This is a genomic window from Streptomyces sp. BA2, from assembly GCF_009769735.1.
Lineage (GTDB): Bacteria > Actinomycetota > Actinomycetes > Streptomycetales > Streptomycetaceae > Streptomyces.
Genome location: NZ_WSRO01000002.1, coordinates 4,931,455 through 4,987,433, shown reverse-complemented (window position 1 = coordinate 4,987,433; position 55,979 = coordinate 4,931,455). Strand labels below are relative to the sequence as shown.

The window sequence follows — 55,979 nt, the reverse complement described above, 5'->3', positions numbered from 1 at the left end:
GGACTACGCGATGTGGGCCCCGGCCGTCATCGTGACGTTCCTCTACGGCCTCCTCGCGATCTTCGGCTTCGACGGCGCCCGCGAGGACGCCATCAGCGCCACGCTCTCCACGGCCGTCCCGTACGTCCTGACGACGGCCGTCGCGATCACGATCAGTGCCTTCATCCTGGGCGTGGTCACGCACACCCTCGCCCGCCAGCTCGGCGGCGACGGTGCCTGGCAGCCGACGGTCGGCCTCTCGATGCTGATCATGTCCATCACGGACGCACCCCGCGTGGTCGTCGCGATGTTCCTCGGCGGCGGCCAGCCCTTCGTCCAGCTGCTCGGCTGGGTGACCTGGATCGCCGCGGGCGCGCTGCTCACGGCGATGGTGAGCAAGTCGCACGACCTGCCGTGGCCGAAGGCGCTCGGCGCGGCGTCGATCCAGCTGCTCGCACTGCTGGCGATCATCAAGCTGGGCACGTTCTAGTACTTGAGACGTACTAGTACTTGAGACGGAGAAGGGCCCCGGCGGATCACTCCGCCGGGGCCCTTCCTCATGTCGACTTCAGGCTTCAGGCGTCCAGAACCTGCCCGGCACGCCGCACGACGGGCGCCTCGACACTCCAGGGGAAGTTGATCCAGTCGTCGGTGCGCTTCCACACGTACTCGCACTTCACGAGCGACTGCGACTTCTCGTAGATCACCGCGCTGCGCACCTCGGCCACGTGATCGAGGCAGAAGTCGTGCACGAGCTTCAGCGTCTTCCCGGTGTCGGCGACATCGTCGGCGATGAGCACCTTCTTGTCCGTGAAGTCGATGACATTGGGCACGGGCGCCAGCATGACGGGCATTTCCAGGGTCGTCCCGACCCCCGTGTAGAACTCCACGTTGACCAGGTGGATGTTCTTGCAGTCGAGCGCGTACGCGAGACCGCCCGCGACGAAGACGCCACCGCGGGCGATGGAGATGATGATGTCGGGCCGGTACCCGTCGTCGGCGATGGTCTGCGCGAGCTCACGCACCGCGTCGCCGAACTTCTCGTACGTAAGGTTCTCGCGCACGTCACTCACGCCGTCACTCATGCTGGATGTCACACCTGGGTCCGATGGAAATTGAGGAAGGAACGGGAGGCGGTCGGCCCGCGCTGCCCTTGGTAACGCGACCCGTACCGCTCCGACCCGTAGGGCGACTCGGCGGGCGAGGTCAGCCGGAACATGCACAGCTGGCCGATCTTCATGCCGGGCCAGAGCTTGATGGGCAGCGTCGCGAGGTTGGAGAGCTCCAGCGTCACGTGCCCGGAGAAGCCGGGGTCGATGAACCCGGCCGTGGAATGTGTCACAAGCCCGAGCCGCCCCAGGCTGGACTTCCCCTCGAGCCTGCTCGCGAGGTCGTCGGGCAGGCTGATGATCTCGTACGTCGAGGCCAGCACGAACTCGCCGGGGTGCAGGATGAACGGCTCATCGCCCTCGGGCTCGACGAGCCGCGTCAGGTCGGCCTGCTCGACGGAGGGGTCGATGTGTGGGTAGCGGTGATTCTCGAACACCCGGAAGTAGCGGTCGAGCCGCACGTCGATGCTTGAGGGCTGCACCATGGATTCGTCGTACGGATCAATCCGTACTCGTCCGGCGTCGATCTCGGCCCGGATGTCCTTGTCTGAGAGAAGCACGCACCGAGGATACGCAGAGCGCGCGGGCCCGCCCCAATCGGACGGCCCCGCGCGCTCCCGCTGTAGCTGTCGTTACCGCTTCTGTGACGCGACCGGCACGGCATGCCGCAATCGGGCGCACCGTGGACAGCGGATGAGACGGCCGGGTCCGAGCCGGTCGGCCTTCTGCATCGGGAACGAAGCAGTGCTGAACACGTGCCCTTCGGCACATCGGACGACGGTGCGCTCCATCAAGTCCTCGAGTCCCTTCCCCATTGCCGTAGTTGAGCTCGCAGCGTCCCGCACCTGCTCGTACGCGAGCTGACGACGAAAGGCCACATTACGGGACGAAAGGGGCGCCCCTCCAGGCGGCACTCCGGCCTCTCACCGTACGCCCCAACTCCCGCGTCCCGAAGCGCCATCCACGCCCCGGACAGCACGCAGGCCCCACGGCAAAAGCGCCCGGGGCCTGGAATGAGGTAGAGTGTGCGACGTTACGACACCGCCACAGACGGTGTCTTTCGCGGGTGTAGTTTAGTGGTAGAACATCAGCTTCCCAAGCTGAGAGTGCGAGTTCGATTCTCGTCACCCGCTCCATAGTTGAGGCCCAGGTCGGCGACCTGGGCCTTTTTGCTGCTCCGGGCATCGATCACGCCTGATCATGCCTCGATCACAAGAGCACAATGGGTAGTAGTGCCTCTTGGAAGGACGGGGCCATGAGCGAGATCCACTCCCCGGGGAAGGGTCATCGCGTCTTCTTCGGGGTCTTTCTGGCGATCCAGGCCGTCTTTCTCGTCTGGGTCGTGGCAGGCGCCGTCAGCGGCGAGACCATCGGCACCACGATCGGGGTCGGCGTGATCGTCGCGATCTGGCTGGCGACGGACTTCCTCGTGGCCGTGACATACGCCATGTACTGGCTCGCCGGCAGACCACCACGACGGACCCGCGCCCAGCACTGACTCATCCGCACCTAGCGCTTTCGGCCCAACTCTCCCAGGACTTCGCCGAGTTGGCCGGCGGTCAGGGCGGCATCGGGGAGCGGTGTCGTGGCCGGCGCGGCGCGCAGGCCGTCCAGGAGCAGGGTCAGGGGGCGGCGCCAGGCGTCGGGGGTGGTCGCCGTGGTCAGGGCAGGGATGGCGCGGCCCAGGGCGGCCAGTGCGAACAGGACGTCCTCGGTGGTCGCGTCGGCGCGGACCGTGCCCTGGGCTCGGCCGCGGCTCAGCAGGATGTCCATCGTCTCGCGGTTGTGGGCGTGCACGGCCCGCAGCGCGTCCACGCCCTCCAGGCGGGTGGTCATGAGGTCGTTGGTTCCTCGGTCGGCGGCCAGCGTGACGAAGACGGCCCGGAGGTATTCGTTCAGCGCCGCCCAGGCGTCCGGGGCCGTCCGGGCCTGATCGCCCGCGGCCATCGTGCCCGTCAGGAGGTCGTGGAAGACGGCGTCGACGAGGGCGGCGCGGGTGGGGAAGTTCCGGTAGAGCGTCGCGTTCCCCACGCCTGCCCGGCGGGCGATCACGTCCAGCGGCGCCTCAAGGCCCTGCTCCGCGAACACCTCGCGGGCGGCGTCCACCAAGAGGTCCCAGTTGCGTCGCGCGTCGCGGCGCCGTGGGGGCGTCGCGCGGGGCGAATCGCCGGTCATCGTCACTGTCCCTGCCGACCTTCCTGCCAAGTGGGGACCACTCCCCGGTAGGGATGCTATCGTCGCGCTCGGAAATGGGGAGCACTCCCCACTTAAGGGGAGAGGGCATGGCATGAACGGGCACGGGAGCGGGAACGGGAACGGGACGGCGCTGGTGCTCGGCGGCGGAGGGCCGGTCGGCGGCGCGTGGATGACCGGCGTCCTGGCCGGCCTCGCGGACGCCGGCATCGATCTCGGCCGGGCCGACGTCGTCATCGGCACCTCGGCGGGCGCGATCTTCGGCTCCCGGCTCGCGAGCGGGGAACCGGCGCGGGAGCTGTACGAGCGCCAGCTCGCCGGAGCGGACCGGGTGGACCTGGAGGTCTCCGTACCGCAGACGCTCCGCTTCCTGTGGGCAGCGCTCGGCTCCCGTGACCCCGAGCGCTCCGTGCGGCGCCTGGGCCGCGCCGCCCTCGCCGCGCGCACCAGGCCCGAGGCCGAGGTGTTCGACACCGTGGGAGGCCTGCTCCGCGGGGCGCGGGCCTGGCCCGAGCAGGCGCTGCGGATCACTTCGGTCGATGCCGTGACCGGAGCCGTGGAGACGTTCGACGCAGGCTCCGAGGTCTCTCTCGCCGAGGCCGTCGCCGCCAGCTGTGCGGTGCCCCTGGTGTGGCCGCCGGTCACGGTCGCGGGCCGCCGCTGGATCGACGGCGGCAGCCGCTCCACCACCAACATCCACTTGGCCCGCGGTTACCGGCGCGTCCTTGCCGTCTCCCCGATCCCCTCCGCCGTCGGACCGCACCCCGGCGCGCAGGAGCAGGCGGCCCAACTCGCCGCGGAGGGTACCGACATCACGCTCGTCGCCCCGGACCCCGCGGCCCGCCGCGCCATGGGCCGCAACATGACCGCCGACGCCCGACGCCACCCCGCCGCCCGAGCAGGCCACCACCAGGCCACCACACTCGCGCCCACACTGACCGCCTTCTGAGCCATGACCGAACGGACCCCTCATGCAAGCCCCCGCCCTGGCGGACCTGGCCCCCGAAGGCCATGACCTGGCGATCGACCCGTACCCCCTCTACGCGGCCCTCCGCGCCGAGAGCCCCGTGCACCGCGTCAGCGTCCCTGGCAGCGGGGAGGCCTGGCTGGTTCTTGCTCGTGACGCGGCCCGGGTCGCGTTGACCGATCCCCGGCTGCGCAACGACATCCGGTACTCGTCCTCCTGGCAGACCGACGGCGGTCACGCCATCGGCCGCAACATGCTCCAGAGCGACCCCCCGCAGCACACCCGGCTGCGTCGGCTTGTGGCAGGACGCTTCACGCACGGGCGGATCGCCGAGCTGCGGCCGAGGATCGAAGCCGTCGCCGACGACCTGCTCGCCGCACTCCCACCGCAGGGCACGGCAGACCTCGTGAGCCAGTACGCGCTGCCGCTGCCCGTGGCGGTGATCTGCGACCTCCTCGGCGTCCCCACGGCGGACCGGGCCCTCTTCCACACCTGGTCGAACGAGCTGGTCATGCCCACATCGGAGGAAGCCGCGGCTTCGGCGGGCACCGCGCTCACCGGCTACCTCACCGAGCTGATCGACCGTAAGAGCAAGGACCCCGACGGCACCCTGCTCAGCGATCTCGCCCTGCTCGGCGACCCCGCCCTGCTCGGCGACCCCGCCGCGGAGGCAGCCCCGCCGGAACCCGGCGGCCTCACCGCCGAGGAACTCCTCGGCATGGCCTTCCTCATCCTCGTCGCGGGCCACGAGACGACGGTCGACCTCATCTCCGGAACGCTCCACGCCCTGCTCGCCCACCCCGACCAGCTGGCCCTGCTGCGCGCCGACCCCGGGCTGACCGGCGGCGCCGTCGAGGAGTCGCTGCGCTACAACTCCCCCGTCCACGCCTCCGCGTTCCGCTTCGCTGCCGAGCCCCTGGACCTGGCGGGCACCCGCATAGCCGCCGGTGACACCGTCCAGGTCTCCCTCGCCGCGGCCTCCCGCGATCCCCTGCACTTCCCCGAGCCCGACCGCTTCGACATCAGGCGCCGCGCGCAGGGGCACCTCGGGTTCGGCCACGGCCTGCACCACTGCCTCGGCGCCCCGCTCGCCCGCGCCGAGGCCGAGATCGCCGTGCGCCGCCTCCTCGCCCAACGCCCCGGACTCGCCTTCGCCGCCGATCCCGCCGCACTCACCTGGCGAACCAGCGCACTGCTACGGGGGCTGAGGGAACTGCCGCTGTCCTTGGGGCCCTTCGGATGAGTCAGCCGAACTGGCCCGGCTGATAGTCACCTGCCGGCTGCTGGACTATGACGTTCACTCGGTTGTAGGTGTTGATGAGGGCGATGAGCGACACCAGGGCCACGAGCTGGTCCTCGTCGTAATGCTTGGCGGCGTCCGCCCATGCCTCGTCCGTGACGCCGCCCGCCGCGTCGGCGATGCGCGTCCCCTGCTCCGTGAGCTCCAGCGCGGCGCGCTCGGCGTCGGTGAACACCTGGGCCTCGCGCCAGGCGGCGATGAGGTTGAGGCGCGTCGGTGTCTCGCCCTGGTGCGTGGCGTCCTTCGTGTGCATGTCGGTGCAGAAGCCGCAGCCGTTGATCTGGCTCGCGCGGATCTTGACCAGTTCCTGTGTCGCGGCGGGCAGGGTCGAGTCCGAGACGACCTTGCCCGCGGAGTTGATGTGCTTCAGGACCTTGCCTGCGAGCGCGCTGCCGAAGAGGTTCATACGAGCGTCCATGGTGATCTCCTCTGCCGTTGCCGATGCTGTCATTCCTCTGACGGAGGCGCGCGCCAAGATGTGACAGCAGAAGCAGGACAGACTTCGACAGCCCGTCCCACGGGCCTCGCGTTACAGTCGGTGATTCCTGTGGGTTCAACTAAATGGGGGGTTTCTCATGGCACTGTTCGGAAACGCGCACACGATCGATCCGATGACCGCGCAGCAGGACTACGCGCGTCTGCTGGGCCACGGCGAGCAGGTGCAGGCCGCGTTCCTGCTGATCCGCGACACCATGCTCTTCACCGACCGTCGCCTCGTCCTCGTCGACAAGCAGGGGATAACCGGCAAGAAGGTCGAGTACCACTCGGTCCCGTACCGCAGCATCACGCACTTCGCGGTGGAGACCGCCGGGCACTTCGACCTCGATGCCGAGCTCAAGATCTGGATCTCCGGCACCCCTGAGCCGATCCAGAAGACCTTCACCAAGGGCGTCGACATCTACGAGGTGCAGGCGATCCTCACGCAGTACGTGGCGCGCTGATCGGTAGCCCCCCGGGGCGCCGGGGCCGGGGGGCGGGCCCGGGGGGTCTCAGGCCGTGGGCACGCGGTCCAGGAAGCCGTGCACGGTACGGATACGGCCGTCGTCGGCGAGCGTGATGACGTCGAAACCGGCGACGGGAGCGGAGCCGTCCGCGACGGACACCAGTTCCCAGCCGAAGCGGGCGATGTGGTGGTGCCCGTCGACCGCCCCGGTCTGCCGGAACTCGAAGCCGGGGAACTGCTCGTGGGCCCCCGCGATCACGGCGGCGAGGGACTCGTGCCCTGATACGTCGGCCAGCGGGTCCGTGTAGCTGCCGTCCTCGCTCCAGGCGGCGGCCACGGCCTTGGCCAGATCCTCGGCGCCCTCGGCGTTCCAGGCCTCGAAGTAGCGGGCGACGGCGGTCTCGTACGCGGAAGTGTCGTGTGCGGACATGGCGGGTGCCTCCTGCGGCTCGGTAGCTCGGCTCGGTCATCGATCACCGGTCATCGGTCATCGGGGGTGTTCCTTCGATGACTTGAGCTTGCCGTGTGGGCCGGATCGGGTCGATTACGTCCGGGGTAATGCGGGGTCGGAAGCGGCCCGGGAGCGCCACCCGCTGTCTTCTCACGAGAGCGCGACTGTGCTTGCCTAAGGGGCTCTTTCGGTTGCCTGGACGGGAGTTGACGTATGCGCAAGCCGTGGGTCGGTGGGGTGCTGCTGGCCGCTGTGCTGCTCCTCGGGGCGTGCGGCGACCCGGGCTCGGGGGGTACATCGGCCGACGTCCCGGATACCCCCACCGCCGCGCGGGAGAAGCCCTCCGCCGAGTCCTCCTCCGAGCCCTCCGCCTCGGCGCCGTCTTCGACCACCCGCCAGCGCGTCGCAGAAAATTCCCAGAAAAAAGCCCCCAAGGTCCTCTACCTCGGGGATTCTCTCGCAATGGAGAACCAGACCGTCCTCGGCGACCTCCTCCGCGCCGACCTGGGCGCCCGCTACCGCAGCGCGCCCTACTCCGGCACCACCCTCTGCGACTACCTCGACGACACCGGCAAGGACTCCCTCGTCCCCGACAAGGACAAGGCCGCCGCGCTGGTCCGCGACCAGCGGCCCGACTATGTGGTCCTCCAGTTCTGGGGCAACGCGTGGGGCTACACGCCCTGCATGGACGGCATCACGTACGACAAGCAGCGGCAGAAGTACTTCGACCGGTACGCCGCCGACGCGAAGGCGCTGGCCTCGCAGATCCACGATGCGGGTGGCTCCGAAGCCGACCGGCCTCGGATCGTGTGGGTCCTCCAGGGCCCCGACCCGATCACGCCCGACCGCGTGCGGCGCGTCAACGGAATCTACGAGGCGCAGGCGGCCGCATCGGATGGGCTCATCGCCGACGCGGGGCGCGTGGTCGCCCCGGCGGCGGATCGGTACACGTGGGTGGAGAAGCTGCCGTGCACGTCTTACGAGCGGGAGCACGCGTCCTACTGCACGGAGCCGGGCAGTGGTCGTACCGCGCTGCACCGCGGTGACGACTACCTGCACTTCTGCCTGGCGCCGACCACGGCCAAGCCCCGTCCCTGCCCGGCCCGTTCGCCCGGGATCCGCCGCATGGCCGCGGAGATCACCCGGGCGGTGGGGGCTGCGGGGTAGCTCCCGCTGCGGCTTCAGGGCGCGGTCAGCCCGCCGTCAGCAGCAGCCCGCACGAAGCGGGCGAAGGCGCCGGGGGAGATGGTGAAGACGGGGCCTTCGGGGTTCTTGCTGTCGCGGAGAGCTAGGCCGCCTTCGCGGGGGGCGAATTCGATGCACTCCCCGCCGGTGTCCGAGCTGTAGGACGACTTGCGCCATGCGGTGCCGTTTAGGGGGGCGCACTCGATGCATTCGCCGCCAGAGGTTCCGCTGTACGAAGACCTACGCCACCGTGCGCCCGCCAGTTGGTGCGTCGTGCCCATAGCGTTCCTCCATCACACGAGCGATCAGCTCCGCCGAGCTCTCCGTCGAGAGAGCACAGCTTTGCAATCGAGCGTAGCCGACCGAACGCTCCCTGATCACTTGCGGATTGGCAGTCATACGGCCTGAGTCATAGCTCTCGGTGTAGAACACGTCCGGGTCATCGTCGAAGCGCAACATCGTGAACGAGCCCATCATCCCGGTGTGTTGGCCCACCGAGAACGGCAGTACCTGGATCTGCACCCACGGGTGTTCTTGGAAACTCGACAGCCGCGTCAGTTGGTTTCGCATGACCTCGCGGCCGCCGACCTCCTGCCTCAGCACGCCCTCGCCCAGGACCACCCACAGCGCGGGCGCGTTGTCCCGCTTCAATATGCGCTGCCGCTCCAGACGAGCCGCCACCAACTCGGCAGCCTTGTGGGGATGGTCCACGCCGAGCAAGGCCCGCGCGTACTCCTCGGTCTGCAACAGCCCGTACACCAACTGGCACTGATAGGTGGAGATGAACGCAGCCTTCGCCTCCATCTCCGCAAACGCCTGGAACCACGTCGGCAGCTGACTCTTAAGAACCAGCCCCACCAACCGCGAAAACACCCCGTCAGTCCCCAGCGCCGCATCCACCCGCTCGGAGAAATCCCTCGTCGGCACCTTCTTCGCTGTCTCGATCTGGCCCACCAGCGAGCCCGTACAGAAGATGATCCCGCCCAACTGGCCCTGCTTCAGGCCCGCAGCCTCGCGCAGGCGCCGCAGTTCCGAGCCGTAGTAGTCCAGCGGTGACGCGCTGGGGTCGAGGTCGCGGATGTTGACCATGCGTGGGGCACCCCCATAACCAACGCCTCGCGGCGTTCAGTTCAACTCGTAGCCCAGCGTAACCAGCCAACTCCACGCTGGTGACATGAATCACGTAACTCCCCCACCGCCCCTGCCCGTTCGCGGGGCGTACCGGATGAGCCTCACGCTCGGTGAGCACTCCGTACGGCATCTGCGGTTCATCCTCCGGGCCTACCTGGGGAGTTGGGGCATGGGCGAGCTGCGCGACTGCGCCGAGCTGGCCCTCACCGAACTCGTCACCAACGTCGTACGCCACGTACCGGACCGCCGCTGTGAGCTCCTCATCCTGCGTCGCCCCCGGAGCCTGCGGGTCGAGGTCGCGGACACGTGTCCCCTGCTGCCCAGGCAGGGCAGTGGCGAGGAACTGGCCGAGGGCGGGCGCGGGCTGCTCATCGTCGCGGCCGTCACCGATCGCTGGGGGTACGAGCCGCGGGCGGACGGCAGCGGCAAGACCGCCTGGTTCGAGTGCGATGCCAAGGAGTCGGGGCAGTTGGGGCCGCCGGGGGCCACCCGTTCGGTCTAAGTCCGCTCGCGTGGCCCCCCGGGGGTGTCACACGCTGTGAACTCCTGAACGACGAAGAAAGGGTGCCCATGAGCAGCGGAGCGAGCAACCCGCGGGGCGCAAGCCCCTGGGCGTCGGGCGGCACGATGTTCGCGGGTGTCCTGATGCTGGTCAGCGGCATCCTCGGCATCCTCGAAGGCATCGCGGGCATCGCCAAGGACGACGTCTACGCACGCATCGGGGACTACGTCTACAAGTTCAACCTCACCACGTGGGGCTGGATCCATCTGATCCTCGGCATCCTCGTCGCGGTCACCGGATACGGCATCCTCAAGGGCGCGACCTGGGCCAAGGCGTGCGGTGTCGCGCTCGCCTCGATCTCCGTCGTCCTGCACTTCATGTGGCTGCCGTACCAGCCGATCTGGGCACTGATCGCGATCGCGATCGGCATCTTCGTCATCTGGGCGCTGTGCACGGACCACCCGGACCGCGACGCCCGCCGTGACGCCGGGGCAGGGGGCGGCTGGGAGCCTCGTAAGACCTCCAGCGGTCCCGGCCCGTTCGCCGAGGGCTCCGCGGGTGCCGACCCCGGTCCCCCCGGCGGTCCGGGCCGGACTCCGCCTCCCACCGTCTGACCGACCGCGAGGCGGGAGCCGACCCGGAGGGCCCATGACCGACACGTCCACGTCCGGCAACGGGCCCTCCCTCTGGACGCCGCAGGCCCGTGCCCTGCTGCCGCTCGTCGTGCCCGCCCTGCTCATCGGCGTCGGGTCCAGCCTGATCCTGCTGCTGCTCAGCTTCGTCGCCGAGCGGTTGCAGGATCTGCTGTGGGACGCGTTGCCGGACGCGGTCGGGGTCTCGGGCACGTCGGTGGGGTGGATCATCGGCGTGCTCACCGCGGCGGGGTTCGTCGTCGGGCTGATCGTGTGGAAGGTCCCCGGGCACGCCGGGCCCGACCCCGCGACGCTCGGCCTCGTCGATCCGCCGCTGCCGGTCCGGGTGCTCCCCGGCCTCGCGCTCGCCGTGGTCGTGGGGCTCGCGGGCGGCGTCAGCCTCGGCCCGGAGAACCCGATCACGGCCATCAACATCGCCCTCGCCTACACGCTCGGCATGAAGGCCATGCCCCGCACCCCCGCCACGGACTGGGTGATGCTCGCCGCCGCGGGGACCATCGGCGCCCTCTTCGGTACGCCGGTCGCTGCGGCGCTCGTCCTCTCCGAGATCGTGATCGGCGCCGACCCGCGCCCCCTGTGGGACCGGCTGTTCGCGCCGCTGGTCGCGGCGGGCGCGGGGGCGCTGACCACGGTGCTCGTCGCGCACCCGACGTTCCAGATCGACGTCGAGGCCTACGACGGGCCGCACTGGGGCGACATCCTCTCCGCCATGGTCGTCAGCACGGCGGCGGCCGCCATCGGGCTGTGCGCCGTGTACGCCTTCCCGTACCTCCACCGCGCCTTCCGCCAGCTCGCGCATCCCGTACTGATGCTGACGGTGGGCGGTCTCGTGCTCGGCGTCCTGGGCGCGCTCGGCGGCCACCTCACGCTCTTCAAGGGCCTGGAGGAGGTGAAGGAGCTGACGGCGGAGGGCGCCGACCACGACGCGGGCAACCTGCTGCTGCTCGCCCTGGTCAAGCTGCTCGCGCTCTGCGTGGCCGCCACCTGCGGCTTCCGGGGCGGGCGGATCTTCCCCGCGGTCTTCGTGGGCGTGGCGCTCGGCATGCTCGCGCACGCCCTCGTCGACTCGGTGCCGCCCGCCCTGGGGATCACCTGCGCCATCCTCGGCTTGCTGCTCGCCACGACGCGGCAGGGCTGGCTGAGCCTGTTCACGGCGGCGGTCGTGGTGATGGACCTCGCTCTGCTGCCGGTCCTGTGCGTCGCGGCGCTGCCCGCCTGGCTGTTGGTGACGGGGCGCCCGGAGATGCTGATCAAGGAGACCGCATCGGACGACGCGTCAGATGCGGTCCAGACCCGGCACTCCCAGTGACGCGAGCCCGTCCAGGACCAGGTCCACGCCGACCGCCGCGAGCAGCAGGCCCAGCAGCCTGCCGAGGAGTTCGACCGTCGCGTGATGTGTGCCCCTCAGGATGCGCGCGAGCAGGACCACGCAGACCAGATCCAGGGCGATGACGGCGACGTACGCGCCGACGACCGTGGAACGCCAGGACCAGGTGTCGCGGGCCGCCGCCTCGATCAGCACGGCGGTCATGGCGAGCGGACTCACGATGTACGGCATGAGCAACTCGCGTACGCCGCTGACGAGATCGGGCGCGTCCACGTTCGCGCGGTCCGAGCCGAGGTGGACGCCGAGGACGAGCCCCACGGCGTAGATGAAGAAGATGACGCCGCCCGCGAGCTGGAGCGCGGGCGTGGAAATGTGGAAGAGCTCAAGGAGCCACGGCGCGGTGAAGCCCGCGATCAGGCCGACCACGACGGCGGCACCGGACGACACGAGGGCGATCATCCGCAGCTCGCGGACCGGGTGGTTCTGCGCGAGGCCGCCGAAGGCGAGCAGCACCTTGGGCGGCCCGACGACGGAGAAGAAGGTGATGAATGCGGCGGAATAGGTCAGGGCAGCGGTCACGCACGGCATCTTGTACCGCGCCGCGCCTAGAACGCGGCGGGACCGCCGTTCGCCGCTACCGTGTCGCGCGCCGCGCGGACGAAGGCCTCGATGCGGGGGGTCCCCTCGGCGGCCGTGCGCCAGATCAGCGCGACGTCGGCCGACGGGACGTCGTTCAGGGGTACGAAGGTGATGTCGGGCCGCGAGTAGTACTTCTCCACTGACGCGACGACCGGCGACACCCCCCGCCCGGTGGCCACCAGCGTCATCAGCTCCTGGAACCCGGCGACGGACTGGCCGCGGCGGATCGGGAGGCCGCTGGGGGTGCGGGGCGGGATGTGGAAGTCCCACCAGTAGGCGGGAGCGCCGTTCACGGCGCCGAAGAAGGTCTCGCCCGCGCACTCTTCGAGGGACACGCTTTCGCGCCCGGCGAAGCGGTGGCCGAGCGGCATGGCGAGCATGCGGGGTTCGTTGATGACGACGGGCCCGACCGTGAGGTCCGGCTCCTCGACGGGCAGGCAGGTGAACAGCACGTCGGCCTCGCCGCCACGCAGCGCGCCGAGCGGGTCGCCGACCTGGGTCTCCCGCATCCGGACGTCGCAGCGCGGGCAGCGGCTGCGGAACGTCTCCAGGATCGCGGAGGTCAGCGAGCCGGCCCCTGACCCGAGGAAGGCGACGGTCAACTCGCCCTCGACGCCGCGCGCCATGTCCTTGGCACGGGCGACGGCGGCCTCCATCCGCAGGTGCAGGGGCGCCAGGTCGTCGTACAGCTGACGGCCGAGCGGGGACATCTGCACCCTGCGGCTGGTGCGCTCGAAGAGCGGGGCGCCGATCTTGCGCTCCAGCTTCTTCACGGTCTGGCTGACGCGGGCCTGGGAGAGGAGGAGGCGTTCGGCGGTGCGGCCGAAGTGGAGCTCTTCGGCGAGGGTCAGGAAAGTCTCCAGCTCCTGGCGTTCCATTTCGCTGCCCACCCCGTCCCTGACCTGCATCGATAAGCCTGAGCGCAACGATCGTTTCATGGATCGCCGTTGATCGGGGGTGGGCGGGGGCGGATCTTGGAGGAGTCCCCTTCACGGGACCACCGATCCTCTCAACTCCCCGGAGATTCCCATGCTTTCGCGCACTCGCAACTCCGCTGTCGCCGCCGCTGCCGCGCTCGCCCTGACGGCCGGTCTCGCCGTCACGGGGGCTCACGCCTCGGGCTCGAAGCCCGGCCCGGGGTCTTCCGGCCCCGCCTGGGCCGCCGCCTGGGCCGCGTCGCCGCAGCGGGCCAGCACGGGCTTCAAGCCCAACTGGTCGGAGGACGGCTTCTCCGGCCAGACCCTGCGCCAGGTCGTACGCGTCACGGAGGGCGGGGACAGAGCCCGTATCCGGCTCTCCAACGCGTATGGGACATCGCCGCTGCACATCGCGGGGGCGACCATCGCCCGTACGAAGAAGGGGGGCGGGGCCGCTGTCGAGGAAGGCTCGGTGCGGCGGCTCACGTTCGAGGGGAGGCGGTCGGTGGAGATCCCGGCGCACGGCCAACTCTCCAGTGATGAGGCGGGCTTGGGGCTCAAGCCCTTCGAGTCGGTCACCGTCACCTTGCATCTCGCCCGTACGACGGGGCCCGCCACGTTCCATGCGCAGTCGTTCGCGACGAGTTACCGGGCGGACGGGGATCATGTCGCGGATGCCGGGGCGGGGGCGTTCGGTGAGTCGACGGAGTCCTGGTACTTCCTGTCGGGGGTGGACGTGAGGGGGGACCGTGCTCGCCGGGGCGGCGGCATCGTCCTCTTCGGCGACTCCATCACCGACGGCTTCGCCTCCTCCACCGACCTCAACCGCCGCTGGTCCGACGCTCTCGCCGAGCGGCTGGCCAAGGCGGGGTCGCCTCGGCCGGTCCTGAATGCCGGTATCGGCGGCAACCTCGTCCTCAACGACTCCGCCTGGTACGGGGAGAGGGGGACCGCCCGCTTCGGGCGGGACGCGCTGGATCTGCCGGGGGTGGGGACCGTGGTGGTCCTTGAGGGTCTGAACGACATCGGGTTCAGCGAGAGCGATACGCCCACTTACAAGCCCGCGCCGAAGGTGAGCGCTGAGGACCTCATCGCGGGGCACCGGAAGTTGATCCGGGCGGCGAAGGAGAAGGGGGTGAAGGTGGTGGGGGCTACTTTGCTGCCGCTGGGGGGCTCGGATCACTACGGAGAGCGGGCCGCGAAGGTGAGTGATGAGTTCAACGAGTGGGTGCGGACTTCTGGGGAGTACGACTCGTACGTGGACTTTGACCGGGCTCTGGCGGATCCTGCGGATGCTGAGCGGCTTGCGCCCGAGTACGACAGCGGGGACCACCTGCACCCCAATGACGCGGGGTATGCGGCGATGGCCCGCGCGGTGGACCTCGAAACGCTTTAGTCCCCAACCCCGCCCCTTCCCGAAAACCCGCTCGGCGCGGGGGCCTTGGTGACCGTCATCACCGGCTTCGCCGAGTTCGTCCTCAAACGCCGGACGGGCTGAAAAAGATTCAGCTGCGGGGCAATCGGGTGGGTGGGCGGGAAAATTAGCCCCTCCGGCGTTTGAGGAGCGGGGTCTGGGGCGGAGCCCCAGGTGTCACCCCCGCGCCGGCGACGCAATCGCCCGCGCAGCCACCACCTCCTGGCGCAGGGGTTCCAGGACGCTGTCCTGGGGGCCCGTGAAGGACGTCGAGACCTCCTCCAGGGTCTCGGAGTCCCTCAAGCCCTCCGCCAACTCACGGAGTTGGCGAGCCACCTCCCCCACCTCCGTGAGGGTCGGCTCCGTCGCCCCATGGCGGATCCGCACCCGCGCAGCGGTAGTCGCGTCCACGATTCGTTCGACGGCGATCACCAGCGGCCACCACGCCGCGGCCCGCGCCCCCATCGGGGGCGGTTCCGTGAGCGCGCGCTGGAACTCCGTGCGGATGACGGACAGGTCCCGGTACAGGCCCCGCCGCATCCGCGCACGCTCGGCCACATCCACCGCCGTGCCGAACGCGCTCTCGACGTACGACGCCGTATCGGCCACCGCGTCCGCGAGGCGGTCACCGATCCGCGTGTGCCAGCTCTCCGGCCACAGCAAGTATCCGGCCACCAGCGAGATCCCGCAGCCGATCAGGCTGTCCACCAGGCGCGGCACGACGAGCCCGAAGCCCTGGTGGTTCAGGACGTCGGAGAGGAGCAGGATCACGGGGGTGATCGCGGCCGTCTGGTAGCCGTAACCCCGCGTCGTGAGCGCCGGGATCAGGGCCGCGAGGGCGAGCATCACCGGCACGTCCCACCAGCCGCGCGGCACCTCGGCAAGGACGGCTGCCGCCACCACCAGGCCCGCCGCCGTACCCAGCGCCCGCAGCACCGCCCGCGAGAAGACCGAGCCGAAGTCCGGCTTGAGGACGAACGTGACGGTGAGCGCCACCCAGTACGAGCGGGGCACCTCGATCAGGGACACGAGCGATTGCGCGATGCCGATGCAGAGGGCCAGGCGTAGGCCGTAGCGCCAGGACGCGCTCGACAGGATCACGTTGCGGGCGGCTCTGCGGGCCCTTACGCGCAGGGCCGCGGGGCGGCCGAGGCGGTCCTCGGCGTTCACGGCGCCGTGCGGGTCGGGGTCGTTGAGGAGTTCGGCCACGTGCCGCAGGGCGTGGTCGACCGCGTCGGCCGAGGGGTCCGGTGCTTCGGGGAGGGTGGGGCCGGGGATCGGGGTCTTCCCGGGGGCGGCCACCGCATCCGCGAGGCGCCGCACCTCCGCGGGAAACTCCGGCGGCATCGGGACCCCGCACTGGTGCGCGGCGGGCGCGGCCTCGATGACCGGGGTGATCGCGTTCAGCTGGGCCACCAGGCGGACCAGGTCCGGGTTGCGGCCGTGCGCGCGGGTGCGCCGGGCGAGGACCAGGTCGTACGACTGGTTCAGGGACGCGGTGACGGCCGTGCGCGCCTCGTCGTACCCCTCGGTGCCCGCCGCTTCGAGCAGCGCGGCCACGCTGCGGTAGGTCGCCGCGACGGCGGCCCGCTCCGGGATCCCGGAGCGGAGCGGCCAGGCGAGGAGCGCGAGGGTGAGGACCAGGAGGCCGCCGCCCGTCATGAGGGCCGGGGCCAGCCACCATTCCCCGGGCATCGGAAGCCCCGCCCCCACCACGGAGTTGAGCAGCAGGAGCAGGCCGGACACGGACGCCACGGCACCGATCGTGGACATCATCCCGGAGACCAGTGCCACGAGGGTGACCACGCCGACCGCGACCCAGCCGTGGCCGAAGACCAGGGAGCCGATGGTGACGCCGAGCGCGCCGAACAGCTGCGGCACGGCGATGTTGAGGATCCGCATGCGGTACGCGTCGGCGGTGTCGCCGATGACTCCGGACAGGGCGCCCATGGAGGCGAGCGCGCCGTACGCGGGCTGCCCGGCCGCGAGGCCGATGAGGAGGGGCAGCGACATGGCGACGGACGCGCGCGCCACCGCGGCCCACGGGATCGGCGCCGCCTGCGGCTTGAGTGTCCTGACCAGCCAGGGGGGCGGGGCGAGGGTGCTCAGAGGGCCCGGTGGTGCGGGTGACTCGCGGGGGCGCATGCGGCCATTATCGCCACCGCCGCCATGCCCGGACCGATCTGCCGTTCACCGCTTCGGCTCGTGCAGCGTCAGGTCCACCACCAGAGTCCGGTGGTCCGTGTCGCCGATGTCCAGGAAGCGGGCATCGCGGGCCGAGAAGTCCGGGCTGGCGAGGACGTGGTCGATCTGCGTGCCCAGCGGTGACATCAGATCGGCGGGCCAGCTCGGGGTGCGGGCGGACCCCGCGAGGCCGGCGGCGTCGCGTACGCCGCCGGTGTCCAGGATGTCGCGGAAAGCCGCGTGGTCCTGGGTGGCGTTGAAGTCGCCCGCGATGATGGTGGACCGGTTCGCGCGCCTGCCGTCGGCGGCGTAGTCGCGGAGTTCGGCGAGTTCGGTGCGCCAGGTGGAGAGTTGCCTGGGCAGCGGCGGCATCGGGTGGGCGAGCTGGATGCGGACCTGGTGGCCGCTCTTCAGCTCGGCCACGGCGCCGGGCATGCCCAGCGTGCCCGCGAGGCCGCTCGCCTTCTTCAGGGGCAGCTTGCTGACGATCACCGAGCCCTCGGCGCCGCCGGCTTCGCTCGCGGTGCGGTAGGGGTAGTCGGAGCGGGGCAGTTCGTCGCGCAGAGTGTCCGAGCAGGTGTAGTCGCACTCCGGGACGAAGAGGAGGTCGGGCTTCTCCTTGCGGACCGCCTTCAGCAGGCCGGGGGTGCCCTGGCCGAACTCCACGTTCGACGCCATGACGCGGATCTCGGCGACGGCCGGTCCTTCCGGGTCGTCCGTCTTGCCGTACGGCTCCATGAACCAGGCGATGCCGCCGAGCGCGACGACGCCCCAGACGAGACCCACGCGCCAGCGGGCGAGGGCCGCGAACAGCAGGGCGGCGATCGCGGGGGCGAGGAGCCAGGGCAGGAACGCGAGGATCTGCGGTACGGGGGTGAAGCCGTCGGAGTCGGCGATACGGAAGCCGAGGATGGTGCTGACGCCGCCCAGGAGGAGGGCCGCCAGCCAGGCGGAGGGGCGGTGCCGGGGGCGCCGCTTCGCCTGCGGCTCCGGCCAGTCCTCTCGGGGTGCCGTCCTCGCTGCCGTTGCGCTGTCCAAGGCCGGCCTCTCCGTCTGGTGGGATCTCGAATCCTCCCTCAGAGACGGCTGGAGGTGGGGGAAGGGTTGCGTTTCCCCAAGCCCGCTCAATCGCCGGACGGGCTATTTCCAGCCCGTCCGACGATTGAGGACGGGCTGGACGGAGCCGGTGATTGACGGCGTCGAAGCAGCCACGCGGCAAGCGCGATCGCGAGCCCCACCCCGAGAATCACCCACCCCGCCACGCTCAGCGAGTGCGTCAAGGCGTCGTACACCGCCTCCGCCGCGGGGCGGGAGACGTCTTTCGGCAGGTCGTCCATGGTGAGCCCCCGGCCCACGATGACCGCTGCTCCAAGGAACGCCCCCGCGAAGGCCGCGCCAAGCGCCGTGCGGATGATCGCGCGGCGGCGGTGCACCGCCAGGCAGATGCCGGCCACGGCGAGGAGTACCGCCGCTGCCGGGAGCCAGAGGCCCGCCATCTGGAGCATGTGGAATCCCTTCCCGAAGGGGCCGAGGTCCGAGGACTCCATGAGCGTCACCTCGGTGTGCGTGACGGGGATGCGGTCCGCGAACGGCACGTCGTCTGCGGCCAGTTGGCGCTTGACCTGTTCGGTGATCGGCGCGAGGTCGATGGTGACCGCGCCGCCGTCGGACCGGTCGCTGAGCGCGTCCTGCACCGCGTCGTGCGCGGCGCGGTTCGCCGCGTTCCAGGCCGCCTTGAACGCCTTCGTCTCGGAGAAGGACAGCACCGCGTCCCGTACGAACGACTCGACGGTGCCCTGCAGCGGGCCCACGTCGATCTCCTTCATCACCGAGTCGGTGACCGCCCCGGCCACCGCGTCCCGTACGTCGGGGTCGGAGGCGAGCGGCGCCATCGTGGCGACGTACTGATCGGCGTCCTCGATCTCGTACTTGGCCCAGGTGGAGAGCGCGCCGAGCGGCACGAGGAGGACGGCGATGACGAGGAGGACGGCGGACAGCGGGCGTCTGAGCACGTCCCCCAGGAGAAGTCGCGGGAAGTCCCGGTCACGCCTGGCGCGACCGGGACGAGTGCATACGGGGCAAGAAACTCCTACTTGCGGTTGTAGAGCCCCGTCCTACTTGCGGTTGTAGAGCCGCATCGTCACCGGGCCGAACACCGCCACGAGCAGCACCGCCCAGCCCAGCGCCCACACCAGCGACGAGCCCGGCGACGTACCCGCCATCAGATCGCGGACGGCGGAGGCGACATGGGTGATCGGGTTGTTGTTCACGAACGCCTGCAGCCAGCCCGGCATCGTCTCCGGCTTCACGAAGATGTCGCTGAGGAACGTCAGCGGGAAGAGCACCATCATGCTGACGCCCATCACCGACTTCTCGGTGCGCAGCAGCAGCCCGAACATCGTCCACACCCACGAGAAGGCGAAGGAGAAGACGAGGAGGAGGAGCACTCCGGCAAGCACGCCGAGCACGCCGCCGTCCGGCCGGAAGCCGATGATCATGCCGACGGCCAGCATGACCAGGGACGCGATCGCGTAGCGCAGGGCGTCGCCCAGGAGGTAGCCGACCATCACCGAGGGGCGCCAGATCGGCAGCGTACGGAAGCGGTCGAAGACGCCCTTCTCGATGTCGATGTTCACCGAGACGCCCGTATACATCGTGATCATGACGACGGACATCACGAGGATGCCGGGCAGCAGGTACTGGATGTACTCGCTCGGAGATCCGGCGAGCGCGCCCCCGAAGAGGTACGTGTACATCAGCACCATCATGATCGGGAACGCCGTCACGTCGAAGAGCTGCTCCGGCACATGCTTGATCTTGAGCATGGCCCGCCAGCCGAACGTCAGGGACGCGGAGAGCGCGCTGGGACGCGGCGGCCGGTCACCGGCGACGAGCAGTTCGGCGAGGGACTCGGTACTGACGGGCGCCAGGTCCTGGGCCTCGGATGTGGTGGTCGCGGTGCTCATGCCTTTGCCTCTTTCTCTTTCTCCGCCATGTCCGTCGCGTGATGGGGGTTGCCGGTGAGGGCCAGGAACACCTCGTCCAGGCTCGGCTGGCCGAGGGAGAAGTTGTCGACGGTGATCCCGGCGCGGGCCAGTTCGGCCAGGGCGCGGGACGCCTTCTCGGCGGCTCCCCGGCCGTTGCGCTCGCCGTTGCCGACGCGGGCGGTGAGGGCGACCGGGTCGGGCTCCAGCTGGACCTCCGCGTCGAGCGCGATCCGCAGCGCCCGCGCGGCGTCCTCGCGCTGGTCCGCGTCCCGGAGCCTGACGTGCACCGAGCCCGCGCCGACCGACGCCTTCAGCTCGCCCTTGGTGCCCTCGGCGATGACCTTGCCGTTGTCGATGACGGCGATGCGGGACGCGAGGTGGTCGGCCTCGTCCAGATACTGCGTGGTCAGCAGGACCGTCGTGCCGTGCGCGACGACCGCCCTGACGATGTCCCAGACCTGGTTGCGGCTGCGCGGGTCGAGGCCCGTCGTCGGCTCGTCGAGGAAGAGCAGGTCGGGGGTGTTGAGGATGGACGCCGCGATGTCGATGCGGCGGCGCATGCCGCCGGAGTAGTTCTTCACCTGGCGGGCGGCGGCGTCGCTCAGGCCGAAGGCCTCAAGGAGCTGCGCCGCCCTGCTGTACGCCGCCTTCTTGCCGTGCCCGGTCAGGCGGGCGAGGAGCACCAGGTTCTCGGTGCCCGTCAGGTCCTCGTCGACCGACGCGTACTGCCCGGTGAGGCTGACCCTGCTGCGCACCGCGTCGGCTTCGCGCACGACGTCGTGGCCGAAGACGTGGGCGTCGCCGCCGTCAGGGCGCAGCAGGGTGGCGAGCATCTTCACGGTGGTGGTCTTGCCCGCGCCGTTCGGGCCGAGCAGGCCGTAGACCGTGCCGGCCGGGATGGTGAGGTCCACGCCGTCGACGGCGCGGTTGTCACCGAAGGTCTTCACCAGGCCCGCGGTCTCGATGGCCACGCTGTTCATGTCGTACGCCCTCTCCACGTCAGTGGTCGTCCGTTACGAGGGCAGACCGTCCCCGCGGCGCAAACTCATCGTCCGGTGGAGCCTTAGTCCGAACGGGTGTTTGCTGGAGGGGGGAGAAGAGGTTGGGGGGCGGGGGGAAGAGGAGGTCGATCATGCGGACCACTCCGGCCCTGAGGACCACTCCGGCCGCCCTGGGAGCTCTCGTCACCGCGCTCCTGACCGCGGGCGCACTGTCCCTCGGAGGTGCTTCACCAGCATCCGCCACCGCGTCACCCACGCACAACCACGATGTGGTCTGGGGGACGATCGTCGCGCCCGTCGACCTGAAGATCCGGGACGCGCCGTCCACCAGCGCCTCGATCGTCGCGAAGCTGCCGGCGGACAGCCAGGACCGCGTCGAGTGCCAGACACGCGGTACGAACGTCTGGGGCAATGCGTACTGGTACTGGCTGGGCGGGGTGCAGGGCTGGGCCAGCGCCGCGTACGTCGACACCGGCGGGCAGCACGTGCCCAGCTGCGCGACCTCGGACCCGTGCAAGGAGTACAAGCCGTGCTGGGACACGTGCCAGGGCGGCTACAACCGCTACCACTGAAGCCGCCGAGTTGCCGGTCGGCGCGGGCGGGTGTGCCCTGGATGGTGGGGCGGGTGTGAACCACCGCCCCAGGGGCGACCCTGTCTGGAGGAAACGTCATGGCTCAGGTGGCACCCACTTCACCAGCACCCCGTGTGTTCCCCGGCTCCGCGACGAGCAGGGCCGGAGCGGCGGCCGTCATCCTCGGCCTCGTCTTCGGCATCCTGGTCGCCCAGCGCCACGCGGGCTCGCTCGCGGACGGCAACGCTTGGCTCGGCATCGTCTCCGGCGTCGTCTTCGCCGCGCTCTTCATGGCCGTCTTCAGGGCCGCGCCCCGGCTGCCGCGCGAGCTGCGCGCGACGGCGTGGGCGAGCTTCGCCGGGATCGCGTTCGGCTTCGTCTACAGCCAGGGCATGCCCGGACCCAGCGTTCTGCGCTCCACCATCATGGCGCTCGCGATCGCGAGCGGTGTGTTCGCGGTGTCGTTCTACCGCTACTACACGCGTGAATGAGAGCGAGTGACCGAACAGCGCACGACCGGACAATGACCGAACGCCGGGCGGGCCGGAAAATCGGCCCGCCCGGCGTTCGACTTCGACAACCGGCTCGGCGAAGCCTCAGCCGGTCTTCTCCATTCTGTCCAGCTTGTCCAGCGCCTTCGCCAGACCGTTGGCCCACAACTGGTCGACCTTGGCCCGCTCGTTCGCGTCCGGCTGCGCGTTGGTGCACGAAGTGCCCGGCCCGCCTCCGGACATCAGCTCACTGCACGGGCCTTCGTAGTGGTCCGGGAGGCCGAGGACGTGACCCGTCTCGTGCGCGGTCACACGGGTCGAGTCGTACTGCTGGTTCTGCGCGTAGTCCAGGAAGATGTACCCGTTGCCGTGGCCGTCCGTGCTCGCGTACGAACCACGCGGGTCATTCCCCTCGCGGTACTCGAAGCTCGCACCGCCACTCCCCTCCTGGAGCTTCACATTGGACACCGCGCTGTTCCAGATGGAGGTACTGCTGGCTATCTGCTGCGCGAACTTGGGCGCACCGGAGGCGTCGTACACCACGGTGACCTGTTTCGCGCCGGGGTTGGCCGCGCGCTTCTCGGCGACCGACTTCAGGACGGCCTCGAAGAACGCCTTGTTGGCCGCGGCTTCCTCACCGGAGCCGTTGTAGTTCACGTACCCGGAGGTGACCGACTGGGGGGCAACCGGCGCGGTGGGGGTCGCGGCCGTCGCCGATGCCGTGCCGAGGCCGGCGGCCGCGAGGCCGAAGGCGGCGGCAAGGGACAGGTAACGCTTGTTCATGTGTGGGGGGCTCCCTACTCGTTCGGTGAAAGGTGAACGGTTCGGTACCGGGAGTGTCGGGGAGCCGGGTGCGTCCGGGGATGATGGCAAGTGGCGATAGTGCCGAGCTATCGCCTGCCCATCGGCGGGTCTTCCTGCGGACTCCGTCCGTGCCCAACTCAGGCGGTTCCCGTGGGGTTTGTGAGTCTGGTGCGGCGCCGCCCACCGCTCTACGCTCACAGCCATGGAGCTCGAGGTGAGGCACCTCCGCGCGCTGTGCGCCATCGCCGACACCGGCAGCCTGCACAAGGCGGCGCGTCAACTCGGCATGAGCCAGCCCTCGTTGACGACGCAGCTGCGCCGCATCGAGCTGGAGATCGGCGGCCAGCTCTTCGCCCGCGAACGCACCGGCTGCCGCCCGACCCCGCTCGGCCGCGTCGCCCTCAGCCGCGCCCGGCCCCTCGTCAGCGAGATGCGCGCGCTGATCAGCGAGACCAAGGCGGCCGCCGCCCGCGCCTCCGAGGGCCCGCAGCTGCGCATCGGCTCCACGGCGAGCCGCGCCATACCGGGCTGGCTGCGTCGGCTGCGGCTGCGCCTGCCCGCCACCGAGACGTCGCTCCAGATGGACGTCTCCGCGAACGCGCTCCTTCGCATGGTCGCGGGCGGGCAGCTCGACGTGGCCTTCGTGCACGAGGTGGAGGGGAGTCCGCTGCGGATGCCGGAGGGGCTGCGGCGGCGCGTACTGGTCGAGCGTGAGCCGCAGTTCGTCTTCCTCGCGGCCGACCACCCGGCGGCGGCGAAGCCCGTCGTGCGCCTCACCGACCTCGCCGCCGACCGGTGGATGGTGGACCCGACGGTGGACGGCGAGTGGGACGGACTGCTCCGGGTCCTTCGCGCGGCCGGGCTCAACCCCCGTGTCCTGCACGGCGATTACCTCACCGCGGCCTCGCTCGTCGCCACCGGCGAGGTCGTCACGGTCTGCCAGCCGACCTCGCACGCGAGACCCGACATGGCGGTCCGGCCGCTGCACGGCGACCCGCTCGGCGTGCGGCTGCTCGTGGCGGCCCGTACGGAGGGGGAGCTCGACGCGGTGTACGGGGATCTGGAGGCCTCGTACTGGGAGGCGGCGCGCCAGGCGCCCGCTTACGGGGAGTGGCTCGCGGGGCGGGCGAAGGCGGCGTGACCCGGGCGCCTCGGGGATCCTCGTGACCTAGGTCCCTGACATCTGGTGACCTTTGGCCAGGCCCGCCCTGACCTGCGCTTTTGCCTGTTTTACGGCACTGGATCACCGTATGCGGCTGATTGTTACGTTCTCTACGGATGACGCACACACAGCGCCCGTAGCTTCATGTCTGTCGCCGCCGCAAAGAGGCACAAAGACGGACAGTTCGACCGACCGACCAGTCACAGTCACAGTCACAAGGGATCCGCTATGCGCGCCACCCGCCGTACCTTCCGCACCGCCGCCATCGCCACCGGAGCCATCGCCGCTCTCGCCGTCCCGACAACGGCGGCCTTCGCCGCCGACGCCCCGTCGAACCCGCAGGGTCAGGTCGCCCCGGGTGACCAGGACGGTCAGGACGGTCAGGACCAGAGTGATCAGGACAAGTCCAAGGACCAGGACAAGCAGACGGACGACGAGACGCCGAAGCCCGGCAGCTGGGAGTCGAAGGGCACCACCGACCTCGGCAAGGGCTGGTCCGCGAAGGTCGACGTGAACGTGTCCGCCCGCACCGCCAAGGCCGCCATCTCCCTCGACGGCGCCGCCAAGGGCTCCCTCACCGCGTACGACAAGTCCGCGAGCACCACCATCGACGGCAACACCTTCACGCTGACGCCCGACGGCACGGTCACCGCCAAGCTCGTGAACAAGGACAAAAACAAGGACAAGGACAAGCCCGTCCCCGGCGGCTGGGTCTCCAAGGGCACCACCGACCTCGGCAAGGGCTGGTCCGCGAAGGTCGACGTGAACGCTTCCGCGCGCAGCGCCAAGGCGGCCATCTCCCTCAACGGGAAGGCGAAGGGCTCCCTGGAGGCGTACATCGACCCGGCGAGCACCAAGATCGACGGCTGCACCTTCAAGCTCACCGCCGACGGCACCATCACCAGGACGGGCACCAAGCCGACCCCGCCGAAGCCCGACGGCAAGCGGGTCTACGTCCGCACCGCCAAGCTGGCCGACGGCTCCATAGCCAAGATCTACAAGCTCGGTCAGAACCACTTCCAGGCCGACATCTACGCCAAGGGCGTCAAGCTCGACACCCTCGACGCCAACGGCAAGTCCGCGACCGGCCAGAACAACGGCCTGTACGTGGTCCTCAACCCCGACGGCACCATCAAGTCCTGGGTCGAGGGCAAGACCAGCCCCACCGAGAAGCCGAAGCCGCAGCCCCAGCCCCAGCACAAGAGCGGCTCCGGTTCCACCACAGTCGTCCCCAAGGGCGGCGTCAAGGCCGGCGCCGATGGCATGTCCCCGGCCGGCGAGAGCGCCCCGCTGATGGCCGCGGGTGGCGGCATGGCGGCGCTCGGCGCGGCGGGTCTCGGCTTCGCGCTGTACCGCCGCAAGCAGAACAACTGACCTCGCGGAAGCGGCGGTACGACGACGGGGGCACCCCGCAGGCGCGGGGTGCCCCCGTTACGTACGTCCCGGAGGAGCCGCGTCTCAGACGCCGATGTCGCTGCCGTCCTTGCGCCACACGGACACGACCGCAGGACGGACGAGCTTCCCGGGACCGTCGGGCCACGCGCTCGCGGGCTTCTCGACGGACGCGCCGTCGATCTCGCCCGGGTGCTGCACGGAGACGATCACGCGGCGGTCCTGGACCAGCGGGCCACAGGTCTCCGCACCCTTCGGCATGGTCAGGAACTGCTTGAGCTCACCGCGCCTGTCACCCTTGGTCGCGACGCCGAACAGGCCGTCGTGCGAGCCGAGTTGGTTGCCGTCCGTCGAGATCCACAGGTTGCCGTGCGGGTCGAAGGCGACGTTGTCCGGGCAGGAGATCGGGCTGACCTTGTCCTTCGGGAAGCCCGCGAAGTACGTGGCCGGGTCCTCCGGGTCGCCTGCGACGAGGAAGAGCGACCAGGCGAAAGTGGTCGACTCCGGCCGGTTGTAGCGCTCGGTCAGCTCCAGGATCTGCCCGTGCTTGTTGAGGTTGCGCGGGTTGGCCTCGTCGGCTCCGGCCTTGCCCGCCTTGCCGCGGTCGGAGTTGTTCGTGAGCGCGACGTACACCTTGCCGGTGTGCGGCGACGGCTCGATGTCCTCGGGGCGGTCCATCTTCGTGGCGCCGACCTTGTCACCGGCCTGGCGCGTGAAGACGTACACCTCTTCGGCACTCATGCCGTCGACGTGCGAGACGGCGTGGCCCTTGGGGCCCGCGGTGGCGAGCGGGATCCAGACGCCGCTGCCGTCGAACTCCCCGTCGGCGGGCAGCTTTCCGGTCCCGTCGATCTCGGCCGCGGGGGAGTCGCCGGTCAGCTTGGCGACGTACAGGGTGCCCTCGTCGAGGAGCGTGAGGTTGTGCTCGTGCGCGGCCCGCGACTGCCCCTTGGCGACGCGCTTGCTGCTGACGAACTTGTAGAAGTAGTCGAACTTCTCGTCGTCGCCCATGTAGACCACCGGACGGCCGTCGCGCGTGAGGCGCGGCTGCGCGGCCTCGTGCTTGAAGCGGCCGAGCGCGGTGCGCTTGCGCGGGGTCGAGTCGGGGTCGTACGGGTCGAGTTCGACGACCCAGCCGAAGCGGTTGGCCTCGTTGGGCTCCTTGACCAGGTCGAAGCGATCGTCGAACCGCTCCCATTTCCTCTCGGACGCGGCGCCGATGACTCCGTAGCGCTTGAGGCGCGCGGCGGCGGTGGGCTCGGTGACCTTCTCCGCGTTGGCGAAGTACTGGTTGAAGTTCTCCTCGCCGTGCAGGGTCGTGCCCCACGGGGTGGTGCCGCCCGCGCAGTTGTTGAGCGTGCCGAGGACCTTGGTGCCGCGCGGGTCGGCCTTCGTACGGACGTACTCGCTGCCCGCGGCGGGTCCGGTGAGCCGGAACTCGCTGGTGGCGGTGAGGCGGCGGTTGAGCTGGTGGCGGCTGACGGCGGTCAGCTTGCCGCTCTTGCGCTCCTCCTCGACGACCACGACGGAGAGGCCGTGCGCGGCCCAGGCGATCTCGACCTGCTCACGGGTGGGGTTGGCGGCGTCATACCCCTTGAACATCAAAATCTCGTCGGTGTACTCGTGATTGGCCACGAGAACCTGGCGCCCGCGCTCGCGGTGCAGCGGCAGGAGGGAGAGGAAGTCGTTGTTGTACCCGAACTGTCCGGCCTGCGCCTTCGCGGTCTGCTTGTCCGCGTCGAAGGCGGGGGCGCCGCGGAGGATGGGTTCGCCCCAGCGGATGACGACGTTCTGGGCGTAGCCGTCCGGGATCGTGACGGAGTCGGTGGTGTTGGGCGCGACGGGCGTGAAGCGGAGACCGCGCGCCCCCTTTTTGCTCTTGTGCGACGACGGTTTAACGGGTGCGGCAGCCGCTTCCGGGGCGGCGGGACCCGCGACGACGGCGCCGCCCGCGGCGGTCGCCACGGTCACGACCGCGGCGGCCCGCATCATGGAACGGCGGCTGAGCGCTCCGGCTATGACGTCACCGACGTACTCGTTGTCACTGGTGTTGGGCACCTCGTGGAAGCAGGCATCACCACAACGGAACCGGCAGGTCAGGGCGGAACGGCCGCCGCTCCCCTGGTGCGAGGTGATGATCGGCAGCAGCTTGCGCACGGTTCCTCCGTTGTGTGACGTGTGTCTGGGCGTGTCTGGTCGTGGCTTGATTCCGCCGGAACGCTAGGCGCGGAGGTCGGCAGGGCGACGGCCTGAGGGTGAACGGGAGGTGAACCGGGAGCGCACATAGGGCAGTTGAGCTGCGGGGGCGCGGTGCGTACGGGGTACGCGCGGGGCGAGGGTGACGCTTGGGCGACCCTCACGAAGATCGCCTGTCGCGGCGGCTAACCTTACGTGTCCGCCCTGGCCAGGGGTTATCGGGAATCAACTCACGCGAAGGGGTGCACCCATGGGCATTCTGAGTGTCCTGCGGAACGCGTTCGGACGGTCGTCACGCAAGGGGAATCAGGCTCCGGAGCCTGAGGCGGTGACCCCGGGGTCACCGGAGACCCCGGAAGCGAACGCCTCCGCCACCTCTACTCCCTCCACTCCCTCTACTCCCTCTCCTCCCTCTGCATCGGTGCCGGCGCCCTCGTCCGAGCGGGTGCCTCCGGCGGCTGAGCCGAAGGCGACGGTGCCGGCGCCGTCGTCCGAGCCTTCGCCTTCGGCGGTGGACGATCTCGTCGCCGCGGCGTTCGACAGGGACCGCGTGACGGTACCGTCCCCTTCCCCGGAGCCGGAGACCACCGCTTCCGAGGCGGTGGCCCCGGAGCCCGAGCCGGAGCCCGAGGCCGTGGCCCCGGAGCCCGAGGCTGTCGCCGACGCCGCTGAACCGGAACCGTCAGTTGTGCCCACCCGTCCCGCCCAGCGGGACGAATGCCCACAACAGGAAGCCCCCACGGAGCCTGCCCCCGAGGCCGAGCAGGAGGATCCGCCCGCCGCCGCTGTGCCCTCGCCCGAAGCCGAGCCGGAAGCCGGGGCGGAAGAGGCGGCCGCTGCTGTGGGCAATCGTCCCGCTGGGCGGGACGGGTGGGCACAGCCCTTGACGCCGGGTGCCGATGAAGCGGCGGAAGTACACGTGACCCCGGCGGAGCCGGAGCCGCAGGGCTCCGATGAAGCGGCGGAAGCACCCGTGACCGAAGCGGAGCCCGAAGCTTCGGAGGGACAGGAAGCCGCGGAAGCCCTGGCGCAGCCAGCCCTCGCGGCCGCGTACAAGGCAGCAGCAGCAGCCCTGCAGAAGAGGGACCTCACGGGGGTCCGCGCCCCCGTGTACCTCGTACTGGACCGCTCCGGCTCCATGCGCTCGTACTACAAGGACGGCTCCGCCCAGAGCCTGGGCGAACAGGTCCTCGCCCTGGCCGCCCACACCGACCCCGAGGCAACCGTCCACGTCGTCTTCTTCTCCACCGACATCGACGCCACGGGCACCCTCACCCTTCCCGAGCACGAGGCCCGTATCGACGAGCTGCACGCCGCGGCGGGCCGCATGGGCCGCACCAGCTACCACCGCGCGATCGAAGAGGTCGTATCCCACTACGAGAAGTCGGAGCACAAGGGCAACCCCGCCCTCGTCGTCTTCCAGACGGACGGCCCCCCGGACGCGAAGGGCCCCGCCAACCAGGCCCTCGCGGACGCGGCCAAGCACCCCCTCTTCTTCCAGTTCGTCGCGTTCGGCGAGCACGAGGCGAAGGGCTTTGACTACCTCCGCAAGCTGAAGGCGGAGAACGCCGCCTTCTTCCACGCGGGCCCCACCCCCCGCGAGCTCACGGACGCGGAGCTGTACGAGGGCCTGCTGGCGGCCTGGCGCCCGTAACCCCAGGGGGTGGGCCCCCTGGGGTCCACCCCGTGGAATCGAGGTGAATCGCCCGCTCCGGGGCCGTTAGGATTTCGACCATGGCGGCCACTGGATCCGAGAAGCAGGGAGCGGGCGAGAACGCGAAGGCGTTCTACGTCTCGACCCCCATCTACTACGTAAACGACGCTCCTCACCTGGGCCACGCCTACACGACCGTTGCAGGGGACGTGCTCACGCGCTGGCACCGTCAGCGCGGCGAGAAGGTGTGGTACCTCACCGGCACGGACGAGCACGGTCAGAAGATCATGCGCACTGCCGAGGCGAACAACGTCACGCCCCAGGCGTGGTGCGACAAGCTCGTGGACGAGGCCTGGCGGCCTCTCTGGGAGCACCTGAACATCGCTAACGACGACTTCATCCGCACGACGGAGAAGCGCCACACGGACCGCGTCCAGGAGTTCGTCCAAGATCTCTACGAGAAGGGCGAGATCTACAAGGGCGGCTACGAGGGCCCGTACTGCGTGGGCTGCGAGGAGTACAAACTCCCCGGCGACCTGATCGACGGCGAGGCCGGCGGCGAGTTCGAGGGGCAGAAGCTCTGCCCCATCCACAAGAAGCCGGTGGAGCTCCTCAAGGAGGAGAACTACTTCTTCAAGCTGAGCGAGTACGGCCCCAAGCTCCTCGAGCACTACGCGGCGAACCCGGACTTCATCCAGCCCGAGTCGGCGCGCAACGAAGTCGTGAACTTCGTCAAGCAGGGCCTTCAGGACCTGTCGATCTCCCGCTCGACGTTCGACTGGGGCGTCAAGGTCCCGTGGGACGACAAGCACGTCATCTACGTCTGGGTCGACGCCCTCCTCAACTACGCCACGGCCGTCGGCTACGGCGCGGACGAGGACAAGTTCAAGTCAACCTTCCCCGCCGACGTCCACCTGGTCGGCAAGGACATCCTGCGCTTCCACGCGGTCATCTGGCCCGCGATGCTGATGGCGCAGGGTCTGCCGCTGCCGGGCCGCATCGCGGCGAACGGCTGGCTGATGGTCGGCGGCGAGAAGATGTCGAAGTCGAACCTGACGGGCATCAAGCCGCAGGACCTCACGTCCCACTTCGGCGTGGACGCGTACCGCTGGTACTTCCTGCGTGCCATCGCGTTCGGCCAGGACGGCTCGTTCTCGTGGGAGGACTTCACCGCCCGCTACACGAGCGAGCTCGCGAACGACTACGGAAACCTCGCCTCGCGCGTGGCCGCCATGGTCGGCAAGTACTTCGGCGGGGCGCTCCCCGAGGCGACGGCGGCCGGCGCCGCCGAGCAGGCGGTCCAGGAGGGTCTGGCCAAGGCGGTCGCGGCGGCCGACCTGAAGATCGGCGAGGAGCTGGACTTCCAGGCCGGCATCCTGGCGGTCTTCGCCTTCGTCAAGCAGGTCAACGGCTACATCACGGAGCAGGAGCCGTGGAAGGTGGCCAAGGACGACTCCCCGGAGGGCCAGGCCCGCCTGGCGACGATCCTGTACACGGCGGCGGAGTCGCTGCGCGCGGTAGCCGTCCTTCTCAACTCGATCATGCCGGAGACCTCGCAGAAGCTGTGGGACTCGCTCGGCGCCGAGGCCTCGCTGGGCGCGCTCGCCGAGCAGAAGGTCCAGGACGCGGGTACGTGGGGGCAGCTGCCGGTGGGTGCGACGGTGACGAAGGGTGCGGTGCTGTTCCCGCGCCTGGAGGAGCCGAAGCAGTCGTAATCGGTCGTTTCCGGTCGGTCCGACCGTTTTGAACTACCCTGAAGGGGCTCGCGCTTCACCGCGCGGGCCCCTTCTTCTTGCCCAACTTGGCTGATTCATGCGGGTCCAATAGCGATACCGATCACATTCGACCAGAACTCACGCCGTCTTCACATCTTCGTACGTACGCTTCACTGTATGACCACGACTCCCGACACCCCCGACCGGCCGCGCTCAGCGGCCGAGGTGAACGAGGAGATACGTGCGCTCTGGCTGCGCACGGGCGGATATCTCCGACCCGAGCAACATCGCGTGTACGAGAAGCTGGTGGCGGAGTGGGCCGAGGCGACGGCTTCGGCGGCGGCATCACATTCACCGGCTGTGTGAACGGGAGCGGGGCGCGGGCTGAGGGCACCGGTCGGGCGGCGGGAGCGGGGCGCGTGACCCTGCGGCGCGAACCGGGCGGCGTGCACCAGCTGTGCGAACAGGCGGCACGAACAGGCCGGGTGAACCGGCCTCGTAACCATGCGGCGTGAACAGGCCTCGTAAGAAGGTTCCGTAAGCACGTCCCGCAAGCGTGCGTGAGCGTGCGGCCCGCGTGAGCGTGCGGCGTGTACGCAGGTCCCGTAAGCGTGAGGCACGAACAGGCCCCGCGAACAGACCTCGTAAGCATGCGGGCAGCCAGGCCCCGCCTCGCAAGCGTGCGGCGCGACCAAACCCCTCCCCGCAGGCGTGCGCCGCGGCCAAGCCCCGCCTCGCCCCGTAACCCCGCGCCGCAAGCAGCGCGTGCCGCAAGCAGCCCCCGTCAGCCGTCCGCGACGCGATTCAACAACTCCGACACCTTTCGCCCACCGCGTGAACTACCGCCCCGCGGCCCCCGGTTCGACCCCGTACGACCCCACGAGCCGCGCCATCTGACGTCCCACGGCCCGTAGCGGCTCCTCGCTGCGGTTGACCTGGGCGGTCACCTCGGCGCCCTCAAGGGCACTGATCACAGTGGTCGCCAACTCCCGTGCGTCCCGTGCGGCGAAGCCGGAACCGAGCAGCTTCTCCTCCACGAGCCGCTCCCAACTCCCCAGCGCGGCCGCGCACACCCGCTGGATCTCCGAGTCCGTGCCCAGCGTCTCCAGGGCCGCGGCGGTGACGGGACAGCCGTCGATCCAGCCGGACTCCCGCAGCCCCACGGCCAGTTCCGCCGCGCAGGCCTCGATCGCGGCGCCGGGGTCCTCGGCCGTGGTCAGGGCGGAGCGCAGCAGCACGGCGAACTCCTCGCCGCTGTGGGTGATCGCGGCCACCGCGACGGCCTCCTTCCCGCCGGGGAAGAAGTGGTAGACGGAGCCGAGCGTGGCCTCCGCGTCCTTCGCGATCTGCTTGATGCCGGTGCCGACGTACCCCTGGCGCTGCAGCAGCCGTGCGGCGGCGATGACGATGCGGTCGCGGGTGCCGGGCGTTGCGGCTGCGCTGGTCTGGGCCATGCGGTCAGCTTACCCCGCCGCTAATTAGAGCGTTCGTTCCAGAGGCGTGCTACGTTTTCCCCAGCGCACTAAATAGAACGTTCGTTACAGCCCTGGAGGCACCACATGAACGCCACCCCTCTCACGCCCACCCCTCTCACCCCCACCCCTCTCACCCTCATCGGCCTCGGCCCCATGGGCCACGCGATGGCCACGGCCCTGCTCGACAAGGGCCACCAGGTCACCCTCTGGAACCGCACCGCGTCCCGCGCGGACGACTTGGTGGAGCGCGGCGCGACGCTCGCCGCCAGCCCCGAGGAGGCCATCGCCGCCAACGAGTTGGTGATCCTGAGCCTCACGGACTACGACGCGATGTACTCCGTACTGGAACCGGCGGCAGCCACCCTCCCCGGCCGCGTGATCGTCAACCTCAGCTCGGACACCCCGAAGAAGGCCCGCGAGGCGGCGAGTTGGGCCGCCGGGCACGGCGCCGCACACCTCACGGGCGGTGTGCTCGCCCCGCCTCACGGCATCGGAAAGCCGGAGTCCTCGACGTTCTACAGCGGCCCGCACGAGGCGTACGCGAAGCACCGCGCGACCCTTGAGGTGCTGACGGGCGAGACGGACTACCGGGGCGAGGACCCGGGCCTGGCGGCACTGATGTACCAGCTGAACATGGTCATCTTCTGGACGAGCGTCTCCAGTTACTGGTACGCGATCGCCCTCGCCAAGGCCAACGGCCTCTCGGCGGCGGACATCCTCCCGTACGCCTCTCAGAACATGACCGGCATGCCGGAGTTCCTGTCCTTCTACTCGGCGCGCATCGACGCGGACAACCACGAGGGCGACGTGGACCGCCTCGCCATGGGCCTGGCCAGCATGGAGCACGTGGTGCACACCCACACCGACTCGGGCGTGGACGCCGCCCTGCCGTCGGCGGTGGCCGACCTGTTCCGGCGCGGAATGGAGGCGGGCCACGCGAAGGACAGCTTCTCCAGCATCGTGGAGCTGCTGGGGACCCGCTGAGGAAGCGGGTCCCCAGGCCGGGCTAGCGGCCCGCGCCCGCCAGGTGCGGGTGCCACGATCCCCGCGTCGTCTGCGGGACGGTCGTCGCCACGGAGACGCCCCAGCGTTGACATGCAGGTAAATACCTGCATGATGGAGGTGTGAGTACGAGCAAGGGTCAGGGCCCCGCACCGAGTCCGGTCGACAAGGTCTTCAAGGCTCTGGCCGACCCCACGCGGCGCTATCTCCTGGACCAGCTGCACGGCCACAACGGCCAGACGCTGGGTGAGCTGGCCGAACGCGTCGCGATGACGCGCCAGTCGGCCACCCAGCACCTCGCACTCCTGGAGGACGCGAACCTGGTCAGCACGGTGCGGCGAGGGCGCGAAAAACTCCACTACCTGAATCCCGTGCCCCTGCACGAGATCCAGGAGCGCTGGATCGACAAGTTCGAGCACCCACGCCTTCAAGCACTCAGCACCCTCAAACAACAGGCGGAGGCCGCCACCATGACCACCGAGCCGACGAAGCCGACGTACGTCTACGTCACCTACATCGAAAGCACCCCGGAGAAGGTCTGGCACGCCCTCACCGACGCGGACCTGACGGCGGCGTACTGGGGCCACGCCAACGTCTCCGACTGGCAGCAGGGCTCCCCCTGGGAGCACCGGCGCACGGACGGCTCGGGCATCGCGGACGTGGTGGGCAAGGTGGTCGAGAGCACCCCGCCCACCCGCCTCGTGACGACCTGGGCGGAGCCCGGCGCCGCCACCGGCTCCGCCGAGCCCTCCCAGGTCACCTTCGACATCCAGCCGCACGGCGGCATCGTCCGCCTCACGGTGACGCACGAGAACCTGGCGAGCGAGAAGGACCGCAACGACGTGGCGTCGGGCTGGCCGGCGGTCCTCTCGAACCTCAAGTCCCTCCTGGAGACGGGCTCCCCGCTCCCGGAGGAACCGTGGCTCGTCCCGAGCGACTGACCCGGACCCGGACAGGAAAGGGCCCGGAACCGAGATCGGTTCCGGGCCCTCAACTTGCCTGCTTCCAGGACTACTTGTCTTCGCCCTTGCCGGAAGCAACCGGCTTGCGCAGCTGGATGTTCAGTTCGCGCAGACGCGACTCCTCCAGCTCCGACGGCGCGCCCATCATCAGGTCCTGGGCGTTGCCGTTCAGCGGGAAGGCGATCGTCTCGCGGATGTTCGGCTCGTCCGCGAGGAGCATGACGATGCGGTCGACGCCCGGCGCGATGCCGCCGTGCGGCGGCGCGCCGAGGCGGAAGGCGCGGAGCATGCCCGCGAACTCCCGCTCCACGGTCTCCGCTTCGTAGCCCGCGATCCCGAAGGCCTTGAGCATGACCTCGGGCTCGTGGTTACGGATCGCGCCGGAGGACAGCTCGATGCCGTTGCAGACGATGTCGTACTGCCAGGCGAGGATGTCGAGGGGGTCCTTCTCCTCCAGGTCCTTCATGCCGCCCTGGGGCATCGAGAAGGGGTTGTGGGAGAAGTCGATCTTGCCGGTGTCCTCGTCCTTCTCGTACATCGGGAAGTCGACGATCCAGCAGAAGCGGAAGACGCCCTCCTCGAAGTGGCCCGCACGCTTGGCCGCCTCGACCCGGACGGCGGACATGATCTTCGAGACCTCGTCGAACTGGCCCGCGCCGAAGAACACCGCGTGGCCGGGGGCCAGGGAGAGGCGCTTCGTCAGTTCCTCTACGTTCGCCTCCGTCAGGAACTTCGCGATCGGTCCCGTCAGCGAGCCGTCCTCGGCCACCCGCACCCAGGCCAGGCCCTTCGCGCCCTGCTCGACCGCGTAGTCACCGAGGCCGTCGAAGAACTTGCGGGACTGCGACGCCGTGTCCGGGACCGGCAGCGCGCGGACGTGCTTGCCCGCGAACGCCTTGAACTCGGAATCGGCGAAGATGTCCGTGATGTCGTGCAGTTCGAGCTTCGCTCGCAGGTCCGGCTTGTCGTTGCCGTACTTCAGCATCGACTCGCGGAACGGGATGCGCGGGAAGGGGGAGGTCACCTCGCGGCCACCCCCGTACTCCGTGAAGATCTCCGTCATCAGCTTCTCGATGGGCTGGAAGACGTCTTCCTGCTCCACGAAGCTCATCTCGACGTCGAGCTGGTAGAACTCGCCCGGCGAGCGGTCCGCGCGCGCGTCCTCGTCGCGGAAGCACGGCGCGATCTGGAAGTAGCGGTCGAAGCCCGAGATCATCAGCAGCTGCTTGAACTGCTGCGGGGCCTGGGGCAGGGCGTAGAACTTGCCGGGGTTCAGGCGGGACGGCACCACGAAGTCGCGGGCGCCCTCGGGGGACGTCGCGGCGAGGATCGGCGTCGCCATCTCGTTGAAGCCGAGCGCGACCATCTTCGAGCGGATGGAGGCGATCACGGACGAGCGCAGCATGATGTTGCGGTGCATGCGCTCGCGGCGCAGGTCCAGGAAGCGGTACTCCAGGCGCCGCTCTTCGTTCACGCCGTCGTCCGCGTTGATCGTGAACGGGATCTGCTGGGCCGCGCCGAGCACCTCGACCTCGGCGGCCTCGATCTCGACCTCGCCGGTGGGCAGCTCGGGGTTCACGTTCTCCGCGCCGCGCGAGACGACCTTGCCGTCGATACGGACGACCGTCTCCTTGGAGAGCTTGTCGAGCGTCTCGGCGGCGGCCGTGCCGGGGCGTGCCACCAGCTGCGTGATGCCGTAGTGGTCGCGCAGATCGATGAAGAGGATGCCGCCCAGGTCTCGGCGATTGTGCAGCCAGCCGCTCAGCCGGACGTCGGAGCCGACGTCAGAGGCGCGGAGCTCGCCGCAGGTGTGGGACCTGTACCGATGCATCTTCGTTCATCCAGTCTTCGCGAATAGGGGAGAGAGCAGACAGTCCCCAAGGCTACCGTCCGGGCGGAGATCGCTTTCCGGATTACTTCGCGGATCACTCCGGAGCGCCTCCCGCCACCCCCGGCGGTGGCGACTTGTCCATCGATCTTCCTAAAGTGGGTCAATGCGCACCGACGATCCCCTGCAGCAGGCGGGGGACGAACCCCTGCCTCCCGTACGGGACGTCCTGGCCGCCATCGCCACCGGCCTGTGGCGCTGGGACAACGCGGCCGGCACCGTCACGCTCGACGCGGAGGCGGCCCGGCTCCTCGGGCTTCCCCCGCGCGCCCAGACCCTCACCGAGGCGGGCGTGCGCTCCCGCTTCCACCCCGTCGACTGGAACGAGATCGACGGCATCGTCCAGCTCGCCGTCGCCGAGGGCACCCTCGCCGAGGCCCGGCTGCGGATCATGGACGAGCAGGGCCGCCGCGTGCTGCGCATCGTGCGCAGCCGCTCCAAGCCGATCGTGGACGAGGCCACGCATGCGTACGAGCTCATCGGCACCCTGCAAGAGGTCACCGAGCCCCCGCCGGGCGCGGCCGCCCGCAGCCCGGTCACCGGTGACTGGCGGCGCTCCCGCGAGGCCTTCCTGCTCGACGCCGGGCGTGCGCTCGCCGAGGCGCGGTCGACGGAGGAGGTGCTCCGGGTGGCCAGCGGGCTCTCCATGCCGGGGTTCTCGCCGGACGGGCTCGGTGTCTTCGGGGTCGAGGGCGACCGGCTCAAGGTCATCGGGCATTACGGGCACCAGCCGGGGGACGACCTGCCCTTCTCGGCGATGACCCTGGACACGGACTATCCGGCCGCCGAGGTGGTCCGCACGGGCCGCGCGGTCTATCTCTCCTCGCCCGAGGAGTACCACCGCCGCTACCCCGCCACCTGGCCGCTGGCCCAGCCCTTCGACCGGCAGTCGTGGGCGTTCCTGCCGCTGACCGTGGCGGGGCGCACGATGGGCGCGTGGCTCGCGGCCTTCGCCTACCCCGTCTCGTTCACGCCGGACGAGCGCTCCGTCCTGACGACGGTGGCCCGGATGCTGGCCCAGGCCCTGTCGCGGGCCGGGGTCGCCGAGTCGGAGCGGGAGCTGACGGAGGGCCTTCAGCGCTCGATGCTGCCGCTGCTCGGGCCGCGCATCCCGGGGATGAGCGTGGCCGCGCGGTATGTGCCGACCGGCGGCGGGCTCCAGGTGGGCGGCGACTGGTACGACATGATTCCGCTGCCCAACGGCCGCATCGCCTTCGTCATCGGTGACGTGCAAGGGCATGACGTGCGCGCGGCCGGGCTCATGGGCCAGCTGCGGATCGCTCTGCGCGCGTACGCGTCCGAGGGCCACCGCCCGGACGCCGTGCTCTCCCGGGCGACGCGCTTCCTTTCGGGGATCACGGACGGCATCGCGATCGGTTCGGACGGCGACCCCGCGGGCGACGCGTCCGACGCGCGCTTCGCGACCTGCCTCTACGTGGAGGCCGACCCGGCCACCGGCGTCCTGGAGATCGCCCGCGCGGGCCACCCGGAGCCGGCGATACGGATGAGCGACGGAACGGTCCTGCTGCGCCCCACCGCGGGCGGCCTGCCGCTCGGCATCGACCCGGACGCGGACTACCCCACGACCCGCCTCGTCCTGGAGGCCGGCGAGACGATGCTGGTCTGCACCGACGGCCTCATCGAGACCGGCGGCCACGACCTGGACAGCGGCTGGAAGCGGATCCGCAAGATCCTGGAGGAGGACGGGGGCGACGGCGACGACGGGCTCGAAGAGCTCGCCGACACCCTCGTACAGGCCGTGCACGGGCCCTCGTCGCACCAGAACACGGGGCCGCTCGTGGACCGCCGCGAGGACGACATAGCGGTCCTGCTGCTGCGCAGGGCCGCCCACCTCGTCCATCGCACGCCCGCCCGCCGCACGGTCCTGACGGTCGCGCAGGCCGAGCCGGAGCGCATCGCGGGGGCGCGGCGCCATGTGCGGGAGCTGCTGCACGACTGGGCTGTCCCCGATCAGGTCGACTCGGCGGTCCTGATGGTCTCCGAGATGATCACGAACGTACTGGTGCACACGGACGGCGATGCCCTGCTGGTCGCCGAGGTCATCGGGGTTCCGGGCTCGCGCCGGCTCCGGGCCGAGGTCTCGGACAGCAGCGACGACTTGCCGCACAAGCGCCACCCCGGTGAACTGGCTTCGTCCGGGCGGGGGTTGGTCCTGATGGAGCTGCTCGCCGACGAGTGGGGGGTGGACCCCAGGGGCGAGGGCAAGAGCATCTGGTTCGAACTCTACGAGGGTGCCGCCGACTCCGAGGATTCCGCACCCGCACCCGCCCCCGCGCCGCCCGAGTAGCCGCCCCGCAGCTCCGAGAACACCCCGAACGCGGCCGCCGTCACCGGCACCGCGAGCAGCATCCCGAGGATTCCGGCCACGGACGCCCCGGCGGTGATCGCCAGCATGACGACCGCCGGATGCATCTGCACGGTCCGCGACTGGATCACCGGCTGGAGCACGTGCCCCTCAAGGACCTGCACGGCGAGTACGACACCCAGTGCCCACAGCGCGATGGCGAAGCCCCGGTCGGCGAGCGCGACGAGGACCGCGACGGCGCCGGAGATGAACGCGCCCAGATAAGGGATGTAGGCGCCGATGAACACGAGCGCGCCGAGCCCCCACGCCCCCGGCACCCGCAGGATCAGCAGCCCGGCGGTGATGCAGATGGCGTCGATGAGCGCGATGAACGTGGTCCCGCGCATGAAGCCCTCGACGGCCTCGAAGGCGCGCCTGCCCATGGCCTCGACGGTGTCCGCGGTGCCGCGCGGGGCGAGCGAGCGCATGGAGCCGAGCGCCCTGTCGGAGTCACGCAGGAAGAAGAAGACGAGCAGCAGCGCGAGGACGGCCATGGCGATCATCTCGCCGACGACGCTGAGCCCGCTGATCACTCCGGACGCGGCGGAGCCGCCGAACTTTCCGAGCAGGTCCTTGGCGTTGGACGCCATGTCGTCCAGGGAGGTCCCCGCGGCGCCGAAGTGCTTGGAGAGGTCGGTGGCGGCCTGCTTCAGGGAGGCGACGATCTGGTCGCCGGTGTCGATCAGGGCCTTGGCCACGATGTAGACCGCGCCGCCGACGACCGCGACGACGACCGCGCAGGTGAGCCCGGCGGCCAGCGAGCGCTGCACCTTCATCTTCAGGAGCCAGCGGTAGACGGGCCCGAGGAGCGCCGTGCCGAGGAGGGCGAGCAGCACCGGTGTGACGGCCGTCTTGAAGGTGACGAAGAGCCAGATCGCCACGGCGGCCACGCCGGCGACGAGCAGGAGGACGACGCACCAGGCGGCGACGCGCCGTGCGGGCTCGGGCAGAAGGGTGCTCACCCTCCTACCCGAGCATGACCTCTCGGGCCCCGCACGTTGTGTACGCCGAACGCCTGCTGCCTACATGCCGTGCACGGCGGGGACCTTGCCGAGCAGGCCCTTCTGGAAGTCCTCGAACGCCTGCTGGAGCTCGGCCTGACTGTTCATCACGAACGGTCCGTAGTGCGCCATCGGCTCACGGATCGGCTGCCCGCCGAGCAGCACGACCTCCAGGTCGGGGGTGTGCCCGTCCTGCTTCTCGTCCGCGCGGACGGTCAGCGATGAGCCCGCGCCGAAGACCGCCGTCTGGCCCATGTGCACCGGGCGGCGCTCGGCACCGACCGTGCCGCGCCCGGCGAGGACGTACGCGAGGCCGTTGAAGTCCTCGCGCCAGGGCAGTGTGACCCGGGCACCTGGGCGCACCGTCGCGTGGATCATCGTGATCGGTGTGTGCGTGATGCCGGGGCCCTCGTGCCCGTCGAGCTCACCCGCGATGACACGCAGGAGCGCGCCGCCGTCGGGGGACGCGAGGAGCTGCACCTGGCCGCCGCGGATGTCCTGGTAGCGGGGGTCCATCATCTTGTCCCGCGCGGGCAGGTTCACCCACAGCTGGAGGCCGTGGAAGAGGCCGCCGGACGTGACGAGGGACTCCGGCGGGGCCTCGATGTGCAGGAGGCCGGAGCCCGCGGTCATCCACTGGGTGTCGCCGTTGCGGATGGTGCCGCCGCCACCGTTCGAGTCCTGGTGGACGAACGTTCCGTCGATCAGGTACGTGACGGTCTCGAAGCCTCGGTGCGGGTGCCAGGGCGTGCCCTTGGGCTCCCCGGCTCCGTACTCCACCTCACCCATCTGGTCCATCATGATGAACGGGTCGAGGTACTTGTAGTTGATCCCCGCGAACGCCCGGCGCACCGGGAAGCCCTCGCCCTCGTAGCCGCTCGGGGCGGTCGTCACGGCGAGCACGGGGCGGGCCACGGCATCGCCGGACGCGGCCACACGGGGCAGGGTCAGCGGGTTCTCGACGGTCACAGCGGGCATGTCGGTGCCTCCTTCTTCGTACGTCCACTTTAGTTGAACGTAGAACTTCTTGCCACCGGGAACGCGAGACGCCCGGAGGGAATTCCCTCCGGGCGTCGCATGTGTCCTGAAACGGCCGCTAGCCGTACATCCTGCGCATCGCGAAGTCGACCATCTGCTCGACGGCCTTGGCGTCGAAGACCATGCGGTGCTCGCCCTCCATGTCGAGGACGAAGCCGTAACCGGTGGGGAGGAGGTCGATGACCTCAGCGCCCGTGATCACGAAGTACTTGGACTCCTTGCCCGCGTACCGGCGCAGCTCCTTGAGCGAGGTGAACATCGGGATCACCGGCTGCTGGGTGTTGTGCAGGGCGAGGAAGCCGGGGTTGTCGCCGCGCGGGCAGTAGACCTTCGAGGTGGCGAAGGTCTGCTGGAAGTCCTCGGCGGACATCGAGCCCGTGGTGAAAGCGCGCACCGCGTCCGCGAGGGACGGGGGAGACGGCTCGGGGTAGAGCGGGGGCTGCTGGGCGTAGCCGCCCGCGGCGCCCGGCATCTGCTGCGGCGGCGGCTGCGCCCCGGGCGGGGCGTACTGCTGCTGGGCGCCTGGGCTCTGGTCGTAGCCGTACATGCTCGCAAGAGTACTGAGCCCGCACCCGCGCCGGGCACGAGTACTGGGTCACAGATGACCCATTAGGGGTTGCTTCTTATTACTGGCGGGTAGCATCATCGTAGCTACTAGCTGGTACTGATCCCGTTGATCCCTTTTCTGCTTACGGAGCCGTCGCCATGGGGCACTACAAGTCGAATCTCCGCGACATCGAGTTCAACCTCTTCGAGGTGCTCGGACGCGACAAGCTGTACGGCACCGGCCCGTTCGCGGAGATGGACGTCGACACCGCCAAGACCATCCTCGACGAGCTGCGCCGCCTCGCCGAGAACGAGCTGGCCGAGTCCTTCGAGGACGCCGACCGCAACCCGCCGGTCTTCGACCCGGCGACCAACACCGCGCCCGTACCGGCGTCCTTCAAGAAGAGCTACCAGGCCTTCATGGACTCCGAGTACTGGCGCCTGGGCCTGCCCGAGGCCATCGGCGGCACGACCGCGCCCCGCTCCCTGATCTGGGGCTACGCGGAGCTGCTGCTCGGCGCCAACCCGGCCGTGTGGATGTACTCCTCCGGTCCGGCGTTCGCGGGCATCCTGCACGACGAGGGCAACGAGGCGCAGAAGAAGATCGCCGCGATCGCCGTCGAGAAGCAGTGGGGCTCGACGATGGTCCTCACCGAGCCGGACGCCGGTTCGGACGTCGGCGCGGGCCGCACGAAGGCCGTCCAGCAGGACGACGGCTCCTGGCACATCGAGGGCGTGAAGCGCTTCATCACGTCCGGTGAGCACGACATGTCGGAGAACATCCTCCACTACGTCCTCGCCCGCCCCGAGGGCCACGGCCCCGGCACGAAGGGCCTCTCGCTCTTCCTGGTCCCGAAGTACGAGTTCGACTGGGAGACCGGCGAGCTCGGCGAGCGCAACGGCGTGTACGCCACGAACGTCGAGCACAAGATGGGCCTCAAGGCGTCCAACACGTGCGAGATGACGTTCGGCGACCAGCACCCCGCCAAGGGCTGGCTGATCGGCGACAAGCACGACGGCATCCGCCAGATGTTCATGATCATCGAGTTCGCCCGCATGATGGTCGGCACGAAGGCCATCGCGACACTCTCGACGGGTTACCTCAACGCCCTGGAGTACGCCAAGGAGCGCGTGCAGGGCCCGGACCTGGCCCAGTTCATGGACAAGACGGCGCCCAAGGTCACCATCACGCACCACCCGGACGTCCGCCGCTCGCTGATGACGCAGAAGGCGTACGCGGAGGGCATGCGCGCGCTCGTCCTGCACACCGCGGCGGTCCAGGACGAGATCCAGGTCAAGGAGGCGGCGGGCGAGGACGCGTCGGCGCTGATCGCGCTCAACGACCTGCTCCTGCCGATCGTCAAGGGCTACGGCTCGGAGAAGTCGTACGAGCAGCTCGCGCAGTCGCTCCAGACGTTCGGCGGCTCGGGGTACCTCCAGGAGTACCCGATCGAGCAGTACATCCGTGACGCCAAGATCGACACCCTCTACGAGGGCACCACGGCGATCCAGGGCCAGGACTACTTCTTCCGGAAGATCGTCCGCAACCAGGGCGCCGCGCTGAACGGCCTCGCCGAGGAGATCAAGAAGTTCCTCGCGGTGGGTACGGGCGGCGAGACGCTGGCCGGGGCCCGCGAGGAGCTGGCCAAGGCCGCGGTCGAGCTGGAGGCCATCGTCGGCGTCATGCTGACGGACCTCGCGGCCACCGAGCAGGACGTGAAGTCCATCTACAAGGTGGGCCTGAACACCACGCGCCTGCTGATGGTCTCCGGTGACGTCGTCGTCGGCTACCTGCTGCTGCGGGGCGCGGCGGTCGCCGCCGAGAAGCTGGAGACGGCTTCGGCCAAGGACAAAGCCTTCTACGAGGGCAAGATCGCCGCGGCCAAGTTCTTCGCGGCGAATGTCCTGCCGGGGGTCACGGCCGAGCGGAAGCTCGCCGAGGGCGTCGACCTGGACCTCATGGAGCTGGACGAGGCTGCGTTCTAATTCTCGTAGTACGTACGCCGATTCAACCTCGCTGCGGCCTGCTTCCCTTGGGGGGCGGGCCGCTGCGGGGTGATCGGGTGGGTGGGCGGGAAAGATCCGCCGCGGAGCGGCGGTACAGAACCTCCCGGTTCAGGGCCCCCGCGTCAGGGATACCCGCTAGCTAGGCTGGAAGCCATGAGCACACCCGCCCGCCCGTCTCCCGCCGCCGCCCTTGCAAAGAGCGCTGCGCGCGCCCCTCATACTTTCGACCGCGGCCACTCCGACGACCTCATGACCTTCCTGGCGGCAAGCCCCTCGCCGTACCACGCAGTGGCGAGCGCCGCGGAACGGCTGGAGAAGGCCGGTTTCCGGCAGGTCGAGGAGACCGACGCCTGGGACGGGTCGGCCGGCGGGAAGTATGTGCAGCGCGGCGGCGCGATCGTCGCCTGGTACGTGCCCGAAGGCGCCACCGCGCACACCCCGTACCGCGTCGTCGGCGCCCACACCGACTCCCCGAACCTCCGCGTCAAGCCGAAGCCTGACGCGGGCGCGCACGGCTGGCGGCAGGTCGCGGTCGAGATCTACGGCGGCCCGCTGCTCAACTCCTGGCTCGACCGCGACCTCGGCCTCGCGGGCCGGCTCTCGCTGCGGGACGGCTCGACGCGCCTGGTGAACATCGACCGGGCGCTGCTGCGCGTCCCGCAGCTGGCGATCCACATGGACCGCGGAGTCGTCGCCGACGGCCTCAAGCTCGACAAGCAGAAGCACATGCAGCCCATCTGGGGCCTCGGCGACGACGTGCACGAGGGCGACCTCATCAGCTTCCTGGAGGAGGAGTCGGGGCTCACCCCCGGCGACGTCACCGGCTGGGACCTGATGACGCACCCCATCGAGGCGCCGTCCTACCTCGGCCGCGACCGCGACCTCATCGCGGGCCCGCGGATGGACAACCTCCTCTCCGTGCACGCCTGTACGGCGGCGCTCGCCGCCGTCGCCACCGCGGACGGCGCCGACTCCCTCCCGTACATCCCGGTGCTCGCCGCCTTCGACCACGAGGAGAACGGCTCGCAGTCCGACACGGGCGCGGACGGCCCGCTCCTCGGCTCGGTGCTCGAACGCTCCGTCTTCGCGCGTGGCGGCACGTACGAGGACAGGGCCCGCGCCTTCGCCGGCACCGTCTGCCTCTCCTCCGACACGGGCCACGCCGTCCACCCCAACTACGCGGAACGGCACGACCCGACGCACCACCCGCGCGCCAACGGCGGCCCGATCCTCAAGGTCAACGTCAACAACCGGTACGCCACGGACGGCGCGGGACGGGCCGTGTTCGCCGCCGCGTGCGAGAAGGCCGGGGTGCCCTTCCAGAGCTTCGTGTCGAACAACGCGATGCCCTGCGGCACGACGATCGGGCCGATCACCGCGGCCCGGCACGGCATCAAGACCGTCGACATCGGCGTCGCGATCCTCTCCATGCACAGCGTGCGCGAGCTGTGCGGGGCGGACGACCCGCACCTCCTTGCCAACGCGCTGGTGGCGTTCCTGGAAGGCTGATTTCCGCTTCCCTGTGTGGCCGTGCCGGGTCCGGGTACCCGGGTGCCCTGCCACGACTTAGGGAGGCGGTCCACATGGGCCTGGGCGGATGCATCATCCTGATCGCCGCGGGCGCCATCCTCACGTTCGCCACCGACTGGGAGATGGAAGGCATCAACCTCACAGTCACCGGTCTGATCATGATGGCCGTGGGCGTGATCGGCGTCGCCGCGTTCACCAACGCACGCCGCAAGACGGTCGTACCCCCGGGCGCGACCGTCGTGCAGACGGAAGACGACCACCACCACCGCTACTGACGGCCGGACCCGCTCGCGGGCGTACGGTTTCAGCCGCTTTCATCGCCGGGCCCGGCAGCCACCTCCGTGGCCGCCGGGCCCGGCGATACTCTTGAGCCTTGTTCGAAGCGTGATCGAAGCGTGCGGCGCGGGCGCGGCAGAGGAGTTGAGGCCAGGTGGAGTTCCAGCTGCTCGGACCGGTGAGCGTCGCCGGAGGCAGCGGCTCCGTCCCCCTCGGCCCCGCCAAGCGCCGCAGTCTGCTCGCCGCGCTGCTGCTGCGGGCGGGCACACCGGTCTCGGTGGACGCCCTGACCGAGACCCTGTGGGACGGCGAACCGCCGCTGCACGCGCGCACCGTCATCCAGGGGCACATCTCCCGGCTGCGCGCTCTGCTCGTCGAGGCGGGCCTGGACGCGTACGGCGTGGAACTCGCCACGCAGGGCGGTGCGTACGCCCTCCAGTTCCCGGAGACCCTGCTCGACGTCAGCCGCTTCGAGGACCTCGTCAAACTGGCCGGGCGGCAGCGGGAGGCCTCGGACGCGGCGCTGATGCTGCGGGAGGCTCTCGCACTGTGGAACGGGCCCGCGCTGACCGGCACGGTCGCCACGGAGCCGATGCTGGCCGCCGCGCGGGGCCTTGAGGAGAGCCGCCTCGTCACCGTCGAGCAGCTCGCCGACGCGTACGGACGGCTCGGCTCGCACGGCCAGGCCGTGGGCCTGCTGAGTGCGGAGTCGGTCCAACACCCGTTGCGGGAGAGCCTGGTGGCGGCCTTGATGCGGGCGCTGCAGCGGAGCGGCCGGCAGTCCGAAGCGCTGGAGTACTACCACCGGACGCGGGAGCTGCTCGCCGAGGAGCTGGGGGTCGACCCGGGCAAGAAGCTGCGCCGGGCGTACGAGGAGATCCTCGCCGGTGAGCCCGACACCGGGGCACATCCGATGCTGGGCGCTCCCGCGCCGCGCCCTCGCGGGCGGTACGACCTGGGCCTCGGCGGCGGCGCGAAGAGCGGCCCCGCCGCGCCTTCCGCGCCCTCTGCGCCCACCGGACCTGCGGCCCCCGCCGCACCCGCCGCACCCGCCGCACCCGCCGCACCCGCCGACGGAAGCCGTCCCGCACAGCGAGTGGGGTCTCCCCCGGCCGGGCAGAGCCGCGAGTCCGGCGAAGGGCGGGCACGGCCCACGACGCCGCCGCCGGGCTCCGATGGTCAGGGGCAGGACACCAACCCCGCAGCACCCACAGCCCCGATCGCTCCCGCCACCCCGGCGGCAGGCCACCCGCCGGGTCCCGCGATCCCCCGCCTCCTGCCCAGAGCTCCCCGCGCCTTCGCCGCCCGTGAAGAGCAACTCGCCGCGCTGGGAGCCGTACTCGTCGAAGAGACAGAGGCGCCCATCGTCCTGCTCACCGGCCCCGCGGGCGTGGGAAAGACCGCCCTCGCCCTGCACTGGGCGCACCACCACGCGGCCCCCCACCCGGAGGGCCAGCTCTTCGCGGACCTCGGCGGCTTCAGCGGCGGCGACCCCGCCCATCCCGAGCGCGTCCTGCGGGAGTTCCTCCGCGCCCTGGGAGTGCAGCCGCAGGATCTGCCGGCCGGCATCGAACCGGCGGCGGCCCTGTACCGCTCGCTCCTCGCCGAGCGGCGCCTCCTCGTCGTGCTCGACAACGCCCACGACTCCGCCCAGGTCCGCCCCCTCCTGCCCGGCGCACCCCACTGCACCACCCTCATCACCAGCCGCAACCGCCTCGACGGCCTCGTCGCGTCGGACTGCGCGCGCCCCGTGCAGGTCGACCCGCTCGGCGAGCTCGACGGCGCCGGGCTGTTTCTCCGCGCCCTGCGGCAGAGCGCCGAGACGGACGCCGACTCCGAGGACGTACGCCGCATCGCCCGCCTCTGCGACGGCCTCCCGCTCGCCCTGCGCATCGCCGCCGCCCGGCTCATCGGGCGCCCCCAGCGGTCCGTGGCCGGGCTCGCCGCCGAACTCGCCGACGATGAGCAGAGGCTGGCCCTGCTCTCCGCCGAGGACACCGGCGTCGCTGCCGTCCTGCGCACCTCGGTGGCCCAACTCCCCGGCAGCGACGCCTGGTTGCTCTCCTCGCTGAGCCGAGCCTCCACTCCGGACGTGGACGCGCACGCGGCCGCCGCCCTCGCGGGCGCGACCGTGTCCGCCGCACGCGAGGGACTCGACCGCCTCGCCGCGGTCCATCTGATCCAGGAGGAGGGGGCTGGGCACTACGTCCTGCCGTCTCTGGTGCGGCTCTTCGCCCGCGACCTGGACGCGCCCGCGACCACGACGTTCCGCCGGCCTCGTCCCGAGGAGCTGCGGCGGTCCGTACCGGACCCCTCCAGGTGACACAGGGCCGGCGCTGAGCTCCCTCGCGAGCTGCGTGAATGATCCATTAGCCAGGTGTTAGCGGAACGCCAGCGGCGGGCGGCAGGCTCAGTGGTGCAAGCCCGAACGACCGCCGCTCACGGGGGAGTCACCGCCATGCGCACCACCGCTCGTACCGCCCGCGTCGCCCGTAAGAAGGCCGCGCTCGCTGTTACGGCCCTTGCGGCGCTCACCCTCACGCTCACCGCGTGCAACGGCGACGGTGACGGTGATGGCGGCGGCGACAAGGCGTCCCGTGCCGAAAAGCGATCGGCCGATGCGAGTACCGGCGGCCCGGCTGCTACAACCTCCGGCGGTTCCGGTTCCGGTTCCGGTTCCGCGGCTCCGCTCTCCGGGGACGCCTGCACGCCGACCGCCGCGAAGATCGAGCTTGAGGACACCGCCGGCACCGCACCCCTCGTCCTGCTCAAGATCACCAACAACGGCGGCAAGACCTGCTCGGTCTTCGGCGCCCCCTTCGTCAGCGACCCGGCGGCGGGCAAGAACCTCCCGGTGGCCGAGAACACCCGCCCCCAGTCGGTCGTCCGCGTCGAGCCGGCCAAGTCCGCCTACGCCGCGATCAGCCTCGCGGGCATCGACGCCGAGAAGACCCACCGCGCCAAGACCCTCGGCGTCACGCTCGCCACCAAGGACGGCAAGGGCACGGACGGCCGGGTCACGGTGAACTCCCCCGGCGCCGCGGGCCTGCTGCTCAACGCGGACTCGCAGGTCACGTACTGGCAGAACACCCTTGAGGACGCCATGTCGTAGAGACGCCATGGCGTAGAGACGACGCGACGTCCGTAGAGACTCCGCGTCCTCCCCTGATCCACAGCCGGTCCGTGTCCTCACTTCCCCCAAGTGACACGGGCCGGCTGTGTCACGCGCGCCACGGGGTAGGCATCGCGCCATGAAACTTCTCGTACGCGACCGGCTGCTCGGCATCGGTGACGACTACTGGATCGAGGACGACCAGGGTCGGAAGGTCTTTCTCGTCGACGGCAAGGCGATGCGCCTGCGCGACACCTTCGAGCTCAAGGACATGCAGGGTCGCGTCCTCATCGACATCCGCGCCAAGATGCTGGCGCTGCGCGACACGATGGTGATCGAACGGGAGGGCGAGCCGCTGGCCACGGTCAAGCGCAAGCGCCTCTCGCTCCTGCGCAATCACTACCGCGTGGCCCTGGTCGACGGTACAGAGCTCGACGTGAGCGGCAAGATCCTGGACCGCGAGTTCGCCATCGAGTACGACGGCGAACTCCTGGCCGACATCTCCCGCCGCTGGTTCCGCGTCCGGGACACGTACGGCCTGCACGTCACCCGGGAGGACGCCGACGCCTCGCTCCTTCTGGCCGTCGCGGTCTGCGTGATCCGCCTGGCGGAGAAGGAGAGGGGCGACGACTGACCCTGAGCCTCTCAGCGCCGGGGGACGTCCATCCCGAGCAGCCGGTCCTTCAGCGCGGGGAACTGCTCGCGCGTGGCCGCGACCTTCGCCGGGTCGAACTCGACGGTGAGGACCTCCTCGCCGTCCCCCGCCTCGGCGAGCACCTCGCCCCAGGGGTCGACGACGATGCTGTGCCCCGCCTGGGGCACCCCGGCATGCGTACCGCCGGTGCCACAGGCAAGGACGTACACCTGGTCCTCGACAGCCCGCGCCCGAGCGAACAGCGTCCAGTGCTCACGCCGCCGCGCGGGCCAGCCCGCGGGGACGACGAACATCTCGGCGCCCGCGTCGACGAGCCCCCGGAAGAGCTCCGGGAAGCGGAGGTCGTAACAGGTGGCGAGCCCGATCGCCGCGTCGGGCGTGCGCACCGTGACCAGTTCGCTGCCCGCCCCCATCAGGACGGCCTCGCCCTTGTCGAAGCCGAACCGGTGGATCTTCCGGTACGAGGCGGCGAGTTCACCGTCGGGCGAGAAGACGAGCGAGGTGTTGTAGAGGTCCACCGAGGGGTCCCCCGCAGCGTCCCGCTCCGGGATGGACCCCGCGTGCAGCCAGACGCCCGCGTCACTCGCGGCCTTGGCCATCGCCTCGTACGTGGGCCCCTCCAACGACTCCGCCTCGCTCGCGAACGACTCGTACGCGAAAGCGCCCGTGGTCCACAGTTCGGGAAGAACGACGAGATCCGGCCGCTCACGCTCGGCTACCTCACGTACCAGTGAAGAGACCCGCGAGCGGCGGGAATTGACCGATTCGCCCTCGTCTACGGCGATCTGGATGAGGGAGGCGCGCACACTACCACCGTCCTGGCATTCGAGCCGTCAATGCAGGCCTACGATCGTCACACGAAAGCACTGCCGGGGTGCCTGCGGGCAGCGTAACTTAGCGTCCCAGACACCCACCGCCCGCGTACGACCGTCGAGGGGTCCCGTGAGTCTCCATCCCAGCCTGCAAACCTACGCCGACGCCTGGACCCAATCCGTATCAGCCATATCCGAGCTGGTGTCACCGCTCGCCGAGGGAGAGTGGAACTGGGCCACCCCCTGCCCCGGCTGGTCGGTGCGGGATGTCGTCTCCCACGTCATAGGCCTGGACTGCGAGATGCTGGGCGACCCGCGCCCCATCCACACCCTGCCCCGCGACCTGTACCACGTACAGACCGAGGGCCAGCGCTACATGGAGGTCCAGGTCGACGTCCGGCGCCACCACACCGCGCCCGAGATGACATCCGAGCTTGAGTACACGATCATCCGCCGCTCCCGGCAGCTGCGGAACGAGTCGCGCGACCCCTCCCACAAGGTCCGCGGCCCGCTCGGCACCGAGCAGACCCTCGAACTGGCCACGCGGATGCGGGCGTTCGACGTCTGGGTGCACGAGCAGGATCTGCGTACGACGCTGAAGAAGCCCGGCAACCTCGACTCCCAGGGCGCGTACGTGGCGCGGGACCTCCTGCTGCACGGACTGCCCAAGGTGGTCGCCAAGAAGGCCGCGGCGCCGGCGAATTCGGCGGTCGTCTTCGACGTGAGCGGACCCGTCGAGTTCCTGCGCACGGTCCGTGTCGACGCCGACGGCCACGCGACGGTCGACAGCGCCCCCTCGCTCGGCCCGCTCGCCACGCTGAGCCTGGACTGGGAGACGTACTTCCGCCTGGCGTGCGGCCGCGTCTCGCACGCCTCGGTCGCCGACCGGATCAAGATCGAGGGCGATCACGGCCTGGCCGAGGCGATCCTGCGGGAGTTCGCGGTCACGCCGTAGCCCTCCGCGGCCATCGGTCATCGGCCATCGGCCATCGGCCATCGGCCATCGGTCAGACGGGTACGTGCACGGCCTCGACGCGGCTGGCGACTAGGCGCTCCTTCTCGCGGCGCACCGCACGCGTCCGCAGGCGCAGGATCTGGCTGAGGCCGACCGCCTCCAGGACGAAGACGGCGGAGAAGGCGCTCCGGTAGTTGTCGCCGGTCGCGTCGAGGAGCACGCCGATGGCGAGCAGCGTCGTCATGGAGGCGACGAAGCCGCCCATGTTCACGATGCCGGACGCGGTGCCCTGCCGCTCCGGCGGGTTGGCGGGCCGCGCGAAGTCGAAGCCGATCATGGACGCGGGGCCGCAGGCGCCGAGCACCGTGCACAGCGCGATGAGCAGCCACATCGGGGCGTGGTCGCCGGGGTAGTGGATCGTGGTCGCCCACATCACGGCCGTCGTCGCGACGGTGCCGATGGCCAGCGGCGTGCGGGCCGCGTGGTGCCGGGCGACGATCTGCCCGTAGACCAGGCCGATCACCATGTTGGACAGCACGACGAGGGTGAGCAGCGCCCCGGCCGTCCCGCGCGTGAGGCCCTGCGCCTCGACGAGGAACGGCAGGCCCCACAGGAGCAGGAACACCATCGCGGGGAACTGCGTGGTGAAGTGCACCCACAGGCCGAGCCGCGTGCCGGGCTCGCGCCAGCTCAGGGCTATCTGCTTGCGCACGAAGGCCCCACCGGTGTGCCGCGCGGGCTCCGGCTCGTGGCCCTCGGGGTGGTCCTTGAGGAACAGCGTCATCAGTACGAGGACGACGACGCCGCAGAGCGCGCTGCCGGCGAAGGCCGCGGTCCAGCCGACGGAGTGCAGGAGCCGGGCGAGGACGAGGGTGGAGACGAGGTTGCCCGCCATGCCGACCAGGCCGGCGAGCTGGGCGACCAGTGGGCCGCGGCGGGCAGGGAACCAGCGGGTGCCGAGGCGCAGCACGCTGATGAAGGTCAGTGCGTCACCGCAGCCGAGCAGCGCGCGGGACGCGAGCGCCATTCCGTACGAGGGCGAGAACGCGAAGCCGAGCTGCCCGAGCGTGAAGAGCACGACTCCGATGGTCAGCACGCGTTTGGTGCCGAGCCGGTCGACCATCAGGCCGACGGGTATCTGCATGCCCGCGTAGACGAGCAGCTGGAGGATCGAGAAGGTCGAGAGCGCGGACGCGTTGACGTGGAACCGGTCGGCGGCGTCGAGTCCGGCGACGCCGAGGGAGGTCCGGAAGATGACGGCGACGAAGTAGACGGCGACACCGATGCCCCACACGAGCATGGCCTTGCGACCACCGGGCGGGTCACCGGGGAGGGAGACGGGGGCGGAGGCGGCGCTCATCGGGACCTCCAGTAACGGGTGGGTGGGAGGGAAACACGCCGCGAAGCGGCAAAAGAAAACCCACCACCGGCGGACGGGGGCCCGTCAAGGAGCAACCTCATCGCACCTCACCCCGAGCAAGGTCCCGGAACCACCCGACGTGCCGGGTGACCACACCCACCGCCGAGTCAGCATCCCCCGCCCGCAAAGCCCCAAGAATCTCCTCGTGCTCGACAAGCGTCTTGGCGATCCGATCAGGATGGGAATGCATCACCGCAACCCCCATCCGCAACTGCCGATCACGAAGCTGGTCGTACAACCGGGCAAGAATCTCGTTCCCCCCGCTCCGCACGATCTCGGCATGAAAGCACCGGTCGGTCACAGCGGCAGCTGAAAGGTCCCCGGCAGCGGCCTGCTCCCGCTGCTGGGCGAGGAGCTCCTCAAGCCGGGCGATCAACGCCGGAGGCGCAGGCACCGCCTTGCGCACCGAGTGCGTCTCCACCAGGAGCCGCGTCTCGACGACATCGGCGATCTCCTGCACGGACACCGGCAGGACCAGCGCACCCTTCTTCGGGTAGAGCCTCAGGAGCCCCTCCACCTCCAGCTTCAGGAGCGCCTCGCGCACCGGAGTGCGGGACACCCCGACGGCCTCGGCGAGCTCGCCTTCGGTGAGCAGCGTGCCGCCCTCGTACCGCCGATCGAGCACCCCCTGCTTGACGTGCGCGTACACGCGCTCGGCGGCGGGTGGCCGCTTCAGGGCGTGAGCCGGGGCCAGGGAGGGGGAAGAGGCGGGTGCGGCAGGCATGCGCACAGCATAGATACAACACGTACCCATGAGGCCGTCCATTTCACGATCCGGACATCACCCTCACGAGGACGCATCCATTTGCCCCTCTCGTGTGTCTCACTACCAAGCGGCACCCTCATGTGGCCGCATTCCAGGGGCATTTGGGCATTTGGAGCACAGAACTTGAAAACCCCCATTAAGGGCATTCACCGCGCATCGGCCGTAATCGTCACTGCGGGTGCGGTATTCGCGGGCGGAGCCCTCACGACCCCGGCCCACGCGGCCGCACTGCCGAAGCCGTCGATCGCCGCCAAGGGCGGCTACGTCATGAACAACGGCACGGGCAAGACGCTCTTCACCAAGTCCGCGGACACCCGCCGTTCCACCGGGTCGACCACGAAGATCATGACGGCGAAGGTGGTGCTCGCGCAGCCGAACCTCAACCTCAACTCCAAGGTCAAGATCGAAAAGGCCTACAGCGACTACATCGTCAGGAACACCGCCTCGTCCGCCCGGCTGATCGTCGGCGACAAGGTCACCGTCCGCCAGCTCCTGTACGGCCTGATGCTGCCGTCCGGCTGCGACGCGGCGTACGCGCTCGCGGACAAGTTCGGCAAGGGCTCCACCCGCTCCGCCCGCGTGAAGTCCTTCATCGGCAAGATGAACGCCCAGGCCAGGAGCCTCGGCCTGACGAACACGCACTTCGACTCGTTCGACGGCATCGGCGGCGCGGGCAACTACTCGACCCCCCGCGACCTGACGAAGCTCGCCAGCAGCGCGATGAAGAGCTCCACGTTCCGTACGGTCGTGAAGACGAAGTCGACGAAGCAGAAGGTCACCACGAAGAGCGGCGGCTACCGCTACATGTCGTGGTCGAACACGAACAACCTGCTCAGCAGCTACAGCGGCGCGATCGGCGTGAAGACGGGCTCAGGACCGCAGGCCAAGTACTGCCTCGTCTTCGCCGCGACCCGCAACGGCAAGACGGTCATCGGCACGGTCCTCACCTCGACCTCGTCGACCAACCGCACGAAGGACGCGAAGAAGCTGATGGACTACGGCTTCAAGAAGTAGCCCTTCACCGGATACGTCAAAGGGGGCCCGCCGCGCTGTACGCGGCGGGCCCCCTTTGGCGTACTGCCGGGTCTACGCCCAGGTGATGAGCCGCTTGGGCTGCTCCAGGATCGCCGCCACATCGGCGAGCACCTTGGAGCCGAGCTCGCCGTCGACCAGGCGGTGGTCGAAGGAGAGCGCGAGCGTCGTCACCTGACGCGGCTTGACCTTGCCCTTGTGGACCCAGGGCTGGAGCTTGATCGTGCCGACCGCGAGGATCGCGGACTCGCCGGGGTTCAGGATCGGCGTGCCGGTGTCGACGCCGAAGACGCCGACGTTCGAGATGGTGACCGTGCCGCCCTGCATCGCGGCCGGAGTCGTCTTGCCCTCCTTGGCCGTGGACACCAACTCGCCGAGCGACTCGGCCAGTTCGGGCAGCGTCTTGGCGTGGGCGTCCTTGATGTTCGGGACGACCAGGCCGCGCGGCGTGGCGGCGGCGATGCCCAGGTTCACGTAGTGCTTCTGGACGATCTCCTGATTCGCCTCGTCCCAGGCGGCGTTGACGTCCGGGTTCCGCCGGATCGCCACGAGCAGTGCCTTGGCGATGAGCAGGAGCGGGTTGACGCGCAGGCCGGCGAACGCCTTGTCCAGCTTGAGCTCATCGACCAGCTTCATCGTCCGCGTCACGTCCACCGTCACGAACTCCGTGACATGCGGCGCCGTGAAGGCCGAGCCGACCATCGCCTGGGCGATGGCCTTGCGGACGCCCTTGACGGGGATGCGGGTCTCGCGGGCGTCGGCGCCGGCCGCGGGGGTGGTGCCGGGAGCGGGGGCTTCGGCTGCCACCTGCTCCGGGGCGGACGCGAGGGCCGGGGCTGAGGCCGGGGCGGAGGCGGGGGCGGAGGCGGGGGCCACCGCCGCGTGCACGTCCTCGCGCGTGATGATCCCGTCGGGCCCGGACGGGACGACGGCCGTGAGGTCGACTCCCAGGTCCTTGGCGAGCTTTCGCACCGGCGGCTTGGCCAACGGCCGCTCGCCCCCGGGGGCGGCGGGCGCGGCAGGTGCGGGGGCCGCGGGCGTGGCGGAGGCGGCAGCCGTGCCGGAGCCGTTCAGCTCGGCCTGGACCGCCGCGGCGTAGTACGTCCCCGCGGCCGCGGCCTGCTCCGAAGCGGCCTTGCGCGCGCGGCGCTTCGTCGAGGACTGGGCGACCCCATAGCCGACGAGCACGGGCTGGCGCCCCTCGGGAGCGGCCTCCTCCTCGGGCTCCTCGGCAGCTGCCTTCTCCACGGGGGCGGCGGCCTGCTCCGGAGCGGCTGCCTCAGCGGGCGGCGCGGCAGGCGCGCTCTTGCCGGACACGTCCACCGCGATGATCACCTGGCCGACATCGACCGTGGTGCCCTCGGGGAAGCGCAGTTCCCGTACGACACCGTTGAACGGGATGGGCAGCTCGACGGCGGCCTTGGCCGTCTCGACCTCGCACACCACCTGCCCGTCGGTGACCGTGTCACCGGGAGCAACGAACCACTTGAGGATCTCTGCCTCGGTGAGCCCCTCGCCCACGTCGGGCATCTTGAACTCGGCGAGCGCAGCACTTGTCATCGTCGTCACGACCCTCTCCCTCAGTACGCCAGCGAGCGGTCGACAGTGTCGAGCACCCGGTCGAGGCCCGGCAGGTACTCCTCTTCCAACCGCGCCGGCGGATACGGCGCGTGGAAGCCGCCGACCCGCAGCACGGGAGCTTCGAGGTGGTAGAAGCAGCGCTCGGTGATGCGCGCCGCGATCTCCGCGCCCGTGCCCAGGAAGACCGGTGCCTCGTGGACCACGACGAGCCGCCGCGTCTTCTCGACCGAGGCCTGCACGGCGTCGAAGTCCATCGGCGACATGGAGCGCAGGTCCACGACCTCAAGGGACTTGCCCTCTTCGGCGGCGGCCGCCGCGGCCTCCAGACAGACCTTCACCATGGGGCCGTACGCGGCGAGCGTCAGGTCCGTGCCCTCGCGGGCGACCCGGGCCTTGTGCAGCGGCGCCGGGATGGCGTCCGTGTCGACCTCGCTCTTGTCCCAGTAACGCCGCTTCGGCTCGAAGAAGATCACCGGGTCGTCGCTCTGGATGGCCTGCTGCATCATCCAGTAGGCATCGGAGGAGTTCGACGGCGAGACGACCTTGAGACCCGCCACGTGCGCGAACAGCGCCTCGGGGGACTCGCTGTGGTGCTCGACGGCGCCGATGCCGCCGCCGTACGGAATGCGGATGACGACCGGCATCTTGATCTTGCCGAGCGCGCGGGCGTGCATCTTCGCGAGCTGCG

Annotated in this window: 53 protein-coding genes, 1 tRNA gene and 1 pseudogene (2 of these 55 only partly in view); 29 read left to right on the top strand and 26 right to left on the bottom strand. The window is 70.1% G+C overall.

What is annotated here, in order from left to right:
• On the top strand, window positions 1-469 hold the end of the coding sequence (locus tag E5671_RS25215) for a YIP1 family protein (RefSeq protein WP_160506212.1). It extends 503 nt beyond the left edge of the window; 469 of the gene's 972 nt are visible here — the last part of the coding sequence; its start codon lies off the left edge, out of view; the stop codon is at window positions 467-469.
• A gap of 85 nt (window positions 470-554) precedes the next feature.
• Here E5671_RS25215 and E5671_RS25210 read toward each other — a convergent pair whose 3' ends face one another.
• Together E5671_RS25210 and dcd are read right to left on the bottom strand one after the other, a co-directional pair.
• Window positions 555-1,052: a phosphoribosyltransferase family protein gene (locus E5671_RS25210; protein WP_160510399.1), complete on the bottom strand. Its 498-nt coding sequence runs from the start codon at window positions 1,050-1,052 to the stop codon at window positions 555-557.
• 20 nt (window positions 1,053-1,072) lie between these two features.
• Window positions 1,073-1,648, bottom strand: a complete 576-nt coding sequence (gene dcd / locus E5671_RS25205) for a dCTP deaminase (protein WP_160506211.1) — start codon at window positions 1,646-1,648, stop codon at window positions 1,073-1,075.
• 502 nt (window positions 1,649-2,150) lie between these two features.
• Here dcd and E5671_RS25200 point away from each other — a divergent pair.
• Both E5671_RS25200 and E5671_RS25195 read left to right on the top strand, forming a co-directional pair.
• Window positions 2,151-2,224: transfer RNA gene (locus E5671_RS25200), tRNA-Gly, on the top strand.
• A 119-nt stretch (window positions 2,225-2,343) separates the two neighbouring features.
• Entirely contained in the window at window positions 2,344-2,586 is a 243-nt protein-coding gene (locus E5671_RS25195; protein ID WP_160506210.1) for a hypothetical protein, read from the top strand.
• 11 nt (window positions 2,587-2,597) lie between these two features.
• On the opposite strand, the gene E5671_RS25190 is transcribed toward E5671_RS25195, so the two are convergent.
• Entirely contained in the window at window positions 2,598-3,263 is a 666-nt protein-coding gene (locus E5671_RS25190) for a TetR/AcrR family transcriptional regulator (RefSeq protein WP_160506209.1), read from the bottom strand.
• A gap of 112 nt (window positions 3,264-3,375) precedes the next feature.
• Between E5671_RS25190 and E5671_RS25185 the strand changes: the two genes are divergently transcribed.
• Both E5671_RS25185 and E5671_RS25180 read left to right on the top strand, forming a co-directional pair.
• Entirely contained in the window at window positions 3,376-4,230 is an 855-nt protein-coding gene (locus E5671_RS25185; RefSeq protein ID WP_160506208.1) for a patatin-like phospholipase family protein, read from the top strand.
• Window positions 4,231-4,252: 22 nt separating this feature from the next.
• The gene (locus tag E5671_RS25180; protein WP_160506207.1) at window positions 4,253-5,491 is read left to right on the top strand and encodes a cytochrome P450 family protein; all 1,239 of its coding nucleotides are present in this window, start codon (window positions 4,253-4,255) and stop codon (window positions 5,489-5,491) included.
• A 1-nt stretch (window position 5,492) separates the two neighbouring features.
• Here E5671_RS25180 and E5671_RS25175 read toward each other — a convergent pair whose 3' ends face one another.
• The gene (locus E5671_RS25175; protein ID WP_160506206.1) at window positions 5,493-5,966 is read right to left on the bottom strand and encodes a carboxymuconolactone decarboxylase family protein; all 474 of its coding nucleotides are present in this window, start codon (window positions 5,964-5,966) and stop codon (window positions 5,493-5,495) included.
• Between the two features lie 157 nt (window positions 5,967-6,123).
• Between E5671_RS25175 and E5671_RS25170 the strand changes: the two genes are divergently transcribed.
• The gene (locus E5671_RS25170) at window positions 6,124-6,489 is read left to right on the top strand and encodes a PH domain-containing protein (protein WP_160506205.1); all 366 of its coding nucleotides are present in this window, start codon (window positions 6,124-6,126) and stop codon (window positions 6,487-6,489) included.
• A 48-nt stretch (window positions 6,490-6,537) separates the two neighbouring features.
• On the opposite strand, the gene E5671_RS25165 is transcribed toward E5671_RS25170, so the two are convergent.
• On the bottom strand, window positions 6,538-6,921 hold the full coding sequence (locus tag E5671_RS25165) for a nuclear transport factor 2 family protein (RefSeq protein WP_160506204.1): 384 nt from the start codon (window positions 6,919-6,921) through the stop codon (window positions 6,538-6,540).
• 234 nt (window positions 6,922-7,155) lie between these two features.
• On the opposite strand from E5671_RS25165, the gene E5671_RS25160 reads away from it, so the two are divergent.
• Window positions 7,156-8,109 carry an SGNH/GDSL hydrolase family protein gene (locus E5671_RS25160; protein WP_160506203.1) on the top strand — a complete coding sequence of 318 codons (954 nt, stop codon included), beginning with the start codon at window positions 7,156-7,158 and terminating at the stop codon, window positions 8,107-8,109.
• Between the two features lie 14 nt (window positions 8,110-8,123).
• On the opposite strand, the gene E5671_RS25155 is transcribed toward E5671_RS25160, so the two are convergent.
• Window positions 8,124-8,408, bottom strand: a complete 285-nt coding sequence (locus tag E5671_RS25155) for a DUF397 domain-containing protein (protein ID WP_160506202.1) — start codon at window positions 8,406-8,408, stop codon at window positions 8,124-8,126.
• Window positions 8,368-9,216 carry a helix-turn-helix domain-containing protein gene (locus E5671_RS25150; RefSeq protein ID WP_160506201.1) on the bottom strand — a complete coding sequence of 283 codons (849 nt, stop codon included), beginning with the start codon at window positions 9,214-9,216 and terminating at the stop codon, window positions 8,368-8,370. Before E5671_RS25150 ends, E5671_RS25155 begins: the two co-directional genes overlap by 41 nt.
• 85 nt (window positions 9,217-9,301) lie before the next feature.
• Here E5671_RS25150 and E5671_RS25145 point away from each other — a divergent pair, with 85 nt between their 5' ends.
• From E5671_RS25145 to E5671_RS25135, 3 genes and pseudogenes are all read left to right on the top strand, one after another.
• Window positions 9,302-9,760, top strand: coding sequence for an ATP-binding protein (locus E5671_RS25145; protein WP_237330236.1), 459 nt, complete (start codon window positions 9,302-9,304; stop codon window positions 9,758-9,760).
• Window positions 9,761-9,828: 68 nt separating this feature from the next.
• Window positions 9,829-10,218: pseudogene (locus E5671_RS25140) on the top strand (DUF7144 family membrane protein); the annotation flags it as partial.
• Window positions 10,219-10,408: 190 nt separating this feature from the next.
• The gene (locus tag E5671_RS25135) at window positions 10,409-11,722 is read left to right on the top strand and encodes an ion channel protein (RefSeq protein WP_160506200.1); all 1,314 of its coding nucleotides are present in this window, start codon (window positions 10,409-10,411) and stop codon (window positions 11,720-11,722) included.
• Here the strand turns inward: E5671_RS25135 and E5671_RS25130 are convergent.
• Both E5671_RS25130 and E5671_RS25125 read right to left on the bottom strand, forming a co-directional pair.
• Window positions 11,690-12,319, bottom strand: coding sequence for a MarC family protein (locus tag E5671_RS25130; RefSeq protein WP_336605837.1), 630 nt, complete (start codon window positions 12,317-12,319; stop codon window positions 11,690-11,692). The genes E5671_RS25135 and E5671_RS25130 overlap by 33 nt on opposite strands.
• Window positions 12,320-12,345: 26 nt before the next feature.
• A complete protein-coding gene (locus tag E5671_RS25125; protein WP_202121252.1) occupies window positions 12,346-13,257 on the bottom strand; it encodes a LysR family transcriptional regulator in 912 nt (303 codons plus the stop codon).
• Window positions 13,258-13,408: 151 nt separating this feature from the next.
• Between E5671_RS25125 and E5671_RS25120 the strand changes: the two genes are divergently transcribed.
• Entirely contained in the window at window positions 13,409-14,692 is a 1,284-nt protein-coding gene (locus tag E5671_RS25120) for an SGNH/GDSL hydrolase family protein (RefSeq protein ID WP_160506198.1), read from the top strand.
• 195 nt (window positions 14,693-14,887) lie between these two features.
• Here E5671_RS25120 and E5671_RS25115 read toward each other — a convergent pair whose 3' ends face one another.
• The 5 genes from E5671_RS25115 to E5671_RS25095 all read right to left on the bottom strand — a co-directional run bounded on the left by E5671_RS25115 (window position 14,888) and on the right by E5671_RS25095 (window position 20,861).
• Complete coding sequence (locus E5671_RS25115) at window positions 14,888-16,855, bottom strand: FUSC family protein (RefSeq protein ID WP_160506197.1); 1,968 nt, start codon at window positions 16,853-16,855, stop codon at window positions 14,888-14,890.
• 45 nt (window positions 16,856-16,900) lie between these two features.
• Entirely contained in the window at window positions 16,901-17,932 is a 1,032-nt protein-coding gene (locus E5671_RS25110) for an endonuclease/exonuclease/phosphatase family protein (protein ID WP_160506196.1), read from the bottom strand.
• Window positions 17,933-18,018: 86 nt separating this feature from the next.
• Window positions 18,019-18,906, bottom strand: coding sequence for a hypothetical protein (locus E5671_RS25105; protein WP_336605836.1), 888 nt, complete (start codon window positions 18,904-18,906; stop codon window positions 18,019-18,021).
• Window positions 18,907-19,008: 102 nt separating this feature from the next.
• Entirely contained in the window at window positions 19,009-19,860 is an 852-nt protein-coding gene (locus tag E5671_RS25100) for an ABC transporter permease (RefSeq protein WP_160506195.1), read from the bottom strand.
• Window positions 19,857-20,861, bottom strand: coding sequence for an ATP-binding cassette domain-containing protein (locus E5671_RS25095; protein WP_160506194.1), 1,005 nt, complete (start codon window positions 20,859-20,861; stop codon window positions 19,857-19,859). Before E5671_RS25095 ends, E5671_RS25100 begins: the two co-directional genes overlap by 4 nt.
• 152 nt (window positions 20,862-21,013) lie before the next feature.
• Between E5671_RS25095 and E5671_RS25090 the strand changes: the two genes are divergently transcribed.
• Window positions 21,014-21,454, top strand: coding sequence for an SH3 domain-containing protein (locus tag E5671_RS25090; RefSeq protein ID WP_160506193.1), 441 nt, complete (start codon window positions 21,014-21,016; stop codon window positions 21,452-21,454).
• A 98-nt stretch (window positions 21,455-21,552) separates the two neighbouring features.
• Entirely contained in the window at window positions 21,553-21,945 is a 393-nt protein-coding gene (locus E5671_RS25085; RefSeq protein ID WP_202121251.1) for a hypothetical protein, read from the top strand.
• A gap of 105 nt (window positions 21,946-22,050) precedes the next feature.
• On the opposite strand, the gene snpA is transcribed toward E5671_RS25085, so the two are convergent.
• Window positions 22,051-22,728: a snapalysin gene (gene snpA, locus E5671_RS25080; RefSeq protein ID WP_160506192.1), complete on the bottom strand. Its 678-nt coding sequence runs from the start codon at window positions 22,726-22,728 to the stop codon at window positions 22,051-22,053.
• Window positions 22,729-22,951: 223 nt separating this feature from the next.
• On the opposite strand from snpA, the gene E5671_RS25075 reads away from it, so the two are divergent.
• Window positions 22,952-23,890, top strand: a complete 939-nt coding sequence (locus E5671_RS25075; protein WP_160506191.1) for a LysR family transcriptional regulator — start codon at window positions 22,952-22,954, stop codon at window positions 23,888-23,890.
• 249 nt (window positions 23,891-24,139) lie between these two features.
• A complete protein-coding gene (locus E5671_RS25070) occupies window positions 24,140-25,285 on the top strand; it encodes a hypothetical protein (RefSeq protein WP_160506190.1) in 1,146 nt (381 codons plus the stop codon).
• 84 nt (window positions 25,286-25,369) lie between these two features.
• Here E5671_RS25070 and E5671_RS25065 read toward each other — a convergent pair whose 3' ends face one another.
• Window positions 25,370-27,460 carry an alkaline phosphatase PhoX gene (locus E5671_RS25065; RefSeq protein WP_160506189.1) on the bottom strand — a complete coding sequence of 697 codons (2,091 nt, stop codon included), beginning with the start codon at window positions 27,458-27,460 and terminating at the stop codon, window positions 25,370-25,372.
• A gap of 550 nt (window positions 27,461-28,010) precedes the next feature.
• Here E5671_RS25065 and E5671_RS25060 point away from each other — a divergent pair.
• The 3 genes from E5671_RS25060 (at window position 28,011) to E5671_RS25050 (ending at window position 31,234) form a co-directional block, all read left to right on the top strand.
• The gene (locus E5671_RS25060; RefSeq protein WP_336605835.1) at window positions 28,011-29,153 is read left to right on the top strand and encodes a VWA domain-containing protein; all 1,143 of its coding nucleotides are present in this window, start codon (window positions 28,011-28,013) and stop codon (window positions 29,151-29,153) included.
• A gap of 80 nt (window positions 29,154-29,233) precedes the next feature.
• Window positions 29,234-30,868: a methionine--tRNA ligase gene (gene metG / locus E5671_RS25055; RefSeq protein ID WP_160506187.1), complete on the top strand. Its 1,635-nt coding sequence runs from the start codon at window positions 29,234-29,236 to the stop codon at window positions 30,866-30,868.
• Window positions 30,869-31,045: 177 nt separating this feature from the next.
• Window positions 31,046-31,234, top strand: coding sequence for a hypothetical protein (locus E5671_RS25050; RefSeq protein ID WP_160506186.1), 189 nt, complete (start codon window positions 31,046-31,048; stop codon window positions 31,232-31,234).
• A gap of 473 nt (window positions 31,235-31,707) precedes the next feature.
• Here E5671_RS25050 and E5671_RS25045 read toward each other — a convergent pair whose 3' ends face one another.
• A complete protein-coding gene (locus tag E5671_RS25045) occupies window positions 31,708-32,322 on the bottom strand; it encodes a TetR/AcrR family transcriptional regulator (RefSeq protein ID WP_160506185.1) in 615 nt (204 codons plus the stop codon).
• Window positions 32,323-32,427: 105 nt separating this feature from the next.
• Here E5671_RS25045 and E5671_RS25040 point away from each other — a divergent pair, with 105 nt between their 5' ends.
• Both E5671_RS25040 and E5671_RS25035 read left to right on the top strand, forming a co-directional pair.
• Complete coding sequence (locus tag E5671_RS25040; protein ID WP_160506184.1) at window positions 32,428-33,327, top strand: NAD(P)-dependent oxidoreductase; 900 nt, start codon at window positions 32,428-32,430, stop codon at window positions 33,325-33,327.
• Between the two features lie 140 nt (window positions 33,328-33,467).
• Window positions 33,468-34,286, top strand: a complete 819-nt coding sequence (locus E5671_RS25035) for a metalloregulator ArsR/SmtB family transcription factor (protein WP_160506183.1) — start codon at window positions 33,468-33,470, stop codon at window positions 34,284-34,286.
• Window positions 34,287-34,356: 70 nt separating this feature from the next.
• On the opposite strand, the gene aspS is transcribed toward E5671_RS25035, so the two are convergent.
• Entirely contained in the window at window positions 34,357-36,138 is a 1,782-nt protein-coding gene (aspS, locus tag E5671_RS25030) for an aspartate--tRNA ligase (protein WP_160506182.1), read from the bottom strand.
• A 163-nt stretch (window positions 36,139-36,301) separates the two neighbouring features.
• Between aspS and E5671_RS25025 the strand changes: the two genes are divergently transcribed.
• On the top strand, window positions 36,302-38,503 hold the full coding sequence (locus E5671_RS25025) for a SpoIIE family protein phosphatase (protein ID WP_160506181.1): 2,202 nt from the start codon (window positions 36,302-36,304) through the stop codon (window positions 38,501-38,503).
• Here E5671_RS25025 and E5671_RS25020 read toward each other — a convergent pair.
• The 3 genes from E5671_RS25020 to E5671_RS25010 form a co-directional block, all read right to left on the bottom strand.
• Window positions 38,440-39,522, bottom strand: a complete 1,083-nt coding sequence (locus tag E5671_RS25020) for an AI-2E family transporter (RefSeq protein ID WP_160506180.1) — start codon at window positions 39,520-39,522, stop codon at window positions 38,440-38,442. The genes E5671_RS25025 and E5671_RS25020 overlap by 64 nt on opposite strands.
• A 60-nt stretch (window positions 39,523-39,582) precedes the next feature.
• Window positions 39,583-40,539, bottom strand: coding sequence for a pirin family protein (locus E5671_RS25015; protein WP_160506179.1), 957 nt, complete (start codon window positions 40,537-40,539; stop codon window positions 39,583-39,585).
• A 118-nt stretch (window positions 40,540-40,657) separates the two neighbouring features.
• Complete coding sequence (locus E5671_RS25010) at window positions 40,658-41,146, bottom strand: SseB family protein (RefSeq protein ID WP_160506178.1); 489 nt, start codon at window positions 41,144-41,146, stop codon at window positions 40,658-40,660.
• Window positions 41,147-41,304: 158 nt separating this feature from the next.
• Between E5671_RS25010 and E5671_RS25005 the strand changes: the two genes are divergently transcribed.
• The 6 genes from E5671_RS25005 (at window position 41,305) to E5671_RS24980 (ending at window position 48,704) form a co-directional block, all read left to right on the top strand.
• On the top strand, window positions 41,305-43,131 hold the full coding sequence (locus E5671_RS25005; RefSeq protein ID WP_160506177.1) for an acyl-CoA dehydrogenase: 1,827 nt from the start codon (window positions 41,305-41,307) through the stop codon (window positions 43,129-43,131).
• Between the two features lie 174 nt (window positions 43,132-43,305).
• A complete protein-coding gene (locus E5671_RS25000; RefSeq protein ID WP_160506176.1) occupies window positions 43,306-44,661 on the top strand; it encodes a M18 family aminopeptidase in 1,356 nt (451 codons plus the stop codon).
• Window positions 44,662-44,735: 74 nt separating this feature from the next.
• Window positions 44,736-44,957: a hypothetical protein gene (locus tag E5671_RS24995; RefSeq protein WP_160506175.1), complete on the top strand. Its 222-nt coding sequence runs from the start codon at window positions 44,736-44,738 to the stop codon at window positions 44,955-44,957.
• Between the two features lie 155 nt (window positions 44,958-45,112).
• A complete protein-coding gene (locus tag E5671_RS24990) occupies window positions 45,113-47,281 on the top strand; it encodes a BTAD domain-containing putative transcriptional regulator (RefSeq protein ID WP_160506174.1) in 2,169 nt (722 codons plus the stop codon).
• 135 nt (window positions 47,282-47,416) lie between these two features.
• Window positions 47,417-48,070 (top strand): DUF4232 domain-containing protein, encoded by a 654-nt coding sequence (locus E5671_RS24985; protein WP_160506173.1) that lies wholly within the window; start codon window positions 47,417-47,419, stop codon window positions 48,068-48,070.
• A 139-nt stretch (window positions 48,071-48,209) separates the two neighbouring features.
• Window positions 48,210-48,704, top strand: coding sequence for an LURP-one-related/scramblase family protein (locus tag E5671_RS24980; protein WP_160506172.1), 495 nt, complete (start codon window positions 48,210-48,212; stop codon window positions 48,702-48,704).
• Between the two features lie 11 nt (window positions 48,705-48,715).
• Here the strand turns inward: E5671_RS24980 and E5671_RS24975 are convergent, their stop codons facing one another.
• Window positions 48,716-49,531 (bottom strand): nitrilase-related carbon-nitrogen hydrolase, encoded by an 816-nt coding sequence (locus E5671_RS24975; RefSeq protein WP_160506171.1) that lies wholly within the window; start codon window positions 49,529-49,531, stop codon window positions 48,716-48,718.
• A gap of 136 nt (window positions 49,532-49,667) precedes the next feature.
• Between E5671_RS24975 and E5671_RS24970 the strand changes: the two genes are divergently transcribed.
• A complete protein-coding gene (locus E5671_RS24970) occupies window positions 49,668-50,492 on the top strand; it encodes a maleylpyruvate isomerase family mycothiol-dependent enzyme (RefSeq protein WP_160506170.1) in 825 nt (274 codons plus the stop codon).
• A 52-nt stretch (window positions 50,493-50,544) separates the two neighbouring features.
• On the opposite strand, the gene E5671_RS24965 is transcribed toward E5671_RS24970, so the two are convergent.
• Both E5671_RS24965 and E5671_RS24960 read right to left on the bottom strand, forming a co-directional pair.
• Complete coding sequence (locus tag E5671_RS24965; RefSeq protein WP_160506169.1) at window positions 50,545-51,852, bottom strand: MFS transporter; 1,308 nt, start codon at window positions 51,850-51,852, stop codon at window positions 50,545-50,547.
• A 97-nt stretch (window positions 51,853-51,949) separates the two neighbouring features.
• Window positions 51,950-52,636 (bottom strand): GntR family transcriptional regulator, encoded by a 687-nt coding sequence (locus E5671_RS24960; protein ID WP_160506168.1) that lies wholly within the window; start codon window positions 52,634-52,636, stop codon window positions 51,950-51,952.
• Between the two features lie 120 nt (window positions 52,637-52,756).
• Here E5671_RS24960 and E5671_RS24955 point away from each other — a divergent pair, with 120 nt between their 5' ends.
• Window positions 52,757-53,692 carry a D-alanyl-D-alanine carboxypeptidase family protein gene (locus E5671_RS24955; RefSeq protein WP_160506167.1) on the top strand — a complete coding sequence of 312 codons (936 nt, stop codon included), beginning with the start codon at window positions 52,757-52,759 and terminating at the stop codon, window positions 53,690-53,692.
• A 72-nt stretch (window positions 53,693-53,764) separates the two neighbouring features.
• Here E5671_RS24955 and E5671_RS24950 read toward each other — a convergent pair whose 3' ends face one another.
• Together E5671_RS24950 and E5671_RS24945 are read right to left on the bottom strand one after the other, a co-directional pair.
• Window positions 53,765-55,279: a 2-oxo acid dehydrogenase subunit E2 gene (locus E5671_RS24950; protein ID WP_160506166.1), complete on the bottom strand. Its 1,515-nt coding sequence runs from the start codon at window positions 55,277-55,279 to the stop codon at window positions 53,765-53,767.
• Between the two features lie 11 nt (window positions 55,280-55,290).
• Window positions 55,291-55,979 carry the 3' portion of an alpha-ketoacid dehydrogenase subunit beta gene (locus E5671_RS24945; protein WP_160506165.1) on the bottom strand. It continues 292 nt past the right edge of the window, so only the last 689 of its 981 coding nucleotides appear in the window; the start codon falls outside the window, past its right edge — the gene reads right to left on this strand; the stop codon is at window positions 55,291-55,293.

Bases quoted from the DNA above. Each gene is read 5' to 3' on its own strand.
- E5671_RS25195 (WP_160506210.1), top strand. From the start codon at position 2,344: ATGAGCGAGATCCACTCCCCGGGGAAGGGTCATCGCGTCTTCTTCGGG.
- E5671_RS25190 (WP_160506209.1), bottom strand. From the start codon at position 3,263: ATGACCGGCGATTCGCCCCGCGCGACGCCCCCACGGCGCCGCGACGCG.
- E5671_RS25185 (WP_160506208.1), top strand. From the start codon at position 3,376: ATGAACGGGCACGGGAGCGGGAACGGGAACGGGACGGCGCTGGTGCTC.
- E5671_RS25180 (WP_160506207.1), top strand. From the start codon at position 4,253: ATGCAAGCCCCCGCCCTGGCGGACCTGGCCCCCGAAGGCCATGACCTG.
- E5671_RS25175 (WP_160506206.1), bottom strand. From the start codon at position 5,966: ATGGACGCTCGTATGAACCTCTTCGGCAGCGCGCTCGCAGGCAAGGTC.
- E5671_RS25170 (WP_160506205.1), top strand. From the start codon at position 6,124: ATGGCACTGTTCGGAAACGCGCACACGATCGATCCGATGACCGCGCAG.
- E5671_RS25165 (WP_160506204.1), bottom strand. From the start codon at position 6,921: ATGTCCGCACACGACACTTCCGCGTACGAGACCGCCGTCGCCCGCTAC.
- E5671_RS25160 (WP_160506203.1), top strand. From the start codon at position 7,156: ATGCGCAAGCCGTGGGTCGGTGGGGTGCTGCTGGCCGCTGTGCTGCTC.
- E5671_RS25155 (WP_160506202.1), bottom strand. From the start codon at position 8,408: ATGGGCACGACGCACCAACTGGCGGGCGCACGGTGGCGTAGGTCTTCG.
- E5671_RS25150 (WP_160506201.1), bottom strand. From the start codon at position 9,216: ATGGTCAACATCCGCGACCTCGACCCCAGCGCGTCACCGCTGGACTAC.
- E5671_RS25145 (WP_237330236.1), top strand. From the start codon at position 9,302: ATGAATCACGTAACTCCCCCACCGCCCCTGCCCGTTCGCGGGGCGTAC.
- E5671_RS25135 (WP_160506200.1), top strand. From the start codon at position 10,409: ATGACCGACACGTCCACGTCCGGCAACGGGCCCTCCCTCTGGACGCCG.
- E5671_RS25125 (WP_202121252.1), bottom strand. From the start codon at position 13,257: ATGGAACGCCAGGAGCTGGAGACTTTCCTGACCCTCGCCGAAGAGCTC.
- E5671_RS25120 (WP_160506198.1), top strand. From the start codon at position 13,409: ATGCTTTCGCGCACTCGCAACTCCGCTGTCGCCGCCGCTGCCGCGCTC.
- E5671_RS25115 (WP_160506197.1), bottom strand. From the start codon at position 16,855: ATGCGCCCCCGCGAGTCACCCGCACCACCGGGCCCTCTGAGCACCCTC.
- E5671_RS25100 (WP_160506195.1), bottom strand. From the start codon at position 19,860: ATGAGCACCGCGACCACCACATCCGAGGCCCAGGACCTGGCGCCCGTC.
- E5671_RS25095 (WP_160506194.1), bottom strand. From the start codon at position 20,861: ATGAACAGCGTGGCCATCGAGACCGCGGGCCTGGTGAAGACCTTCGGT.
- E5671_RS25090 (WP_160506193.1), top strand. From the start codon at position 21,014: ATGCGGACCACTCCGGCCCTGAGGACCACTCCGGCCGCCCTGGGAGCT.
- E5671_RS25085 (WP_202121251.1), top strand. From the start codon at position 21,553: ATGGCTCAGGTGGCACCCACTTCACCAGCACCCCGTGTGTTCCCCGGC.
- snpA (WP_160506192.1), bottom strand. From the start codon at position 22,728: ATGAACAAGCGTTACCTGTCCCTTGCCGCCGCCTTCGGCCTCGCGGCC.
- E5671_RS25075 (WP_160506191.1), top strand. From the start codon at position 22,952: ATGGAGCTCGAGGTGAGGCACCTCCGCGCGCTGTGCGCCATCGCCGAC.
- E5671_RS25070 (WP_160506190.1), top strand. From the start codon at position 24,140: ATGCGCGCCACCCGCCGTACCTTCCGCACCGCCGCCATCGCCACCGGA.
- metG (WP_160506187.1), top strand. From the start codon at position 29,234: ATGGCGGCCACTGGATCCGAGAAGCAGGGAGCGGGCGAGAACGCGAAG.
- E5671_RS25050 (WP_160506186.1), top strand. From the start codon at position 31,046: ATGACCACGACTCCCGACACCCCCGACCGGCCGCGCTCAGCGGCCGAG.
- E5671_RS25045 (WP_160506185.1), bottom strand. From the start codon at position 32,322: ATGGCCCAGACCAGCGCAGCCGCAACGCCCGGCACCCGCGACCGCATC.
- E5671_RS25040 (WP_160506184.1), top strand. From the start codon at position 32,428: ATGAACGCCACCCCTCTCACGCCCACCCCTCTCACCCCCACCCCTCTC.
- aspS (WP_160506182.1), bottom strand. From the start codon at position 36,138: ATGCATCGGTACAGGTCCCACACCTGCGGCGAGCTCCGCGCCTCTGAC.
- E5671_RS25025 (WP_160506181.1), top strand. From the start codon at position 36,302: ATGCGCACCGACGATCCCCTGCAGCAGGCGGGGGACGAACCCCTGCCT.
- E5671_RS25015 (WP_160506179.1), bottom strand. From the start codon at position 40,539: ATGCCCGCTGTGACCGTCGAGAACCCGCTGACCCTGCCCCGTGTGGCC.
- E5671_RS25010 (WP_160506178.1), bottom strand. From the start codon at position 41,146: ATGTACGGCTACGACCAGAGCCCAGGCGCCCAGCAGCAGTACGCCCCG.
- E5671_RS25005 (WP_160506177.1), top strand. From the start codon at position 41,305: ATGGGGCACTACAAGTCGAATCTCCGCGACATCGAGTTCAACCTCTTC.
- E5671_RS25000 (WP_160506176.1), top strand. From the start codon at position 43,306: ATGAGCACACCCGCCCGCCCGTCTCCCGCCGCCGCCCTTGCAAAGAGC.
- E5671_RS24995 (WP_160506175.1), top strand. From the start codon at position 44,736: ATGGGCCTGGGCGGATGCATCATCCTGATCGCCGCGGGCGCCATCCTC.
- E5671_RS24985 (WP_160506173.1), top strand. From the start codon at position 47,417: ATGCGCACCACCGCTCGTACCGCCCGCGTCGCCCGTAAGAAGGCCGCG.
- E5671_RS24980 (WP_160506172.1), top strand. From the start codon at position 48,210: ATGAAACTTCTCGTACGCGACCGGCTGCTCGGCATCGGTGACGACTAC.
- E5671_RS24965 (WP_160506169.1), bottom strand. From the start codon at position 51,852: ATGAGCGCCGCCTCCGCCCCCGTCTCCCTCCCCGGTGACCCGCCCGGT.
- E5671_RS24960 (WP_160506168.1), bottom strand. From the start codon at position 52,636: ATGCCTGCCGCACCCGCCTCTTCCCCCTCCCTGGCCCCGGCTCACGCC.
- E5671_RS24955 (WP_160506167.1), top strand. From the start codon at position 52,757: ATGTGGCCGCATTCCAGGGGCATTTGGGCATTTGGAGCACAGAACTTG.